This window comes from Pseudomonadota bacterium, from assembly GCA_011049115.1.
GTDB lineage: Bacteria > Desulfobacterota > Anaeroferrophillalia > Anaeroferrophillales > Tharpellaceae > DSCM01.
The window spans coordinates 1-57,671 of sequence record DSCM01000113.1; the positions used below are offsets into that span (position 1 = coordinate 1).

A 57,671-nucleotide genomic window follows, 5' to 3' on the forward strand; every position below is an offset into this window, starting at 1 on the left:
CGCTGTACGGGTCAAGGTCAGGGACTGGGGGGCGGCCCTGAACCAATTCTCAATCCTATTTGAAGGCCGGTTACCGGTTTACTGACAACTCAAACCCGGACCGTTTACACAAAATGCTTTACAGGCCCCAGCAAGCCGGTGAACAGTACCAGGCCCAGACCTTTGCAGATTTTCTTAAAATCCATTTTTTCTTCTCCTCCTTAGCTTTTACACAGCTGTTGTTCGTTGATGCCAAACTCACCCTGAATCTGACACCACCTTCATTCAAGCCCGGACTTAATGTCACAGCAACATCAACATAATGTAAAAACTGAAAAAGGATTTGTTAAAGAAATCTACGCTGCCCCGGATTAATGTTTTTCAAACTCCTCGCCGCAGGAACTGTCGGAAAGTTCTTCTTTTTCGCCAGCGCAGGTTACCGTCAGGCATTCGCCGGCATCATCGCCCTCAGCTGGATTTTCCGGGATTTCTTCGTCGGCCGAAAGCAACTCGCGCGCTCCGACAGAAATATCAATATCCTGTTCCAGGCTTCCACAAAACCATGACAGTTCAAGAGAAAAACGGCCTTATCCTTTTTCTCCCGGGCACTGATTTCGATCTCAACCGGATCGGACAGCTGCAGACTCAGAACCTGATCATCCTTTTCAATTCTGACCATCCCGGAGCGAAAAGCGGCGGCCAGATCTTCAAGTTTAGCCGCGGCTTCGGCCGGGGCCATGAACTTTTTCAAACTGAGTTTCTTTTTTTCCATGATCAATTCTCCTTTAATGATTTACCTGCATCAAGCTTCAATACCCATGGCTCACGCCAGGGACAACAAAATGCCTGCCAGACATTCGGCATCGAGCAACGAATCGCTATCCGGGCTTATAAGTTCACCCCTGATTACGATAATGCCGCGGCGGGCAAACTCGGCCTCATCGAGCTTGCCGCAATAGTTACAAGAGTGCTTATCCAGCAGGATAAAGTTCAACAAGTCACCGTCTTGAAGCTCTGGATCATCCTTTTTCAGATAAAAAAGCAGTTTATCCACCTGATCCCTGAGCTCCAGACCCAGGGTTTCCGGGTCATATCCGGTACTGGGGATATAAACCTTGGGCGCCGGATTACGGGCTATGGCCCGGCCCAGCCCAGCCGGCAGCAGACTGGCAATCAGGCTTGAAAAAAAACTGTCCATCGGATAGCAGATTAAAGAGGCGCCGGCGATCAACTCACAAATTTTAGAGCGTACCGCAACCGTCGCCGTCACATCTTCTACGTGAGCAAGCCCCCCACCAGAAAAACCTTTTCTATGCGGCTGCCGGGACAGGGATACGCCCCGGCGGTAAACCGATGCTGCCCGACAAGAATGCGGCCGTCCGACAATGCGGCCGCCAGATGACAATTACTGCTGACCACCGGCCGGACCACGCCTCGAACTTCGGCCAGCTTTGAATAGATGTAAATTATCGGATCAAGGTGACGCCGGTTTTCAAGATAGCCGGCCGTCAGAATGAGGTTTCCGATATTGGCGCCGGCCAGATTGAAATCCGCAGGTTTTAGCTCATCGAAAAGTTGAAGATGATGGCGAATAATCTTGCGCATGGGTGAGGAAATTGCCAGGATCAACTCATGACAACCACCAACCATTGCTTTCAGTTCACCGGCCAGTTGCCTGGGACTCGCCGTTGACGGCAGGCGATAGGCAAACAACCGATAGATTTCGGGATTGCCGCAAATACTCTGATCGGCCAAAGCCATCAAACGGTTGCGAATATCACCTATCGCCGGCATGCGGAAAGCCTCGCGTAACCCGGCGGAGCTGCCCCCGGAATCAAACGGGGTAATCAGGTGAATCGAGTTACAGGTGTACTTGACAAGTTTCTGACTGAGTTTTTTCAACGCGCTGCCGCCGCTGAAAAAAAGCAGTCTGGGTCCCAGAGCCGGAGCCGTACGCAGAAGTTCAAGGCACTCCGGATCCGGCAATTTCACCTCTCGCCGAACGGCAACCCGCCGGGTAAAAACTAAATCCGCAGACATTGGGCTCAGTTACCTATCCTGATTTTGGCAATTCACCGCGTCCTGATTCCAGGACATTTTAAATTCAATCCGCCCTTCACCTTTACGAACCCGGGCCTTGACTTTAAAATCAATTTCGTCACTCGGATAAAGGAGAATCTCCTCCTCGGCCGAGGTGAGGATGAGTCGCCTTTTTCTCAAAGCCTTCAATCAGGGAGGTAAGATAAGCGATAACCGTTGCCGGCTTACCCCGAATCTCATAGCTGATCTTTTTTCCCGACATCGCAGTTTCTCCTAAACCAGTAAGCGCAGGCAGAATTCCGTCGCCCCGACAAAATCCACGCCGCCTCGAAGTTCATACATCGGACAGACGGAAAGCCGCCGCAGATATTTCTCCAGCGCAACCGCCGCCGTACCAAGATAAAAAAGACCGGCGGCCTTCATAAACGCCGGCAGCAGGGCGCGGCGGCGGCTTTCATCCGCAGCCACGACAACCAGACCGCCACCCTGGCGCTCCCAGTTCAGAATAACCAGGGCTTCGAGCGTGGCTTTACTTTGAAAACGATCCCGACCAAAGCATTGATCGATGTAAACATCGTATTTATGCTCAACCTGCCAGAGGGCATCGGTTTCCAGCAGACCAAAGCGTTCCCGATCGGCCAGCGGCATCACCATCGCCAGATCGGGATTACCCAGGGCCGTCCCCGGATTGATCCGCGGCAGCTTCGCGATGCCATACATAAACTGCGGTTTGCCGGCTTCGCCTTCAATTAACAGTCGGTCATTGCTGATAAAATCAGTTCCCCGGCTCATCAGGTGCAACGCCAGGGTTGATTTCCCCATGCCGGAAAACCCGGCCAGGGCCAGGCCCCGGCCACCCTTGGCAACGGCGGCGGCGTGACCGAGCAGACAACCCTGATCAAGCTTATAGGCGATAAAACGATTATTAATAAAATTAACCACCTGATTGGCATTGGCGCAACAGGAACCGGCCACCAAATTGACGTCGGATGCAAAAATAAAGACCATGCCGGTCAATCTTTTGCGCACGATGCGCCCATCATCGAGATCAAGGAACTCTTCCTTGATCTTATCTTTTCCGAAATCCGGCATTTTCATTTCAAAATGAGCGTCAATTTCTGGAGGATCCATCTCCAGAGCCGTAACCGTCAGCTGCACCTCGCCCGCGGAAACCACGAAGGTTTCAAAATAATGCCTCAGATTTTCAACCAGCTTCGCGGCATTACTGACAAGCAGCACCCTGTAGTTCTCGAACTGCAGATAAAACTGGTGGTCAAAGTGCGTCCCCCGACACAAATCATCAGTTAAAGAGCGCAGGTTTCGAGCTGCATAAATCATCGATGTTCCTCCAGTCTACGAATCACATAGTCGGTATAAAGCGAGGCGACATCCAAGCCTCGAGCTTCCTGCAGGCCGCGAAAACCACCAAAAGCGGAAACTTCGAAAACTATCGGTCCAGCCGCCGTTTCCGCCACATCAACGCAGGTAAAATCAAGTCCGAAAGGGGCCTGGGCCCGCCGGGCCAGCTCGATAATCGCCGGATCAGGATCAATGGCCGCATATCTGCCGCCCGAGGCGATCGTCGTATTCCAGGATGCGGCCTGCCGGCAGCGGGCGTAGGTGGTCAGATATTCTCCACCCAGAAAAACCAGGCCGAGATCGTAAGTCCCCAGATCCACCTTTTTCTGAATATAAAGAATACGGTTGACCTTTTTGTAAGCCTGCAGTTTTTCAAGCAGCCCCGAGCTGCCATCCTGCAGCACGGTCATGCCCCGGGCCTTGGTTGAATAGAGAGGTTTAAGCACGACCTCGCCATACTCCTTGATAATCTGCAAAGCCTGATCGAGATCTTCCGTTACAGAGGTCGCCGGCATCGGCACTTCGGCCTGCTGCAGGGTAACCGTGCAACTAAGCCGATCAAGAACCCCAAGAATTTTTAAAGGGTCGGAACAAAGCAACACTCCATACCGAGGTAACAGACGCAGAATTTCGAGACGATCCAGGAGATCGGGAGAATAACGCTGACCAATCTTCTTGATAATCAGGGCATCGAATCGCCGCAGATCATGACCTTCAAACAAAAGACGACCGGAGGGCAGATCCAGCCTGACCTTATCCATTTCCACCAGCAGATGAAAACCGGTCCGGTGCGCGACGGTTTTAGCCAAAAGCTCCGAGGACCAGCCGCCGGCCGTACCAACCACGGCAATTTTCATAAAAGTTGACTCCGTTTCAAATCATTTACCAGCGGTCAAAAAACCAAGAGGACCATCAAACGCTGTAATAAAATATATCTTTCGGCAGCACAAAGGTTTCCGGAGAGGCTTTTGACTTTCTCCAGGCATCAATCTTTTCCAGCAAAAACAATGCGCGTAACGCCATTTCCTGGGCAAACTTATGATTCTGTTCAAACCTGGTCGAGGTATAAAACGATCTTACCAGCGCCAGTCCCAGGCGCAGGTCAAAGGTATGATCCTCCTGAGCGACGGCAAATTCACCGGCAAACCGATAAATCTCGGCCATTATCTGGTTGAGTCTGTCGCGCAACCCCTTTTCAAACACCGGTAAACGAAAATTTGAGATCATGATAACGACGATATCAGCCACGTAATCAGCCGGCCCGGAACGATAGAGATCAATAAAATGGATACTTTGCTAAACCTCATCATAAAGAATGTTATTTATATTGAGGTCCCCGTGACCGAAAACCGTGAACGGTGCCGCCAGAGTTTTCTCCCAGGCGCGACAGTTCTCGACCAGAATTAACGCTGAAGGCACTTCAAGACCGCTTACCACCTGCTGATCGCGAAAGATATCGGGATGCACGGCCATAATGTCTTCACTGCGCTTAAGCAGCTGCCCCATATAATCAATCCCTGCCGGAACCGTAATCAGGGATTTTTCCCAGACCCCGCGCAAGGTGGTTTCAAGTTTTTGCAGAGCCTTGACGATTAGCGACAGCGGCCGGGTGATGATAATGGACTCCAGGGTCTGCCCGGCAATGAACTCGACCAGTATTGAACTGCAATTGCCATCTTCATGAAAACTGTAAATCCGGGGCACCAGACCGGGCATGATCATGGTCCATTTTTCAATATTATCTCTTTCCTGAACAATTTTACTCCGGCTGCCGGATTTAAAAAGACCTTCCTGCCGCTTTTCACCCACCCCACCAGGCTGGATCCCACTCCCGACCCGGCTGATATTACAACCCGAGCGGTTGCCCCAGAAGGAATTGACTTCCAGCTTTTCGGGGGCGATACTGATTTCAGCATGACATAAGGTCTGCTGCAGGGCTTCGAACTGGCGAATTTTAATCTTTTCTCCCAGTATCGCCAGCAGAATAGCTTCACCGATATTGAGCAGGGCATCGCCCATACGTTCCAGATACCTGAAGATAAAAAGAGTGGTCACACAGGTATCTACCTCTTTGCCGTCCCGCAGGAAAGCCATGATTTTACTGAAATTTTACGTAAACAGCTCATCAAGCTCACACTCGGACCGACAGATCAGCATGGCTTTTGCGATATCGTTTTCAGTCAGGGCCTGATCCACGAGATTCAGGCTTTTCTCAATAAATAAAGACATCGGCTGAGGGGAGAAACTCCACCAGAACTCCCGATTACTAAGGAAATCCACCTGTTTGGATATATTAATGCAGCAATCAGCGATTCTTTCCAGATTCACACAGATTATCTGCCGCGCACGCAGATGTGCGATTTTCTCTTTTTCCTCAGATCCAAGCTGGCTCAGCGTGGTAAAACACTGATTTTCAATGGTCAACTTGAGATTATCGATATAGTCGTCCCGCTCGATTATTTTCCCGTGCAGCGCCTCGGAAAAGGATTCAATGTAAGCAAAAGTCCGGGCCAGCTGGTTGACGCCTTCACTTAAAAGCAGCCTGAAGTTATCATCCAGAACCCGTAGACTGGACTGGTTCTTATTTCTACCGGAACTGCTCATATTTCCGCCTCAGGACTCAGAAGATCTCAATTTCTTCCCGGGAAAGTTCCGCCGGGCCGCCGGCATCGGTCCAGCTTAATTTGATGGTCAACTTATTTTCCAGACCCTTTTTCTTGGCCTGAAACGAGATGCGGCATAACTCACCCATCGCCATCACAATCTTCTCATCGCCCGACAACAGGGTTATCTTTTTCTTGTCCAGGGCCTCAATCAGAGATTCAAGATACAGTTTGATCGAATTTGTGTCCTGCAGTGAAACATGAGAGAATTTTTTCCATCCATTGCTTTCCATCCCTTTTTCCCAGTGCCATCCGTTTTCCCTCAAGGTTAAGCCTTCGCAACACAGATGAGGCGAAAACCCTGAAACTTAGCCGTTCAAACGGCTTGCGTACTCTTCGATCACCTGCCGTCTACTCATCCCGGTTTTAATCAGTTCCTTGCTAATCGCCAGATCATCCCAGGCCGGCTACACCCCGATTTCACGTTCGGCTTTTTCCCTGGAACCGGCTTCCGGGCTCTTGAGTTTCTCCCCGAAATGAGTATCGTCTCCCATAAAAGCCAGCAGCCTGCGGCCCGGTTTGCGCCCCTGATTTTTTCTTTCCAGAACTGAAATTAAAAATTCAGTGTACTCCCGGGACTGCGGGTTCCAGATCTCATAACCATCGACATCGTAATCCGCCAGCAGAATCGGCCAGAACTGTTCCGGATGAGGAATGACAATCCCCGCCCCCAAAGCCCGAGCCTCTTCGATAATCTCCGAAGTCCGGTAAAAGAATTTCAGCGAAAAGTGACTTTTGACAATCTCTTTCAGGGCCCGCAGAAAGATCTGAATACGCAGCACCAGGGAGACATCCAGCTCAGCGCAGAGCTCGTCAAAATAATTCCGCAGCAGCTTGTTTTTGATGCTGGCCGGAGGAATCATGTCGCAATATTGATCAAACAGTTTTTCGAGTTTGCACGCGTGCGCGGCGATATAGGCAACCAGTTCCGACCCGGTTCAGGTTGCGCGCGCGGCTTCCTCAAGCCAGTCCGCCCGGGACCGGGTCAGGGCCTGGAGAAAACTGAAGAATTGAGATGAACGATATTTGAAGGTGTGCTCAAAGATATTTTTAAACACCCCGGCCTCTTCGACCCGGGCTGACTGAAAATGAACCAACAGCTGAACCTTACGGTTAAAACCGCTGGAATAACAATCAACCTCGACCCCTGAATAACCGTTAAATTCCATCAGAATATTATGCTGGGTCGGAATGATCAGTTCCTGTTTACGATCGGGAAACAGGAACTCCAGACGACGGGCTATCAGCTCCAAGGGAATAAATTCCGGATGCCAGTGCACCGCCAGGACCTCCTCCTGACGTTTAAATATCTTATCCGGGGTTACTATCCGAAGCTCCTCCTCCGCAGTCAACTCACTTGAAATCACCTTGAAAAAACGTTGTTCATCCGGCGCGGAAATCTCGGGTGACAGTCCCGGCAACGGGGCCGCGACCAATCCGGCGGCTATCCTTTCTATGGTGGCCATAGCTTTTTTCCGTTTCATTCCTGTGGTGGTCGTCAAGCATCGGTTTTCGACCACCAAATTCCATCTTTGACCAGCGGTACCTTAACCTTATAAAAAAATATTATTAACGTCGCATAAAGATAAACTGCCGTCCCCAACCCGGGGCCCCGCTTTTTTTTACCTTTCATAGTGATATATAAAGCCGTCTCAGCGAATTTTCTTTCCCAAAAATGTAACTATTCTGCTAAGCTGCAACCTCGATGAGCTTCAGTGGCCTTCCGCGACATGACGAGAGATTTCGTCGTTTCCCCCCCCCGGCGAGAGAAGCCCCATAACCTTGCGGCCGCCTGAGTGCGATAGCTGGACATCATAAACGCTGGGAAAGCAGAATGCGAACCTCGGGAGTCAAAGAAAAGCCCCTGCGAGCTCCCGAAAATGAATAGTTACCTGAAAATTTTCTTTCTGAGAGGGGAAATATCTTCTGGGGAAAACCGTTAGATTCGCCTTTCGTGGCCGGCCCCGGCCGCACCTGGCTGAATAAACGAGGGGGAAATGATAAGAGGAAAATTGATGGCGAAAAAAATCAAACTGGCATCCTGGAATGTCAACGGCCTGCGCGCGATTGCCAAAAAGGGAGAACTCGACAATTTCCTGCGGCAACATGATCCCGATATTCTGCTACTGCAGGAAACCAAGGCCGGGGCCCACCAATTACCCCCGGAACTTACCGCAAGCCCGCTTTATCATCAGTTTTATCACGCCGCCGTCAGACCCGGCTACGCGGGCACCGCGATCTGGGCGAAAAGGACGGTCTGCCCCGAATGTACCTTTCTGACCGGCATGCCGGGCTACAACGACGATGAAGGCCGCATCGCCCAACTCAAACTGCCGGGTCTGCACCTTCTGGGAGTCTATTTTCCCAACGGCGGCAAGTCGGAGGCCGCCTGGCAGGGCAAACTCGCTTTCTATGAAAATTTTCTCGACTACATCAATGAATTGCGACGGCAAGGAGAGAAGGTGATCTTCGCCGGCGACGTCAACTGCTGTCATGAAGCAATCGACATCGCCCGACCCAAGGAAAACGACGGTGAAATCGGTTTTCACCCGGAAGAACGACGCCGGCTCTCCGCCTGGGTGGCCGCCGGCTGGGTCGATGTCTGGCGCCGGACCTTTCCCGACAAACGGGAGGTTTATTCATGGTGGAGTTTTCGCGCCGGGGCCCGGCAACGCAACGTCGGCTGGCGGATTGACTATTTCTTTGTCGACCAGAGCCTTTTTCCGAACGTCACTGCGATCGACTACCTCGGCGGGCAAAACGGCAGCGATCACTGCCCGGTTATCATGGAAACCAGCATTGAATGAATCCGGCGATCAAGCTTTCGACGCCGGTTCAGCCACGTCTCGCAGAGCTTGTTGCAGCTGGTAGATTTCAGCTTGCCGGCCGCGCTTGCGACAACCGGCAAGATAGACGGCGCTCTTTTCCTGTAAAACCGCCAGCGCCATCTCCCGCTGGGCCTTCGTCAGCGTGCCGCTGTGAAGGACTTTAAGCAGCGCCTGAATCCGGTAGCGGTCAAGCGCGGGAACCGTGCGCGAGAGCTGATCGGCGTGCCCACCGTGCTTGACCACCAGTTTTTCGGCCAGCAGCGGCACGGGATAGCGACTGGCGGTCCGCAGCCAGAGATCATAATCCTCACAGGCCGGCAGATTTTCATCAAAAAGACCGACCCGGGCAAAAAAACGGCGGCGCATCATCACCGCCGAGGGACTGACCACACAGAGCGGCAGACATTCGGCGAAGATGTATCCGGAAGGCTTGCGGTGCCGAAAACGGGGATTGACCTGGCGCCCGTCCCGAATCCAGATTTCATCCGTCTGAGAAAGCAGCAGCTCCGGATCTTCGCGCATGAAGGCAAGTTGGCGCGCAATCTTTTCCGGACTCCAAAGATCATCGGAATCCAGCAGGGCGATAAAATCGCCCCGGCTGAAGGCGATGCCCCGATTACGGGCATAGCTGACCCCGCGATTGCGGGGCAGCCGCAAGAGCTCGATGCGGTTCCCGAAATGTTTTACCAACAGGGCCGCGCTGGCATCGGTCGAAGCGTCGTCGACGACAATGATCTGCAAACGGGAATAAGACTGATCCAACACCGAGGCCACCGCTCTGAGCAGCGGCTGCGCCCGGTTAAAGGTCGGAATCACGACGCTGACCAGAGGCGCTCGCCGCCCCCTCATGGCCGCAGATTTTTCACCAGACCGGCCATGATCCGGGCCCCGAAACCGGTCGCGCCGGGAGCGAAGTATTTCCATTTTTTCCCCGGATAGGCGGGCCCGGCAATATCGAGATGGGCCCAGGCGATAGTTTCGGGAACAAATTCACCCAAAAAGAGAGCGGCCGTAATCGTCCCTCCGTAAGCGCTGTTACCGATATTAGAGATCTCGGCAAAATCAGATTTCAGATCCTCCAGATAGGCCCTTTCCAGAGGCAGTTCCCAAAGAATTTCACCGCTTTCCTCGCCTGCCGCCCGCAACCGGCGAATCAGCTCGGCATCACGACCAAGCACCGCCGCCACCTGCACGCCCAGCGCCACCCGACAGGCCCCGGTCAGGGTGGCGGCGTCGACCATATAGTCGGGTTCGAGCGCGGCGCCCAGCTGCAGGGCATCAATCAGAATCAAACGGCCTTCGGCGTCGGTATTTTTAACTTCCACCGATTTACCGTTTTTCATGACTATCACATCACCGGGAGCCTGAGCTCGGCCACTCGGCATATTTTCGGCCAGGGCCAGGATTCCGGTCACCTTGACCCGGGCTCCGAGCTGGGCGATGATTTCCATGGCTCCGAGAACCGCGGCCGCTCCGGCCATATCCGATTTCATATCCACCATCGAAGGACCGGGCTTCAGGGAAAGTCCGCCGGAATCAAAAGTAATGCCCTTACCCACCAAAACCACATGGGCCGGCTTCCCTTCCTGCTCCAGCGGCGGCTCATAAGTCAGAGCTACCATGCGCGGCGGCCGGCAGCTGCCCCGGCCCACGGCCAGGAGGCCGTTATAGCCTTCCCGCGCCAACCGGTTCTCGTCCCAAAGCTCGATTTTCAAACCATGGCGGCCGGCGCTTTTAACCGCCTCGTCGGCAAGTTCCTCGGGGCCCAGTATCGACGGCGGATGGTTGACTAGATCGCGCACCCGGTTAACCGCCAGGCAAACCGTTTCCAGTCTTTGCAATTCAGCCTGAATCTGCTCCCGGTCAAGACCGCCGACGACAAAAACCACTTCCGGAACCAACTTGTCAGCTTCCCGGGCGGCGGATTTAAACTGCGTGTAATTATAAGCTCCGAGCACAATCCCTTCCAAGGCTTTTTTATGAAAACCCGGCGCATCGGGCCCATCCAAAACCAGAACCAGCGGCGAAATCTTAAGCGCCGCTGCCTCATTGAAAGCCTGCTGGGCGGCGCATTTGACCGCTTCCCAAGCATTGAGGTACTTGAACTGGGCCAGAGGCAGCAGGTAATCGGCCCGCTCCAGCTCCGGAGAGCCCAGAAACAACGACTTCTCAAGCCCCCGTTCCCGGTAAACCGCGGCTTTTTGTTCCAGTTCCGAAGATGAAGCAAAAAAAGACCGTTCTTCATCAAAAAGAAATACCCGCATTCCGGATTCCGGTGCCGGATAATGGTTCACAACCTTCCAGATAATATTCTTTTCCATGCTCATGCTCCTAAATAGGCTCCCTTAACCCTCTCATCGCGCAATAGCTCGGCGGCCGGAGCGGCCAGGACAATCCGGCCGGTCTCCATGACATAGCCGTAATCTGCCAGGCGCAGAGCGGCGTGCGCGTTCTGTTCAACCAGGAGGATGGTAATCCCCTCACCGGCTATTTTTTCAATAATCGCGAAAATCTTTTCCACCATCAACGGCGCCAACCCCAGCGAGGGCTCGTCCAGCAGCAACAGCTGCGGCTGTGACATCAAGGCCCGACCGATAGCCAGCATCTGCTGTTCCCCGCCGGACAAAGTGCCGCCGAGCTGACGCCGGCGCTCACCGAGTACCGGAAACAGATCGTAGACCATCTCCAGATCCGCCGCCACCGCACGTTTCACCCGCCGGCAGTAGGCCCCCATTTCCAGATTTTCCTGAATCGTCAATCCCGGGAAAATCCGCCGTCCTTCCGGCACCTGACAAAGACCGGCCTTGACGATCTCGTCCGGGCGTCGCCCGGTCAGAGGAGTGCCGTGATAAAGGATTTCACCGCTCCGGGGGTTGAGAATGCCGCTGATCACCATCAGCGTGGTTGATTTACCGGCGCCGTTGGCCCCGATCAGGGTTCTGATTTCTCCGGCGTAAATCTCTAGATCAACCCCCTTCAGGGCGTGAATATTACCATAATAATAATGGATATGGTCAAGCTTCAGCAACGGCATGCCGGGCTCCCAGATAAGCTGCGATGACCTTCTCATGGTTGCGGATTTCCGTCGGGCTACCCGAGGCAATGAGTTCACCATGATCGAGGACATAGATTCGGCTGGCAAGGTTCATGATCACCTTCATATCGTGCTCGATAATCAGAACCGCGATTCCGGCCTGACTGATCCGCCGCACCACAGCGATCAGCGCGGCGGATTCGGTCGGATTCATGCCGGCCGCCGGTTCATCCAGAAGCAACAGGCGCGGCTCGCTCGCCAGGGCCCTGGCAATTTCAAGCCGGCGCTGATCACCGTAAGCCAGAGACCCGGCGCGGGTCTGCGACTGTTTACCGAGACCGACGAAACGCAGACAATCTTCCGCCTTGGCGGCGGAGTCGAGCTCCTCGCGACGAGCCCCTGGCAAGGCCAGGACAATACCGAAAAAATTGGCCCGGGTTCGGCCGTGACGCCCAAGTTTGACATTATCCAAGGCTGAGAGTGAGGAAAAAAGACGAATATTCTGAAAGGTCCGGCCCATTCCGAGACGGGCGATGACATCCGCTCGCAGGTGTTGCCCGAAGGCCTCACGCACCCGCGGCAGATTACTCACAAGGAACAGCAGCGCCGCTCCCAGAAACAGCAGCAGCGCTCCCGGAACCAGCAGCGGATAGAAGCGAAAGAGACCGAAAAAAACGACTTCCGAAAAGCTCTCGCTCCGTTTCAGCCAGACGAGTGCACACAGGAGGTCGCTCATCACAAAAAGATTGAGCAGCAGGCGACTCCAGGGCCGCAAGGCCCCTAGCGGTCGCAACAGATAAATGCGGAACCCCGTCAGCAAGGTGAGGGCCAACACAGCTTCCAGGCGAAAAAAGGTTTCCGGCCAGACAACCCCCAAGACCAGCGGCAACCAGAGCAGCGAAAGCAGTCCGAACAACCGGCCGGCCCAGATCACCAGGCGCAATGTCTCCGGAGTCACCTGACTGACCAGACTCTGACCGGCGAAGATGATCTCCCCCGAGCTGACCCTGGTGACCGCGTTCAGACAATTAAAAAAAGTGGTTTTCCCGGCGCCGTTGGGACCGATCAAACCCACGATTTCCCCGGCCCGGACCTCCAGGGAAACCTCCTTGACCGCCGTCAGGCCGCCAAACCGTTTCACCACCCGGCGAGCCTGAAGCAGTACCTTGCCGGTTTTTATCTCAGCCACCGGACTCATTCCTTTTCCAGGGGCAACAGCCCGGCCGGGCGCCGGCGCATCATCACCACAATGATCAGACCGAAACAAAGATAGCGAGCCTGGCTCATTTCGGCCGGCAGAACGATCCGCAGAATCTCGGTCAGCGGAATCAGTACCAGAGCCCCGAGCAAAGCCCCGGTAATGCTGCCCATGCCGCCAAAAACAATCAGACAGAGAATCAGAATCGACTCCCAGAATTTAAACATATCGGGATGAATAAAACGGAACCAGCGGGCATAGAAAGCCCCGGCCAGCGCTCCGATGGCAGCACTCAGGGCAAAAGCAATGATCTTGTAAATGGCGACGTTGATTCCGACACACTCAGCCGCGGTTTCATCCTCGCGGATGGCGAACCAGGCCCGCCCCAGCCGAGAACCGCGAATCCGCACGACCACCCAGAGCACCACCAGCAAAAAGAACAGTATCAGATAATAGGTCTGCCAAGGCTGCTCCAGCAGATAGCCAAAACAATCGGGGCGGGCGATTCCGGGAACCCCCATCGGGCCTCGGGTCAGCCAGAGCTCATTGCGAATCACCAGAATAATCAACTCGGAAAAGCCGAAGGTCACGATGGCAAAATAATCATCCGCCAGACGCAGGGTCGGGGCTCCACGCAGCACGCCCCACAGGGCCCCATGCAAGGCCGCCAGGGGCAACACCAGCCACAGGCTCCACTGATACTGAACCGTCAGCAGCCCGGCAGTATAAGCCCCGAGTCCGAAAAAACCGACGTAGCCCAGATCGAGCAGGCCGGTAAATCCCGGAACCACATTAAGCCCCAGGGCGAGAACCATGTAGACCAGGGTCAGAGTCGCAACCCGAATCACATAAGGTCCGGCCTCGCCCAGCGGCAGCCAGGGCAGAAGCAGGACCAGCGCCAGAAGGAGGGGAAAGTATCTTTTATCGCTGAAGAGATAGTCGTCTAAATGCATAAGCCTGGATTTTGGACTTTTTCTAGAACCGCGTTCAGGGAAAAACCGCTCACGCCATCGGACGCAAGGGCCAGGGAAAATCAGGCCTTATCCTTAATGCGACGGCCGAAGATACCGTTCGGCTTGACCAGAATCACCAGAATCATCACCGCATAGGCAATGCCGTCACTATAGGCGGAAGAGATATAACCGCCTCCAAAAACTTCGGCCAGACCGAGAATCGCACCACCGAGAATGGCTCCGGGAATACTCCCGATACCTCCCAGCACTGCGGCGGCAAAAGCCTTGATCCCGGCAAAATAGCCCATGGTCGGATAGACCGCGTTATAGTAGAGGGCGACCAGAATCCCGGCCACCGCGCCCAGCGCCGAGCCCAGAGCGAAGGTATAGGAAACCACCCGATCAACATTGACGCCCATCAAAGCGGCCGCGATCTGGTCCTGGGCTATCGCCCGCATGGCCCGCCCCGTTCGAGTATAATGCACCACCAGCTGCAAAATCAACATCAGAATCATGGCGACCAGCAAAACAATTACCTGCAGCCAGCCGACACTGACCTCGCCCATTTCCAGGGCCGTCTCAAACAAAAACGCGGGAATAACACCGCGGGGGAAAGCTTTAATCTGCCCCCCCCAGATCAGCAGGGCCAGATTCTGCAGAAAAATCGACATGCCGATGGCGGTGATCAGAGCCGCCAGGCGGGGAGAACGCCGCAAAGGGCGATAGGCGATAACATCCAACAGCACTCCGGCTCCGGCGCAGATCAGCACTGCGAGCGGCACGGCAACGGCAAACGGCAGGCTCGGACCGAAAAAACCGGTCAGCAGGGAAAAACTCAGGAAGGCCCCGAACATATAAATTTCGCCATGAGCGAAATTTATCAGCTGAATAACCCCATAGACCATAGTGTAACCCACCGCGATCAAAGCGTAAATACCGCCCAGGGTTACCCCATTTACCAGCTGCTGTAAAAAAAGGGCTGACTGTTCGAGAAAAAAACCCTCCATTTTTGCCTACTGTAACTGTCCTTCCGCGCTGACCCATTGACCGTTTCTGATGATTTTGACAAAAGCGGCCTTCAGACAATCGCCATTCTCATCGAAATAGGTCGCCCCGGTAACCCCCGGGTAGGCTTTCTCCGGAGAATTGATCGCGGCCAGATAACCACGCACCTGTTCCCGATCGTTTCCGGCCACCGCCAGGGCCGCCGCCGCCAAGCCGACCGCGTCATAGGTATTGGCGGCAAACCAGTTCGGTTCAACTGAGAATTTATGACGATAGCGCTCGACAAATTCTTTAACGATGCTTCCGCCGCGATCCGCCAGAAAGGGGGTGGTCACAAACAAACCCTCAGCCTCGGGATTTTTCAGCATGATTTCATCATCCAGACCATCGCCTCCAAAAAAAGCGCATTTCAGGCCCAGATTACGAGCCTGGGAAATCAACAGGGTAGCCTGGGGCGCATAGCCGGGAATAAAGATCGCATCGGGCCGCAGCAGTTTGAATTTTGCCAACTGAGCTTTGAAATCCGTGGTTTCAGCCCGATAGGCTTCGGCTCCGACGACCTTGAGACCACTGTTTCGGGCTTGGGCAAAAAAAGCGTCTTTAAGCCCCATAGCATAATCATTTACCTCATAAAAAATGGCGACCCGTTTAAAATTCATGACCTGACTGGCATAACGGGCGAGAAAATCCCCCTGAAAATCATCCCTGTAAACGTTGCGAAAATAGTAAGGGCTGGATTTTCCGATCACCGGATTGGTCGAGGCCGGAGTAATCGCCGGCAGTTTGGCTTCCAGATAAATCGGCAACGCCGCCAGGGTCGCCGAACTACAAAGATGACCGATGATAATCGCGCTCTTCTGATCATTGGCGAAACGAGTGGCCACGGCCGCGGCTTCCTTGGGGTCGCAAAGTTCATCGGCCAGCTCGATCTCTACCTTTTGCCCATTGATTCCCCCCCCCGCATTGATTTCTTCCGCCTTGAGCAGGGCTCCGTTTTTCACGCCTTCACCAAAAGATGCCAGCGGCCCGGTAAAAGGGGAAGCCACTGGAATTTTGATGATTTCCGCCCCCCCTGGCACCGCCAGAAAGAAAACCAGCCCAAGCACCATGAGCTTTTTCTTCATTCCCCGCCTCCGTTTTTATGTTTGCCGTTAATCCACCATTCATTACTGCCTTTACTGAACCACCAGGCGGCCCAGTCACCCTCATACAGGGCCTTGGCCAGGGAACGACCGGAATCGGTCAACAGCCGTTGCCGGGCCACACTCAGCCATTCCCTTGCGTAAGCATTCCCGAGATCCAGTTCCTCCTTGAGAAGCACCATCAGGGCCAGCTGGTCGGCATCCGCGGACAGCCGGGCCTCGGGACTTTGGCGCTCGTCAAACTCTTTGACCAGAACCTCAATTTCCCCTCCAAAAAAGAGCGGCCGACACATGTCGCTCAGGGCACCAGTGGCCTCGACCCGCACATATTTCTTATTCACATAATTAAGATCGCCCGTGCGAGACTCAATCAGGTCGTGCAGCAGACAAAGTTGCAAGACCTTTTTTTCATCAATTGCCACGCCCCTTTCCGCTTCCATCTTGGCCAGAACAAAACCGACTATCATCGTCTGGAAAACATGCTCGGCCACACTCTCCCGACCGCTGCCGAGAAACTGCAGGCCGCTGCGCGGAGTCCGCCGCAGCATCGCCGCCGTAAAGAGGAATTCGGCCAGAGGCTTCACAGCTGCAAAGCCTCCAGTTCCCGTAACCGCTCAAGAATCATATTTTTCTTGATCCGGGCGGCCTGGTAGGCCATTTCATCCCCGGCTTCAAACGCCGCTTTGAGCTCATCCTCAATCCGGGCCGCCCCGGCCGCCATCTCGACATAAGACTTTTTTAACTCCGCGGTTACCGATTCCAGATTATCGTCCAGCTCCCCCAGGGTCTTTTGTATCCAGGCCGGGTCGTTGAAACGTTCGATCTCGGCCGTATCTTCCGCTAAATCAGCGGCCTTTAGTTTTTCTCGCATTTCCTGATCCCTCGGCATCACTCTGACCAATGCGGGAACAAGTCCCGCAACCCAAAGGGCCTTCACGGCCCGCAAATAAGTACTCTTGTCAGACCCAGCAGAGCTGGATAAGTTTCTTCATCGGGACATCCCCTTCGGGGATAACCCGTGAAGCACTTAACATTTTCTTGTTTTTGTGGTTGAAAAAATTGTTGAAAAAAAACAAGAAAATAACCCGTAAGGTTCTAAAGTTATCTATCAAACCTGCTGGCTGCGTAAGCAACCAACCGACTGCGTTCACCTTTAACTTTGGTCACGGTGTTGTACCTCTGGATATGCCGCCGGTCCAGGTTTCGAACGCCTCGCGGCTGGGGAGGACTTTACTGAAAGTTCTCTCCCCCCCCCCAAGTGCTTGCAGGTAAAGCAGCTCAGAACGGTTTCATTTCAATCCCAGGGAAAAGCGTTCTCGACCCATTCCAACTCAAATTTATCCGATTCCCGGGCCACAGTAATCGCGATCACATCAAAACGTAAATCACCGTCCCAAGGGTTTTGATTCAGATACCAGCCCGCAGTTTTAATCAAACGTCTCCGCTTGGCGACGGAAACGGCTTCCAGTGCATTCGTCCAGCCACCCTGACGTCTGGTTTTAACCTCACAAAAGATTAAAAGTTCCTGGTTACGGACAATCAGATCGATTTCCCCGAAACGACAACGAAATCCTCGTTCGACGATCGTCAGGCCGCGCTTCTGTAGAAAAGCGGCCGCCAGAGCCTCACCCCGGCGCCCTAAAGAACCACCCCTGTCCTTCGCCGTCATCCACAAACTTCCGCTTTGGCTCTGAAACTTTGACGATGCAGCCAGCAGGGTCCGATCCGGGTCAGCGCCGCCCGGTGCCGGCGGGTGCCGTAACCTTTATGAGAAGCAAAACCATATTCAGGAAATCGGCAATCATAATACTGCATCTGACGATCACGTATGACTTTGGCGACAATTGAGGCCGCCGCTACCGGCAGACAAAGAGAATCCCCCCGCACCAAGGGATATTGAGGAAGGTAAAGAGGCAAAGACTGAGGCCCGTCAACGACCACCAGATCCGGAACCTGGCGAAGCGAGGTCAGAGCCAGAACCATCGCTTTCAGGGAAGCCTGGAGGATATTGATTCGATCTATCTCCCGAGCGGAAACCACCCCCAGTCCGATAGCGACCCCAGCCGCCACCATCTGCCGAAACAGTCGTTCCCGAGAAGCAGGAGTCAATTTCTTTGAATCGTTAACCCCTGCCACGGCAAAACCCGCCGGCAGAATGACGGCGGCGGCAACCACCGGTCCAGCCAGGCAGCCGCGCCCGGCTTCATCGACCCCGGCCAGTTGCGGCCGCCCCAAACGAGTCATTAGAAGATTAAGCGAACGCAGCAAAGAATTTTCTCCCGGTTTCCGCTTCGGTTTAAGTTCTGCACGCAGCGCAGCTCAGAACAGCCATAACCCGCGGTTCAAAGCAGCTGCCGGCCGGGCTTGAAGACTTCCGGGAAAATCGCTCAGGCAAAGAAGCAGCGACAATTTTCCGCAAACACCAACTGAATATCAGTTGATAGTCTTGATCCGCGCTGCCTTACCGCGCAGGTTACGCATAAAATAGAGTTTCGCCCTTCTTACCCGTCCCTGATTGACAAGCTCGATTTTATCGACCATCGGGGAATGAATCGGGAAGGTTCTCTCCACCCCGATACCACCGGAAACCTTACGCACCGTAAAGGTTTCGCGGCTGCTTTCGCCCTGACGGCGCAGAACAAAACCCTGAAAAATCTGAATCCGCTGTTTTTCCCCTTCACGAATCTTGACATGCACCTTCAAAGTGTCTCCAGCTTTAAAGGGAGGAATGTCCATTCTCATACCACGCTGTTCAATCTGAGCTATTGCATTCATCATCGTTCTCCAAAATTGATGGCTTTGTAAAAAACGCGCCCCGAGGCCTCGCAATGAAGGCACTTCCGAGAGCGATAGCCTTGGTCAAAAATTCCCACAGTGAACTGGAATAAAAACCATGCCGTCTTATAGAATCCAGTGCTCTATGAACCTGCAATCCCGCCGCCCGGCAGGGCGCCACACGAACAAGGCGGATTTTTCAAATTGCGGCCCCCGACCGCCGAACCCATATCCGCAAACATGAGCCCGAAAATCAAACAACGTTTCTGCCGCTGTGTTCCTCCAGACGCCACCGCTCAATAAGCCTGACTTCAGCCGAAGTTAATTCCGCTTCGGCCAGAAGCTCTGGGCGACGTTCAAAGGTACGGCGCAGCGCCTGCCGGCGTCGCCATTCCTGAATCCGGGCATGATGTCCGGAAAGCAGAATTTCCGGCACTCGCAGCCCGGCAAATTCCGCCGGTCGAGTATAATGGGGATACTCAAGCAAAGGCGAAAAGCTTTCCTCCTTAAGAGAGGCGGCCGACCCCAGAACTCCGGGCAATAATCTGACCACCGCATCAATCATAACCATGGCCGGCAACTCGCCCCCGGTCAAGATGTAATCACCCAGACTGATCTCGCGATCCACCCATGTCGTCACCCGTTCATCCACACCTTCGTAATGAGGACAAAAAATAACGATCTGGTCCATGGCGCTGAGTTCCTGGGCCAGGGCCTGGCTGAAAGGCTCTCCTGACGGGGAAGGCAACAAAACCTCTGCCGCCAAGTCAATCCTTTTAAGCGCCTGAAGAGCCGCCACAACCGGTTCGGGGCGCATCACCATACCGGCGCCTCCCCCGTAAGGATAATCATCAACGACCCGATGACGATCATGACAATAATCCCTCAGATCGTGGACATTTAGTTCAAACAAGCCCTGATTCCGGGCCCGGAACATAATACTCTCGGCAAAGGGAGAGGTGAACATCCCGGGGAAAATCGTGACCACATCAACAATCATCGGCCGTGATCTCCGACTCGACCGGCTTACCTTTGCCACCGCTGGGATCGACCACGATACAACCTCGCTCAAAATCAATGGCAAGGATATAGTCGGAAACCCCTGGCAACAGTAACTCGTCAGAACTGTTCACGGCCCCGTTGTTCGCGCTTTTTACCACGTAAACATCATGAGCCCCGGTCTGCATGATCTCTGCCAGGCGCCCCAGGGGTTGATCTTGACTATCGAGTACGTCCAGCCCGATAAGTTGAAAATGATAAAACTCATCCTCCGCCGGAGGCGGCAAACGGCTACCTCGACAAACAAGTTCCGAGCCTATCAGTTTCTGGGCCTGCCCAACCGACTCCAGTCCGGCAATTTTCAACAAATAAGCATTTTTCTGAAAACGCCAGGTAAGCACCTGAATTTCATTCAGGGAACCTTCCGGAGAGCGCAAAAAAAGACCCGCCAGAAGAAAATTTTCCGGGTTTTCGATCTCGGAACGAACCTTTACTTCACCGCGCAGCCCATGCGTTTTGACGATTTCTCCCAAAACCACCCAGGGATCGTTCATAAAACCACCGCTTTTTGCGTTTCCGTCAAGTTCACCCGCTCCGGAATCCAGCCAATTCAGAAAAAAGCTACTCGACAATCTCAAGGCTGGCGCGGCGGCCTTCCTTGGCGGCCGCCGCGCCTAAAATGGTCCGCATGGCCCGGGCGGTTTTCCCCTGACGACCGATCACCTTCCCCAGATCTTTCTGATTGACGCAAAGCTCCAGCAGTACGGCCTCGTCTTCTTCCCGCTCCCTGACCTCAACCTCATCCGGGTTATCAACCAGGGATTTAGCCAGATACTCAATCAAATCTTTATACATTGCTTCTCTCCAAGCACCTGCTAAACCAGGCGGCAAAGGAATCGATTATGAGATCAAGCTGAACGAGCGGCCCCGAAAAGCTCCTAAGCGGAGACCTCTGCAGAGGCTCGTCCTTTTTCAATCAAACTGGCCACGGTGGGCGTCGGAATAGCTCCCTGCTCCAGCCAGTAATTGAGTTTATCATCATGCAAAACTATCGCCGCCGGGTCTTGATGGGGATCATAGGTCCCGACAATTTCGAGAAAACGACCATCCCTGGGAGCCTGGGAATCAGCCGCGACAATCCGGTAGAAGGGTTTCTTCTTCGCCCCTCTCCGGGTCAATCTTAATTTTACTGCCATCAGTCAAATTCTCCTTTTTTATAAACAAAATTTCAGTTAGTTACTGCAAAAATTATCATCAAACGCCAAGTTGACCCATGATCCGTTTTAGACCCTTAGGTCCCATCTTCTTGAATTGCTTCATCATCTTCTTCATTTCAAGAAAATTCTTCAGCAACCGGTTAACATCCTGAACCGTCGTCCCGCTGCCCTGGGCAATCCTTTTACGCCGGCTGCCGTTAATAATCCGGTGATCACGGCGCTCCTTGTCGGTCATTGAATTGATAATCGCCTCAATCACCACCATTTCTTTCTCGTTGATCGCTTCATCCCCGAGTTTATCCTTGAGCCGACCCATGCCCGGAATCATTTTCATAATCCCGCCGATTGAGCCCAGTTTTTTGATCTGCTTCAGCTGGGAACGAAAATCATCCAGGGAAAATTCATTCTTACGGAGCTTGCGCGCCAGCTCTTCGGCCTTTTTCTGATCCACGCTTTCCTGGGCTTTTTCGATCAGGGTCAGCATGTCACCCATGCCGAGAATCCGCGACGCCATGCGATCCGGATGAAAAACATCGAGGGCGCTGAGTTTTTCTCCTTCGCCGACAAATTTTATCGGTTTGCCGGTAACCGCCTTGATCGACAAGGCCGCCCCACCCCGGGCGTCACCATCCAGCTTAGTCAGGACAACGCCACTGATATCAAGGGCGTCATTAAAGGTTTTAGCGATATTGACGGCTTCCTGACCGGTCATCGCGTCGGCCACCAGAAGAATCTCGTGGGCCACAACCGCCGCCTTGATTTTCTCCAGCTCAGCCATCAGTTTCGCATCAATCTGCAAGCGACCGGCGGTATCAATAATAACCGTATCATAACCCTGCTGCCGGGCCGCCTCGACCGCCTTACGACTGATCTTGACCGGATCCTCATTCGCATCAGTAAGATAAACCGGAACCTCGATCTGACGCCCCAGACTCTGTAGTTGGTCAATCGCCGCCGGCCGGTAAACATCGACCGACACTAACAGAGGACGACGTTTCTGTTTCTTCAGGGAAAGGGCCAGTTTCCCTGAAGAAGTGGTTTTACCCGAACCCTGAAGCCCGACCATCATGATCACTGCCGGTGGAGCGACCTTAAGGTTTAAGCCGGAGGCATTACCACCCATCAGGGCAATCATCTCTTCATTGACGACCTTGACAAACTGCTGCGCCGGAGTCAGACTTTCCAGGACTTCACCGCCCATCGCCCGATCGCGAACGGCTTTGACAAACTGTTTGACAACCAGGAAATTAACATCCGCCTCAAGCAAGGTCAGGCGCACTTCACGCAGGGCATCCTTGACATTACCTTCGGTCAGACGCCCCTGGCCGCGCAGCTTTTTAAACGTCCCGTCCAGCTTGTCGGAAAGCGACTCAAACATAAAAACCCCGTAAAAAGACGCTTTTCTATCTTTTTACAAAAAAACCGGCGCCCATAAAATTACAGGCGCACCCCTCCTGTCAGACAAATTATAAGGACGGGAATATTAGCCCACTTGGCTTACTAAAGTCAAATAAAAAAACCGCGGGCCTAATCGACCCTCTTGAGCGAAGCATATTTAAGCAGCAACACCTTGCGCCCTTGATCCCTGAAAACAATATCGAGTTTGGTCTCCGCTCCCGAACCCTTGACTCCGGCAACCACTCCGGGACCAAAGACCGCGTGTTCCACTCGAGTCCCAGGGGGAAAAGAAACCGGCCCGCCCCGGCTTTCGACCTTTCCTGTTTCCGGCGCCCGCGCCGGAGCGGGGCGCCGACGAATCGGAGCGTCCGCCGGCAAAGCTGAAGCCATGTTCCGGGAAAGCTTCGATTCCGGAGCCCAACCCGCTCCCTTGAGTCCACGATCTTCGCGACGCAGCAGTTCCAGGGGGATGTCAAGCATGAAACGCGAGGGACGGTTATCAACCGTTTGCCCATACAACCGCCGCATTCGACAAGCGGAGAGATGAAGTTTCCGCCGCGCCCGGGTCATGCCGACATAACAAAGCCGCCGCTCTTCTTCCAGCAACTCGGGACGTTCGTAACTGCGGCGCCCGGGAAACAGCCCTTCCTCCATTCCGACCAGAAAAACTTCATCGAATTCAAGTCCCTTGGCCCGATGAATGGTCATCAGGGTAACCCTTGAGGCATTTTCCGCCACCAACTGATCATCGTTAACCAGAGCCACATTTTCAAGATAGCCCGCCAGGGTCGGATGTTCCTGCTCATGTTCCCAGAGCTCAATGGCGTTCAACAATTCGGCCACATTCTCACCACGGGCCTCCGCCTGAATCGGATCGCTATCCTTCTTGAGCCAATCGGCAAAACCAATCTCCGCAATGATTCTGGCGCACAGCTGGCTCGGCTTGCAGGCCTCATGTTCGCGCCGCCAGGTAAGAATCAGATCCCGCAGGGACAGCAATGCGGTTTGTGCTTGTCCGCGCAGCGGAGTCTCCTCCTCCAGACCTTCCAGCGCCTCCCAGAGACTGAGCTGGCGGGCCTCCGCGAAGGCTTGCAAATGCTCAATCGAAACCTTGCCGACGCCGCGCCCGGGAACATTCAGAATCCGTAACAGACTGAGGCTGTCACGTTCATTGTTAACCGCCTTGAGATAAGCCAGCAGATCCCGCACCTCGGCCCGGTCATAGAATTTAGTCCCGCCGATAATTGCATACGGAATGCCCTTGCGACTGAGACCCTCTTCAAAAATCCGGGATTGGGCGTTGGTCCGATAAAAAATCGCAAAAGCTCCGGGTTCCCGCACCGAGCCGGAAATGCGCTTCACCACATAACTGCATTCATCACCCTCATTGGCGGCAAGATAGAGAGAAATCGGCTCACCCGAGCTGTTTTTGGTCCACAGATCCTTGCCTTTGCGTTTCTGATTGCCGGCAATAACCTGCTTAGCGGCCTGAAGAATGGTTGCGGTCGAGCGGTAATTTTCTTCCAGACGAATAACCCGGGCCTCCGGATAATCCGCTTCAAAATCGAGAATATTTTTGATTTGGGCCCCACGCCAGCTGTAAATCGACTGATCGTCATCGCCAACCACACAGAGATTACGCCGAGGTTCGGCCAGCAGGCTGACAAGCCGGTACTGCACCTCATTGGTATCCTGATATTCATCCACCAGAATATATTGAAATCGCTCACGATAGTGTTCAAGCAGATCGGCATGCGCCCCCAGAAGCAGGGTTGTATGAAAAATCAGATCACCGAAATCAAGCGCGTCATTGGCCAGCAGACTCTCCTGGTAGAGCTGATAAACCTCCGCGACCCGCAGAAGCTTGGGATTATGTGAGTGGCGCACTTCACGGGCATATTCTTCGGGCCCGACGCCGCGATTCTTGGCGTCATCAATAATTGAGCGCAACCCCTCGGTCGGAAACATGGTCGGCGAAAGATTGAGCTTGCGGCCCACCTCCTTGAGCAAGGCCACCTGTTCCTTATCGGCATAGATCGTAAACCTATCGGAAAAACCCAGACGGCCACCGTGTTCACGCAAAATCCTGGCGCAAGTTGAATGAAAGGTTGAAATCCACATGCGTTCGGCTACCGGACCAATCAGCGCTCGCACCCGCTCGCGCATCTCCTGCGCGGCCTTATTGGTAAAGGTGACCGCCATGATCTCCTGCGGAGCGACGCCCTTAACTTCAATCAGATAGGCGATTCTATGAACGATCACCCGCGTCTTGCCACTACCGGCGCCGGCCAGAATCAACAGCGGACCGCGATCGTTGATCACCGCTTCGCACTGCACCGGATTAAGTCCGGCCACAAGCTTTTCATGGTTAAAGGGGTTAACTTGGTTCATCACGATAGACTTTCACCTGCAGGAAAAATCAGAAAAGAATGCAGCCCCGGCGGCTCCGCCGGTTGCCAAGGCAAAACCTGCGGCGCTCCCGTTCAGGCCGTATCAGGCCCCCGGCAATTCACGCTCCAGCAGGCTGCGATTATAGGCAGAGATAATATCCTGGCGCGAGACCATGCCGACCAGACGGCGCGGATTAGCTTCAGACACCACGGGAAGATAATCGATATTGCGGGATCCGATCTTTCGCAAGGCATCATCGAGATTTTCCCCGGCCGTGACCGTCAGCACCTTATCCCGGGCCAGTTCTTTGGCAACAATCAGCTCTTCAAGGCCTTCCTCGTACACCAGTTCCCGCAAATCCTGAATACTGAGGATACCGCTTAACAGGCCCTTACCGTCCACCACGGGGTAGGTGGTTTTGCGTGAACGCGGGAGAAACTGGAGCAGGGATTTTAATTTCATGGTCTCGGGGATGGTTTCCAGCGAACCGCGGAACATGATGTCGCCGATTCTGATCGAACGCAGCAGGTTGAGTTCGCGACCATCTTCCAGATGAATCCCTTCCCGGGCCAGGCCATAAGTATCGACACTTTCCGGTTCAATACTGCGGACCACCATGATCCCGACCACCGTAGCAAAAATAGCCGGCAGGATGGCCTGCGATTCACCGGTCAGTTCATAGACCAGAAAGATCGCTGTCAAGGGCGCATGCGTCATGGCCGAAAGAAAGGCTCCTAGACCAACCACAGCGTAACCGTCGGCGGCATGCACGACTTCGGGCAACAGACGGCAGGCCATCAGACCGCAGCTCTCCCCGATCATCAAGCCAACAAACATGATCGGGGCAAAAAGGCCACCGGCCCCACCGGAACCAAGGCAGATGGAAGTCGCCAGAATCTTCATGAAAACCAGGGCCAGGGCCGTGTACCAGAACGGCGGCTGGTGAAAAACATGACCCATATGTTCATAAACATCCCCCATGACCTGCGGAAAAACAAGGCCGATCAGGCCCACCAGCAAACCGCCAAGGGCCGGTTTCAGATAACGGGGAAAACGCAACCGGCTAAAAAAATCATGGACCACGTAAAAAAAACGGATAAAAAAAGCGGCCAGGCAACCGATCACCAGACCCATCGCCATATACACAAAAAGCTCACGAAAATTATTCAGGGCAAAGGCCGGCACCGCCAGCAGACTCGCGCGCCCGAAAAGCAATCGGGTAAAAGCCACCGAGGTGGCGGAAGCAATGACTACCGGCGTAAAGATGGCCAGCCCGATATCGCCCATCATGATAATTTCAAGGGCGAAAAAGACGCCGGCAATCGGCGCGTTGAACGTTGCGGCAATCCCGCCGGCCACTCCGCAGGCAACCAGCAAACGAATCCGGGCCTGATTGAAAGAAAAAAAACCGGCGACCATCTGACCAATAGCACCGCCGACCGCCGCGATGGGCCCTTCCTGTCCGGCAGAACCTCCGCTGCCGATAGTAATCGCCGGCGCGACAATCTTGAGCCAAATATTACGCCGCGCCAGACGGCCCCGACCGAGGTTGACTATCTTTAAGAATTTGGGCAGGCCGTAGCCGCAGACATATCCAGGGAAAACCATTTCCAGAGGAATCAGCAAAAGACCACCAACCATCGGCAGAAGAGGCAAGAGATAAAACTTCCAGCCTCCCTCTCCAACTCCCAGCCAGGATGAGCCGGCGACGAAAAGATACTCATGAAAAAAATTGATCGCGGAACGCAGACCCCAGTTACCCAGGGCACTCAGCCCGCCAACCAGCACCGCGAGGAAAATCAGAAAATAATTCTCCGAAAGGCCTACGCGTTTTTTCAAAACGTCAACCAGGTTGACAAGTCGGCTACGAAAGTTCATTGGTTAACAAGTTCCCGAGGATCATTCGACCGTGACACTTTTCGCCAGATTGCGCGGCTGATCGACATCGGTCCCCTTGATGACGGCCGTATAATAAGCTAAGAGCTGTAGCGGCACAACATAAAGCAGCGGATTAAGCTCTTCATTGACTTCACCGACAACAAAATGATCGAGCTCGCCGACATCCTTCGGGAGGTGCAGGTCGGCGCCGGAAAAAAGCAGCACCCGCCCATCCCGGGCCGCCACTTCCTGGAAGTTACTGATAATCTTATCCAGATGCCGATCCGGGGGCGCGAGAACGACCACCGGCAGGTTTTCATCAATCAGGGCAATCGGCCCATGCTTCATCTCCCCGGCCGGATAACCTTCGGCATGGATATAGGAGATTTCCTTGAGTTTGAGGGCACCCTCGAGGGCAATCGGAAAATTCACCCCTCGAGCCAGATACAAGTAATCACTGGCCTGATGATATTTGCGCGCGAGGTGTTCCACTTCAGAGGCCCTGGCCAGAACCTTTTCCAAGGCGCCCGGCACCTGCTGCAGAGCCCTGATCTGAGCACTGAGCTGATCATGCGTCAGGGTTCGACGGTGAGCCGCAAGATCGAGAACCAGCAGGAAAAGAACCACTAACTGGGTGGTGAAAGCCTTAGTTGAGGCCACCCCGATTTCCGGTCCGGCATAGGTATAGAACACCGCGTCACAATAACGCGCCAGACTGCTTTCCATGACGTTACAAACGGCGAGCAGGGTAGCGCCGCGCTGCTTGGCCTCCTGCAACGCGGCCAGGGTGTCGGCGGTTTCTCCCGACTGAGAAATGCCGATCACCAACGTAGACGAGGAAATCAGGGGATCACGATACCGAAACTCAGACGCGATATCAACCTCGGCCGGAATTCGGGCCAGGCTTTCAAACCAGTATTTAGCCACCAGCCCGGCATGCCATGAGGTACCGCAGGCGATGATCTTGATTTCCTTAAAAGAGAGCCAGCGCTCCGGACTGAAACCCAGCTCCTGCAATTCAACCCCGCTGCGATCCTCATTGAGACGACCCAGCAAGGTATTGCTGACCGCTTCGGGCTGCTCATAAATCTCCTTGAGCATGAAATGTTTATAGCCACCCTTTTCCGCCATAATCGCATCCCAGGTAATCCGCTGGGCTTTTTTCTCTCGCGGGAGCGCGTCATGGAGTCCCTGAATCCGCATCCCCCCTTCATCCAGAACCGCGAGCTCCCCATCCTCGAGAAAAATGACTTCACGCGACCACGCCAGCAAAGCCGGAACGTCGGAAGCCACAAAATACTCTCCCGGCTTTTCCCCCAAAGCCAGCACCAGGGGACTGCTCTGCCGGGCGACCACCAGACGGCGTGGTTCCTGGTCATACATAACCGCCAAGGCATAAGTTCCCCGAATCATAAGCAGAGCGGCCCGCACCGCTTCGACAAAGGAAAGCCCCTGTCTGAGCTCGCCGACAATCAGATGGCTGATCACCTCCGTGTCGGTTTCCGAAGCAAACACCTGGCCGAGGTCACTAAGTTTACGCCGCAGTTCCAGGTAATTCTCAACAATTCCGTTATGAACCACCACGACCCCCTGATAATTATGGGGATGGGCGTTAGCTTCGGTCGGACGCCCGTGAGTGGCCCAGCGGGTATGACCGATGACCGGCGAACCGCAGAGATTTTTTTGCAGAACCTTCTTTTCCAGCCCCACCAGCTTGCCGACGCTGCGATGAATCTCGATTTCCCGGCCGTTGAAAACCGCCATCCCGGCTGAATCATAGCCCCGATATTCAAGCTTGCGTAATCCATCAAGGACCACCGGAACCCCATTACGAGGCCCAAGATATGAAACGATCCCGCACATTTTCAATCCTCCGCGAGCGCTTTACGGCGCTGGGCCATGCCGCGCCCGGCCAGTTCCTTCTGACGGACCCTGGTCGTCACCAGAGCATTAGCCGAAACCTCTCGAGTGACCGTCGATCCAGCCCCGATCAAAGCATCATCGCCGATTTTTACCGGCGCCACCAACTGTGAATCGGACCCGATAAAAACCCGGCACCCGATCTCGGTCCTGAATTTTTTAAAACCATCGTAATTACAGGTTATCGTCCCGGCCCCGAGATTACTCTCGTCACCAACCTCAGCATCCCCGATATAGGCAAGATGGGAAGCCTTGGCGCCACGACCAAAACGAGCCTTTTTAGTTTCCACGAAATTGCCGATTTTAGCGTCAGGCCCGATTTCCGTGCCCGGGCGCAGACGAGCAAAGGGACCGATAGCGCTGCCGTCATCAATCCGTGCCTGTTCAAGCACTGAATAAGGCTTGATTTCAACTCGATCGGCCAAACAGCAATCCTGCAACCAGGCACCGACTCCGATCCGGCAGTTATTGCCGATCGTGGTACGACCAAAAATGGTAACCCCTGAATCGATTTCCGTATCCGGCCCGATACTCACCCGAGAGCCGATCCGCACGGTCTCCGGCAGATGGATTGTAACTCCTCGAGCAAGCCAGACATCGACCAGACGTCGGGCCATGATCTTCTCCAGGGCGACAAGATCCGCCCTCGTGTTAATTCCGAGAATTTCACGAGCATCGTCAAGATCAAAAATTGCGGTTGTTTCACCTCGACTGCGGGCAAAGGCCACCATATCCGTTAAATAGTACTCCCCTTGAGCGTTACGGCAATCAGTCGCGGCCAAAGCCTGACGCAGGAGCTCGAGATCGACCAGATAAGTACCACTGTTAATTCTGGTACAGGCCAGTTCCTCGGGGCTTGCATCCCGTGCTTCGACGATCGCCTCAGGCCGGCCCATTCCGTCAAGCAGGACTCGGCCATAGCTGCCGCCCTCGTCAAGAACCGCGGTCAAGACCGAAAGCTTAGCCTGCTTAGCCTGATGGTGACGATAAAAAGCGCTCAAGGTTTCGGGTCGCAACAAAGGAACATCTCCACAAACAATCAAGACGGTGCCCTGTTCGTTTGCCAGTTGCGGTAAAGCTGCGGCCACGGCATCAGCAGTTCCCCTGGGGCTGGCCTGACGCGACCACTCTAATCCCAGCTCGAAAGCCAGGGCCTCAACCACCTGATCACCGACCTCATCCCCACTGACCACAACCAGGCGCCGCTTGATTCCAAGCTCACTGAGGGTTCGCAAAGAATAAGACAGCATCGGCTTATCCAACAGAAAATGCAGCACTTTAGGACAGGATGAAAGCATCCTGGTGCCCCGGCCCGCGGCCAAGACAATGGCATTGAGCTGATCCATGGCAAAAAACTCCATAAAACAAAAAAACGGGAGTCAGGCAACTCCCGTTTCCGGCCTGTCGGCCCACAGATAAATTCTATAGTTTAAGTTCCATGAAACTTTTCTCAGACTTTGGCAACCGTAATCCGGTTTAGAGCCCGATCCAGCGCCGCTTTTTCTTCAAAAAAATCCTTATCTTCAGGACTCAACTCGGAGAGGCGGGCTTCGGCCCGCTGACGGGCCCTTTCAGCTCGGGCAACATCAATCTCCTGCGGCAACTCTGCGGCATCAAGCAAGACGATAACCTGATGATATTCGACCTCGGCATAACCATGCGAGACGGCCACATACTTAAGCTGGTTGCCTTGCCGATAGATTAACTGCCCGACACTGACCGTTGCCAGAAAAGGAGTATGTCCAGGCAACACCCCGAACTGGCCCTCTTCTCCAGGAGCGATTACCTCATCCACCTCAACATCCAATACCTGGCGATAAGGACTGACAATGACCAGACGTATTTTATCACTTTCCATAATTGTACTGTCTCACTTGACTTGTTGCTTTAAAAAGTATCCGGACAGTCGACTCAGTTAAACGCCGAGTTTTTTGGCCTTTTCGACCACTTCTTCGATACCGCCGACCATGTAAAAAGCTTGTTCCGGAAGCGAATCATACTTACCTGAGATGATTTCTTCAAAAGCACGGATGGTATCATCAAGCTTAACATAGACTCCGGGGGTGCCGGTAAACTCTTGGGCGACATGAAAGGGCTGGGAGAGAAAACGCTGTATCTTCCGCGCCCGGTTGACCAGCTGTTTATCATCTTCAGATAGCTCATCCATTCCCAGAATCGCAATAATATCCTGAAGATCTTTGTAACGCTGCAGTACCAGCTGCACTTCACGAGCAACCTTATAGTGTTTTTCACCGAGCACCCGGGGATCGAGAATACGGGAGCTTGAGTCCAGCGGGTCAACCGCAGGATAGATACCAAGTTCGGCAATCTGCCGAGAGAGAACCGTAGTCGCATCAAGATGCGCAAATGACGTGGCCGGCGCGGGATCGGTCAGGTCATCCGCCGGCACATAAATGGCCTGAACGGAGGTAATCGAACCCTTTTTCGTCGTGGTAATCCGCTCCTGAAGTTCACCCATTTCGGTAGCCAGGTTCGGCTGATAACCAACCGCTGAAGGCATGCGCCCCAGCAAAGCCGAAACCTCTGAGCCGGCCTGGGTAAAACGGAAAATATTATCAATAAAAAGAAGCACGTCCTGACCTTCTTCATCACGAAAATATTCCGCGACCGTCAAGGCCGAAAGGCCAACCCGCAAACGAGCTCCCGGGGGCTCATTCATCTGGCCGTAAACCAAGGCGGTTTTTTCAAGTACGCCGGAAGCCTTCATTTCATGCCAGAGGTCATTCCCTTCCCGAGTCCGTTCGCCGACGCCACCAAAAACCGAATAGCCGCCGTGCTGCGTGGCAATGTTGTTAATCAGTTCCATAATAACGACGGTCTTACCGACCCCGGCTCCACCAAACAGTCCGATCTTACCACCCTTGACATAAGGAGCCAACAAATCGATAACCTTGATCCCGGTTTCCAGGGCTTCAAGACCGGTACTCTGATCTTCATAAGAAGGAGCCGGACGATGAATCGGATAGCGTTTTTTCTCACCGATGGGACCCATTTCGTCAACCGGGTCACCAATTACATTAATAATACGACCCAGGACTTCATGGCCGACCGGCATCGTCATCATTTCACCGAGATCCCAGACCTCAGTGCCCCGCACCAGACCATCGGTTGAATCCATTGAAACCGCACGAACCGTGTTTTCGCCGAGATGCGAAGCCACTTCACAGACCAGGTTCCACTCTTTGTCGTTCAACGATTTGTTGGTAATCCGCAGAGCATTAAAAATCGGGGGCAATTTTCCTTTTTCGAACACAACGTCAACTACAGGTCCAATTACTTGGGTTATTCTGCCAATATTCTTATTGCTCATTACCTTTACCTCTTAATCGGTTTTATCACAAAATTTTAATAAATTGTATTGAACCTGGTTATCAATTCAGTGCTTCCGCGCCGCTGACAATTTCCATCAGCTCAGTGGTTATCGCCGCCTGTCGCGCGCGGTTGTAAAGCAAGGTCAGTTTTCCACTCATTTCAATCGCGTTTTTGGTTGCCGAATCCATAGCCGTCATGCGCGAGCCATGCTCGCTGGCAATGGACTCAAGCAGCATACGGAACATCTGGGTGTAGAGATAACGCGGTATGATTTCGGCCAGCAAGGCATCTTCGGACGGCTCATAGAGGTATTCTACCGGAACTTCCCCCTCGGCCAAGGGTCGCGGTTCCAGCGGCAATAAACGTTGAACCACGATATTCTGGGTCATGGCCGATTGAAACTCAGTGTAGGCGACATACACGGCATCACTTTCACCCTGAACATAGCGATCGATTATCGGACGGGCGACACTTTCAGCCTGACTGAAACTGGTACTGCCGGGGTTAAGATCCTCATTACGGAATTCCCAGTTGCGGCGACGAAAATAATCTCTGGCTTTACGGCCGACGACGCTGAGACAAACTTCATCGCAGCTCGCCTGCCTGTCTCTGATAAAACTATCGGCGGCCTTGATAACATTGGTATTAAAACCGCCACAGAGACCACGATCAGAAGTGATGACCAGAAGCTCGATCTTTTTTTCCTCGCGACGTTGTAAGAGGGGATGCTTGCCGGGTTTAACCCGAACCGCCAGACTGGCCAGCACGTCTCCCATCTTAATCGCATATGGACGCGCCTGGACCACGCCCTCCTGAGCTTTTTTCAGCTTCGAAGCGGCTACCATCTGCATGGCTTTGGTAATCTGCTGCGTACTTTTGACGCTGGCGATTCGCTTTCTGATATCTTTTAGATTTGCCATCTATTTTCCTGTTTCCGCCTGAATCAGTAAGTTCGGAAATTTATAATAACGCAGTGCCGCAGACTACCTTAACTAAGCTTTGAAAACATCTTTAAAGGCTTTCAAAGCTTCCTCCATGCGGCCTTTAAGATCGTCATCTATGGCTTTACGCTCTTTCAGATCGACTAAGATCGAGCTGTAGTTAGCTGCGATAAAGGCCAAAAGTTCGGCCTCATAGCGCAGCAGTGCCGCTTCCGGATAGCCGTCGATATGCCCATTAATCGCGGCATAAATAATAAAAACCTGTTTTTCCATCGGCAGCGGTGAATACTGATCCTGCTTGAGGATTTCGACCAGGCGCGATCCACGGGCCAGCATGGCTTGAGTTGCTTTATCGAGATCACTGCCGAACTGGGCGAAAGCCGCCATTTCCCGGTACTGGGCCAGGTCGAGACGGAGTGAACCGGCAACCTGTTTCATGGCTTTCACTTGCGCCGAGCCACCAACCCGGGAAACCGATAAGCCAACGTTAATGGCCGGTCGAATCCCGGAATAGAACAGATCGGACTCCAGAAAGATCTGACCGTCGGTAATCGAAATCACGTTGGTCGGAATATAGGCGGAAACATCGCCGGCCTGAGTTTCAATAATCGGCAAAGCGGTAAGGGAACCACCACCACGCTCAGCGCTCATTTTAGCGGCCCGCTCCAGTAGGCGGGAATGAACATAGAAGACATCCCCGGGATAGGCTTCGCGTCCCGGGGGACGCCGGAGCAGCAGTGAAAGCTGGCGATAGGCCACCGCCTGTTTGGAAAGATCGTCATAAATTATCAGGGCATGTTTGCCGCTGTCGCGAAAATATTCACCCATCGTCACTCCACTATACGGAGAAATAAACTGCAGGGGCGCAGGTTCGCTGGCAGTCGCTGCGACAACCGTGGTGTATTCCATGGCGCCGAACTCTTCAAGCTTGGCAACCACTTGGGCCACCGTTGAGCGTTTCTGACCGATAGCCACGTAGATACAGTAAACATCAGTATTTTTCTGATTAATAATCGTATCAACGGCTACCGCTGTCTTTCCGGTCTGCCGGTCGCCAATAATCAATTCACGCTGCCCCCGACCGATTGGCACCATCGAGTCAATGGCTTTAAGCCCGGTCTGCAATGGTTCATGGACAGACTGTCGGTCGACAATCCCGGGGGCTTTGATCTCTACCCGGCGACGATGTTCGGAAACGATAGGTCCCTTGCCGTCAATCGGCTGCCCCAACGCATTGACCACACGACCCAACAAGGCTTCGCCGACCGGCACTTCAACAATCCGCCCGGTACGTTTGACTTCATCACCTTCGCCGATCTCCGTATCTTCTCCGAAAATCGCAGCCCCGACATTGTCTTCCTCAAGGTTCAGAACCATACCGTAGATATCATGCGGAAAAAGCAGCAGCTCACCGGCCATGGCATTTTCCAAGCCGTAGATACGCGCGATGCCATCACCTACCGTCAGGATAGTCCCGGTCTCACTGACCTCTACCTTTTTCTCATAGTTTTCGATCTGATCCTTGATAATCTGGCTTATCTCTTCAGCGCGTAATTCCATGACCTTTTGTAACTCCCTAGAAAACTGCTTTATTCAATAATGAATCCATTCTGACTCAGTTTCTCAATTGAGTTGCCAGCGTGCAATCCCTCCGTCAACTCAGTTACTTCTGTTATGCGCGCAGGCTCTCACCCAGGCGATTCAGCTGAGTTCTGATACTACCGTCGTAAACCTTACCCTCGTAGCGGGCAACCAGTCCGCCAAGCAGACTTTCGTCAACATTGATGGCTAGGTCAACTTCCTTTCCTGTTATCCGTTTGAACTCTTCGCGCAATTGAACCTGAACCTCCTCTTCCAGGAGGGTCGCAGTGGCGATCTCCACCTTCAGGCGCCCTTCGGCTTCATCCACCAAACGGGCAAAATTTTCCGCCACCAAAGCAACATAGGCTATTTTATTTTTGTCGATCAGAATTCCCAGTAAACTGCGCAAGCGGTCTGAAACCCGCAAACGATCCAACAGGGAATTCAAAACCTGCTTGCGCTGCGCCACCTCAAAAACCGGATTATAGAGAACCCCGCGCAGCTCCGCTTGCACCGCCAGAAAAGCCACAAAGTCGTCGAGCTCCAAACGTGCTTCCAGCAAACGCCCATCTTCACGAGCCAGGGCAAAGTAGGCCTTGGCGTATCTCTTGGCAATAATATCGCGAATCAAATCATGCCCTCACTATTTTTCCCAGATAGTTTTCCACCATTCGCCGACGGTCGCTGTCATTGAGGTTTTCCTTGACCAGACGTTCGGCTACCTCAAGTGCCCGCCGGGCCGCCTCATCACGCAATTCGCGCTTGGCAGCCAGGACTTCCTGCTCAGCCATCTGCCGGGCCTGCTGACGCAACTTAGCCACAAATGCTTCCGTCTCCAGCTGCATCCTCTCCTGCTCGCGCCGAGCTTCCAGCTGGCTGCGTTCTTCCAACTCCCGCAATTCCGCTTCCAGTCCGGCCAGCTTGGCCTGATATTCGCTATAGAGCTTTTCCGCCGCCGTTTTCGCTTCCTGAGCTTCTGCCACCCCTTTCAGTAAACTCTCTTTACGACCAGCAAAAAACTCACGAAAAGGCTTACCCGCAAACCTGATTAGGATCCAGAGCAGGACTCCGAAATTGATCAATCGCCAGAGAAAGTCCCTAAGCAGAGGCAGCGGCTTCTCGGCCAGCAAGGTATAGAGGCTCTGGTGTTCGCCGCCACCATGTTCAGCCGCCCCGGCCGCCGCCGCGGCAAAGCCAACCAACAGAACAACCAACGCAAGCTTCACGGCTTTGTTCACTGCACAACTATTCATTCTAATCCCGCACCCCTTGACTTGAAACCTGACAATTTCGTAAGCACTTCGCCAATTAAACCGCCGCGATTAAAAACTAAAGCTCCCTCTCCAGGATTTTTCCGGCGATATTCCGGGCCAGCGAGTCAACCTCATGGGCCAGTTTTTGCCGTACGTCCTCACTTTCACGCCGAACCCGTTCTCTCGTCGCCTCAACCTGAGCCAAAGCCTCTTCCCGGGCTTTATCCAGCAATTCCCGCGACTCCCGAACCGCGCCCTCCCGAACCGCTGCGGCACGGTCCATCATGCCGGCCTTGGCCTTTTCGATCCGCTCGTGGTAGGTCACGCGGTTCTGATCCGCCCGTTGCCGAACCTCATGGGCTCCGGCAACGGTACCCTCAACCTTGGCCTGACGCGCATCGATGACGCGCAAAACCGGCTTGAACAAAAAGTAGTGCAGGAACACCATCAGGGCAACGATAACACCCCACTGGATCAACATTGTCGCATTCAGATCAATCACGGTCTATTCTCCCAAGGAAATTACCACGCTACACAGCCCGTCACAACCCGACCCACGGCCAAAACAAGCCTGTATTCCAAGCTGTTTTAACTTATTTACCGGGCACTAAAGCGGGCGCATTGTTAACATACCGCAGCTCGCCAAGTCAAGTTTTTTTTGTGCCCTCAGCCCTCCAGCTAAGAAGCTAATTTTACTGAAAAAACATCTTGACAATAAAATCAAAAAAGTTATATTTTTAAAGCATAACCCCATTTTAATGATGCTGAACCGAACCATTCGGGTCAGCCAGACATGAGGCCCGTGATTAAGCCCTTCCATACGCCGCTGACAAATTACAATCCGGTTTTCACTCAAAGAAAAATTGACCGGATCAGACATTTGTTCCTGACACTTGTTTTACTTTCAATCTTCTGGCTGCTGCTTTCCGGCCATTACGATGTTTTCCATCTTACAATCGGTTTAGGCTGCTGCCTTCTGGTCGCCTACGCCTCCGGCGACTTTCTTTTTGTTTATGTCGGAGCCGGCCATACGCATCTTATTTTTCCGCGCCTACTGCTTTATATCCCGTGGCATTTTTACCAGATCGTGCTTTCCAATTTACATCTGGCAAAACTGGTTTTTTCTCCCCTGAACAAACTGAATCCCCGCATGATTCCCTATCAGACCCGCCTGACTAACGGCATGGCCCTGGTTACCCTGGCCAACTCAATCACCCTGACCCCGGGCACTATAACCGTAGATCTGATTGACCAGAAAATGATCATTCACGCCATTGACGACAAGGTCGTCGAAGATCTTCAAAGCGGAGAGATGGAGGCACGGATTGAAAAGGTATTCCTGCCGATGGGCCCCACCAACGAACACGCCCGCGCCATGCTCGCCACGGAAGCCGACAATCTGATCGTCAAGACCATCATTCGAATATTCACTCCCTTCATTCAGCTTTACGCCCTGTACGTCATCGCTCACGGCCATTATTCTCCCGGGGGCGGCTTTCAGGGGGGTGTGATTCTGGCGGCCAGCATCATACTGCTGGCTTTGGCCTTCGGGCTGCGTCGAACCCTTACCAAGGTTACGGAAAAGCTGACTGCCATGCTCTGCAGCACTGGGGTTTTCATTTATGGAGGCATCGGCGCTCTGTGCATTTTACTGGGCGGAAACCTGCTGGATTACGCCCAGCTTGACGGCATGCTCCAGGTCGGCATTCCACAGGCCCGATCACTGGGTATACTCGGAGTTGAAATCGGGGTCGGGGTCGCGGTCATGGCCTGCATGATCTCTATTTTTGTCGATATCGCAAGCGCCGGCGAACTTAGCGGCAAACGGGCCGACGCGTCGCGAGCTCTGCAAACGACCGAGGAGAAGCGCTGATGGAAGTATTTTTCCTCGGCAGCAGCCTTTTTCTCTGCCTGCTGGTTGTTCCCTGTCTCTATCGAGCCATAGTCGGACCAACCATCATCGACCGCATGGTTGCAGTCGGTGCCATCGGCACCAAGACCCTGATAATTTTGGTTGTAATCGGCTTTCTTTACGAAAGAGTCGCCATGTTTATCGACATCAGCATGGTTTACGCCATCCTCAACTTCGTCGGAACCCTGGCGGCGGCCCGCTATTTTGAAGGCAAGGGGGAAATCTGATGACCATAGGAAATTTTGCAACCATCACCCTGGTCTGTCTGGGCTGTTTTTTCTTTATGACCGGCGCTATCGGTTTAGTGCGTTTTCCTGATTTCTACGCCCGCATGCATGCCACCGGTAAAAGTGATACCCTGGCTGTTTTTCTGTGCCTGAGCGGCCTCGCCGTTCATCTGGGTTGCAACCTTGACAGCCTGAAACTTTTATTGATTGCGGTCTTTTTCTTTTTCGCCAATCCGACCGGAACCCATGCCATCTGCCGAGCCGCCTTTCGCTGCGGGGTCAAACCCTGGACCAACAAGGAAAGAAAATCATGATCTGGCAGCTGGATATTGTTCTGCTTCTGTTTATCGTCATTTGTGCGCTTGCCGCCATCAACCTCAAGGATCTCCTGGGCGCGGTTATCATTCTCGGCGCCTACAGTTTTTTCATGTGTCTGCTCTGGACCGAAATGGGTGCCGTTGACGTGGCCTTCACCGAAGCTTCGGTGGGAGCCGGAATCGGCACCGTGTTGTTTATTGCGGCCGTCAATAAAACCTCACGGAGGTCAAAGGACTGATGACAAACTGGCTCAAACTGTTTTCCTGGATCGCCGTCATCATGACCGGAGCGCTGCTGGTGTACGGCATTCATGACATGCCGGCCTGGGGAGATCCCGACTCTCCGGCAAACACCCACGTTTCACCGCGCTACATCACTGAAGCCGGATTGCGAACCGCCACCCCCAATATCGTGACCGCGGTCCTGGCCGATTATCGAGGTTATGACACCCTGGGAGAAACCACGGTAATTTTTACCGCTTCAATTTCTTGCCTCTTTCTTCTGCGCCGGGTCCGTAAAATCCGACTCCACCCCGACCAGGAATGACCAAGGCGTAACCACAGATGCTTGAATACATTCTGGCCAAATACAACTTTTGGATTTACGTGGTCCTGATGATGATCGGCCTTTATGCCATGATGGGCAAACGTAACCTGGTCAAAAAATTGATCGGCATGAATATCTTTCAGACCTCGATCATCCTTTTCTTTGTTTCGATCGGGGTCAAGAAAGGCGGCGCCACGGTTCCCATCCTGAAAGACTTCGGCCATGGCCATGGCGAGCCGTTAATCAGGGTTGCCGACTATCTTAACCCTCTGCCTCACGTCCTGATGCTGACCGCGATTGTCGTTTCCATCGCCACTACCGGCGTGGCCCTGGCCACCTTGATTTTGATTTATAAACGCTATCAGACGCTGGAAGAAGATGAGATCATGGCCATTCGCAAGGAGTCATCCTCCTACAAAACCTCAGGCCTCGAAAGTTGATTTGAGAGATCAAGATGTTCCCAACCACCGGAATCGCTGCGGCTAAGCCGCAAAGACCCTGTCACCTTTCCGGCCAACCCTCAGCCCGGTTAGCATTTGCATGAATGCAATGAGCGACCAGATTCCGGCCTTAATTATCATCGTCCCTCTTCTCGGGGCCTTTTTGACCCCGGTCATCGGCTGGCGTTTCCCCTCCCTGTGCCGGCCCTGGGCCTTGACCGTTCTCACCATGCCCCTGGGAGCAGCCATCGTCTCATTGCTTCAAGTTCTCTCCCACGGTCCTTTTGGTTACAATGTCGGCGGCTGGGCTCCGCCCTGGGGAATAGAATATCGCTTCGACCACCTGAGTACGCTGATGCTGATCCTGGTCGCCGCTATCGGCCTCTTGGCGGCGGTTTACGCCAAAACCGGAATCAGCCTCGACCTGAAGGGTAAAGAGACCCATTTTTACACCCTGCTGTTACTCCAGATCACCGGATTACTGGGCATTGTCATTACCGGTGATCTTTTCAACATTTTTGTTTTTCTGGAAATCTCCTCGCTTTCCGGCTACGGCCTCATCGCTCACGGCGAGGATGGGGCTCCGATGGCGACCTTCAATTATATCATCATCGGCACCATCGGCGCGAGTTTTTACCTGCTTGGCGTGGGCTATCTCTATATGGTGACCGGCTCCCTCAATATCGCCGACCTGGCGCAACTTCTGCCCGAGCTCTACCACTCCAAGGTACTGCTCGTCGGTTTCGCCTTTTTCACTACCGGAATCGCGATTAAAATGGGGCTGTTTCCACTGCACACCTGGATGCCGGATGCCTACACCACGGCCCCCTCGCCGGTCAGTGCCCTGATCGCCCCGCTGATGACCAAGGTTGCAGCCTACTTGCTGATTCGCATCATGTTTACGCTGTTTCAACCGGATTTCGCGGTTTCAGTGATTCCAACAGCGACGATTCTAGGCTGGATGGCCGTAGTTGCCATCATTGTCGGCGGCATCAAGGCGCTGGCCCAGACCGACATCAAACGCATGGTCACCTATATCATGATTGCCGAAGTCGGATATATCGTCATGGGCATCAGCGTCATGAACCGCCCCGGCCTCACTGGAGCCATTCTTCATATTGTCAATGACGCCTGGATGGTTTTTTCCCTGTTCATGATCATCGGCGCCATCTCCGGCAAGGGCCACGGCCGGGAAATCAATCACCTGCTGCATCTAAATCAGAAGATGCCGCTGACCATGGCGGCTTTCGTGATCACCGCCCTTTCGATGTGCGGCCTTCCGCCGGCCTGCGGTTTTTTCAGCAAATGGTATCTGATCATGGGTACGATTAAAGCCGGACAGTGGGTGTTCGCGGTCACCCTGCTGGGCAGCAGTCTGATCAATGCGGTCCTTTTCTTCCGCATCATCGAAAAGGCCTACCTGAAACCCTTTATCCCGGGGGAAGGTCACGGCCCGACCGCAGAGCATACGGAAGGCGCCGCAATCCGCGACGAAGCGCCCGCAAGCATGTTGATTCCGATTCTGCTTACGGCCGCGATCATCATTCTCCTCGGCCCCTTGAGTGGGAAAATTATCGCCGGTGTCATTCAGCATGCGGTACCGACGGTTTTTTAAACAGCAGACGATAACCGCAACCGAAGAACGGGCCCGGAATACTCGGGTCCTGAAACTACTTTGAAGGATTTACACGGCATGGGTGAAGTGGTCTACTCGATAAAACCATGGCTGGCCGTCCTGGTTTCAATGGTTGCCGCCTTCCTGATCCTGTGGACCGGCGAACGGTCCCGCAATCTGCGGGAAGGCTGGACCATTCTCGCGGCCCTGATCAAATTCGGCCTGGTTTTTTCTCTGATTCAACCGGTGCTCGACGGCAAGACCATCGAATACACCCTACTGACCCTGACGCCCGGAGTCGCCCTGCAGTTTCGGGTTGACGCCTTCGGTCTGCTTTTCGGAGTGGTCGCCGCCACTTTATGGATCCCCACTTCCATTTACTCCATCGGCTACGTTAGAAGCCTCAACGAGCATGGGCAAAGCCGTTATTTCTTCAGCTTCGCGATGTGCCTGTCCGCAGCCATCGGCGTGGCGTTTGCCGGCAATCTTCTGACTCTGCTGATTTTTTACGAGATTCTGACCATCGCGACCTGGCCCCTGGTCATCCATCACGAGGATGAAAGCGCGGTCGTGGGCGGGCGCAAGTATCTGGTTTACACCCTGACCGCCGGCTGTCTGTTGCTACTGGCCACCGCCATTACCTACTCGTTGGCCGGGACCCTTGATTTCAGGGCCGGAGGTTTTCTCGCGGGCCATGCTGACCCCGGCCTGCTGATTATATTGCTAGCCTTGTTTATCGCCGGCTTCGGAGTAAAAGCCGGTATCATGCCTTTTCATGAATGGCTGCCGGCGGCCATGGTTGCTCCGACCCCGGTCAGCGCCCTACTGCATGCGGTCGCTGTGGTCAAGGCCGGGGTGTTCGGCTGTGTGCGGGTCATTCTTTATGTGTTCGGGCCGAACCTGCTCCACGATCTCGGCCTCGGCACGATTCTGGCCGGTGTGGTCGCCTTCACCGTAGTCGTCGCCGGCCTGCTCGCCCTGGGTCAGGACCATCTCAAACGCCGACTCGCCTTTTCCACCATCAACAATCTGGCCCTGATCATTCTGGGAGTCAGCCTGCTCAACCAGCAGGCTATGACCGGGGGCATGCTTCATATTGCCAACCACGCTTTCATGAAAATCACCCTTTTCTTCTGCGCCGGGGCCATCTACGCCAAAACCAAGAAGGATCACGTCAGCCAGCTCGACGGTCTCGGCCGCCAGATGCCCTTTACCTTCGCCGCCTTTACCATCGCCGCCATGGGCCTTTCCGGAATTCCGCCGGTCAACGGTTTTATCAGTAAATGGTTTCTCTGCCTGGGTGCGGTAGAGACCCATCACCTGATTTTTCTTTTTGTCATCCTGACCAGCGCCATGCTTGATGTCGCCTTCTTTTTCCCGATAGTCTATAACGGCTATTTTAAAAAACCGCTGCCCGACGTCGCTCCCGGCATCGACGAAGCCCCGCTCCTCATGGTCATACCACTGTGTCTGACCGCTCTTTTTTCTATAGTTTTTGGAATTATGCCGAATGCCTTTCTCAATTTTCTCAATCTTGTCCAGCTGGCCGTTGGCAAGGTCCTTGGAGGTTAAGTTGAAAACCAATTTACAACGCCTGTTACTGGCCGCCATAGTCGCGGTTTTTTTCCTGGGCCTGGCGTTCCCCAATCCACACCCTCATTTCTGGTGGCAGAAACTGCCGGTTTTTGATATGTTTTTCGGCTTTTTCGGCGCCATTCTGATAATCGTCTTCGCTAAATGGCTGGGTCACAACTGGCTTTTAAAGGACCAGAGCTTCTACGATCATGATTAACCTGCCGCCCGCTTTTATCTATATCATCGGCGCGCTGCTGCTGCCTCTTATTCGCGTGCGCCGTCTACAGCAATTGCTGGCCCTGTTGCTTCCCCTGGCGGCCCTGGCCGTCATTCTGCGCATGCCGGAAGGCGTTTACTGGCAAATCCACTTTCTCGGTTATGAACTGATTCTGGGCCGGGTTGACAAGCTGAGCCTGCTGTTTGCTTATATATTTGTCATTATTTCCTTTGTCAGCATGGTCTACGCCATTCACATCAAGGAAATAGGACAGCACGTCGCGGCCTATTTCTACGTCGGCAGCACCCTCGGCGTGGTATTTGCCGGCGATCTCTTCTCCCTCTTTTTCTTCTGGGAAATCATGGCTGCGGCCTCGGTTTTTCTGATCTGGTACAACCAAACCGAAACCTCTCTGCAAGCCGGTTTCCGTTACGCCCTGGTCCACCTTTTCGGTGGCGCAATCCTGTTGGGCGGCATTGTCATGCAGGTTTCCAACACCGGCTCCATCGCTTTTAATCCTTTTGATCCAAGCACCCTGGCTGCCAAGTTCATTCTCTTCGGCTTCCTCGTCAATGCCGCGGTCCCGCCGCTGCACGCCTGGCTGCCCGATGCCTATCCGGAAGCCACCATCACCGGCAGTGTTTTCATGACCGCCTTTACCACCAAAAGCGCGGTCTACGTTCTGGCCCGTTCCTTCGCCGGAACCGAAATTCTGGTCTGGCTGGGGGCCATCATGACCCTCTACGGGGTTGTCTACGCGGTCATTGAAAAAGACCTGCGCCGGCTCCTGGCCTACCATATCGTCAGCCAGGTCGGATACATGGTATGTGCCGTCGGACTCGGTTCCGAGATGGCCCTGAACGGAGCCGGGGCCCATGCCTTCTGCCACATTCTCTACAAGGCCCTGCTTTTCATGGGCATGGGCGCGGTGATCATGGTCACCGGCCGCCGGAACCTGCTTGACCTCAAAGGACGTGCTCTCTACCGCAAGATGCCACTAACCCTGATGCTCTACATGGTGGGGGCCTTTTCCATCTCGGCGGTGCCGCTGTTCAACGGCTTTGTCAGCAAAACCATGATTGTCGCGGCCGCTGGTTATGCCCATCGTCCGCTCATTGAACTGATGCTGCACCTGGCTTCGGTAGGTACATTTTTGAGTGTCGGTCTGAAACTGCCCTGGGGGGTCTGGTTCGGGCAGCCCGACGGCAGCGAAGATATCATTGCCGAGGTCAAGGAACCGCCCCTCAACATGCAGCTGGGGATGGCCCTGGCCGCCGGGTTATGCATTATTACCGGAATTTTTCCGCAGTTACTCTACCGACTGCTGCCCTATGAAGTCCATTTTCATCCTTATGCGCCAAGCCATGTCGTCGCCTCTCTGCAGCTTCTCCTGCTGACCTTGGCCGCCTTCTGCCTTTATCGAAACAGGCTCTTAGCCGGCAAAAAAGCCATCTCGCTCGACACCGACTGGTTTTACCGGGTTTTCGGCAAGGCCGTCCGGCTATTCTGCACCTACCCCCTCAACCGTCTCCGCAACCAGATTCAGACCGCTTTTGCCGAACGGGTTAAAACCTCAGCCCAGCTCAGCCACCATCCTTACGCCCTGCTGGAAATTATCTGGTATACGATCATTGGCCAGGAAAAAGCCATGCGCGAACTGCTGCAACGCCGCTACGACGAAAATCACTATCGCCTGCCAGTCGGCATCGGGGTCGGCATCTCTTTGATTTTTCTCTTCCTTTACGCTCTGGTCTACATGCGGGTCGCGGGTTGACAACCAAACCGCGAGAAAAGGCTTGGTTGTCAAGTTCAATTCCGACAGAAACTATACGATAATCCCGCCGGAATTATTTGTCAGAGGGGCAAGCACCCCCAAACAATTCAATTTGCCCCCGTTTAAAAATCAGGGGATAGAGTTTTTTGGTCAGTTCACCATCGGTTGCAGCTGTCGTCAAACCTGAAACCAGAGGCAGATCGCGGCAAACGGCCAGAAGCTGCCGCCAGGCTTCCGCATCGGACCGTCCTCCTTCAAGGTCCAAAGCCAGACGACGCAGCAGCATGATGGTGTCATAACCAAGCACCTCCAGCAAGCCTGGAGTTTCCTCCGGGTAAAGCGCGGAGAAGCTATCCAGAAAGGAGCCCAGATCAGCGGTTTTTCCTTGACGGTCGGCAAAAAAGGCATCGACAAAGATGGCGCCTTCACCATATTCACCCACCGTCTGCAAAAGATCTTCGCTGTTCCAGTAGCGCCCGCCTAGAAGAAACATCTCTTCAAGATCGTAGAAAGCCAGTTGAGGAATCAGTAATTTTAACGTCTGCTCCCGATCGGGAATGACAATCGCCTCGAAATCACAGGCCAGCAAAGGCCGGGGCATGATTTCTGTTTTTTCGTCAAACAAGGCCGCTTCTTCTTCCCAAAGACCGATCTCCCGAGCCAGGCCAACAAGCTGATCAACCGCCGCATTTTCCTTTTCAGGGCTTTTTACTTCAGCCCTGCGTTCCTTCAACCAGGCCTCGTACTCACTGCGTTGTTCCTTGAAACGACGATAGACCTCATTACCGATCAATTCCCGTATCGCCGGGCCGAAATCCGGACGACCGGCATCATAAAAGACCTGCCTGACAACTTCCCCTCCCCAGACGCCGACCCAATGGCTGAAAACTTCCGCAAAGGTCCGCCCATAGGGGTTACGCGGCGCCAGAATCGCAAAAGACCCGATTCCCATACGACTCATGGCCACTTCCGCCAAAGCTTGAGCCTGGTTGTGGATCGTCGGGTAATGCAAAAAAACATTCGGATAACGATCCAGATCCCGCAACAGAGGACTCAAACTGACCATCGTCACCCCGAGACTCTGAGCTTCCACAGCCGCATAATTTGCCGCTTTGCCGGTATAGGGTCCAAGTAACAGACAGACCCCCTTTTCTTCAACCAGATAGCGAACTCCAGCACGTGCACGCTCACTTTCACCGGCGGTATCGTAAAGCAGCAAACGCATTCGGGGTAAGTTTCCCGACAAAAACCGAGCCTCCTCCGGCAAAACTGACGTTGCCGCCGCCAGGCTTGCGAAGGTTGGCCTGGTTTCCGAATTCATGTTCTCCGCCCCAGTGGAACCCCCGGCCAAGGACCGCGCGGCCGGCGACAGGGTGTTCTCAGGATAAACAGCTAGGGCCAGTTCCATACCGCGCAGCAGGCTTTGGCCGGCCTCGGCATTTGAACCGCTCAAGGGCAAAAGACAGCCGACGGTCAGCATCGCGCTGCTGCCGTCAGCCTGCTCCTGAAGCAAATAATCCTGAGCCGCGTTCCTGACCTCATCCGCGATGCCCTCAACACAAGCCGAGCTCAGCCTCTCGGCCAGGTCAAAAAGCAGGCGCCGATCCGCCGGAGTCAAGCGGTTCGCGGGACGCTGTTCAAGCCGGCGGAAAGATTCGGCCGCCAAGTAGCAGGCAAGCCCCTTTTCGCTTTCCATCCGCCACCAGTCGTGCAGTTCACCCTCATCAAGCTTAGTCAGAAGTCTGGAGTAGAGTTCCGCTAGCACCGGATCCGGCGACCGCAGATAACGCTCCCGCAAAACCCGAACGGCCCCGGAATAATCGCCCAGACATTCCAGCTGTTCAATCTGTTTCAGCCAAAGTGCTGTCGGCTCTGAAATCTGCAGGGTCGCAGGACGCCGCAAACCTCCTGCGCCAGCACGATCATCCGAAGCGCCTTTTTCCGGAAAGTCGGCGCAGGCCGACAGAAAGATTAAACTGAAAAAAAAGCTCAGATAAATAAAGGTTTTCTTCATAGGCTTTCCCGTGTCGATATGCGCTTTTGACAAAACAATTCAGAAACCTCGTGGATCATGACGATATCATGAACATATTAAGGCGGCTTCCGTCAACAAAAAACTCCGGTTCCGGGAAACAAACAAGCGAAATAAAATCCAAATCCTTTTTGACAAGTTACGGTAAAACATGCGATATACTGGCTTTACAGTTCAGAATAAATTTTACCCTCGGCAAAACCATCGGCCTGCAAGCCGGCCTACAGCTCAGGGCCGCACCCGACAGCCATCAGAAGGTCGCGCATAAGGGCTCTGATCCGCGGGTTGCAGGGTTAAAAACCTGAAAGACATCATAATTACTGAATTGAACCTCTTTAAACCATTACGAGGAGAAATCATGTCCCCTGAAAAAATCGATCTAGGTACGGTCAAACACGTTGCCACTCTCGCCCGCATTGAGATGGATGAAAGTGAAATGCTAAGATATGGCGCCCAACTGAACGCCATTCTGGGCTATGTCGAAAAGCTCCAGGAACTGGACACCTCCACGGTTCCGGCCATGGCCCATGTATCGGCCACGGCCACCCCGCTGCGCGAGGATGTCCTACGAGAGGGACTGGGCGAAAGGATCTTGAACCATGCCCCGGCCCGGGAAGATAACTTCTTTGCCGTTCCCCAAGTCATTGAGTAAACCAGCCAGGCACTCAGCCGACGGACAACATATGAAACCTTTCCAGACCATTAACTGGTTCAAGGCAGGTGATTTCCTGCGCCTGCTCGATCAACGGCGACTACCGCATAAAAAAATCTATCTTGATTGCAGCAAACTTGAACAGGTCTGCGAGGCAATTGAAACCCTGGCCGTGCGGGGAGCGCCGGCAATCGGGGTCGCCAGCGCCTATGGCGTCGTCGTTGGCGTACAGGAAATAATCAACCAGAATCGAAGGTTAGGGCAAGATGAATTTGAAGCCATTCTGAGGCGGCTAGCCGCGACCCGGCCGACCGCGGTCAACCTCTTCTGGGCTTTGGCACGCATGAGGAAAATCGGCCGGAACTATCTGGCCGCGGCCCCTTCAGACCTCAACGGCCTGAAGGAACGCCTCCTCGAGGAAGCCGCAATGATTTATGCCGAGGACGAGCAGGCCCACCGCCGCCTGGGTGAAATCGGAGCCGCTCTGATTCCGGATGGGGCACGGGTTCTGACGCACTGCAATGCCGGAGCGCTGGCCTGCGCCGCCTACGGCACCGCCCTGGGAGTGTTACGTACGGCCTGGACTGCCGGGAAAAGATTTCAGGTCTACGCCGATGAAACCCGGCCGCTCCTGCAAGGCTCCCGCCTGACGGCCTGGGAATTACAGCAAGACGGCATTCCGGTTACGCTGATTTGCGACAACATGGCAGCCCACTGCATGCGCCAGGGAAGAATCGATCTGGTCATCGTTGGCGCCGATCGCATCGCCGCCAACGGCGATACCGCCAACAAGATCGGCACTTACGGGGTCTCCCTGGCGGCGAAAGCTCACAACCTGCCTTTTTATATAGCGGCCCCGACCACCACCATAGATTTTTCCCTGGCTGACGGCAGCCGGATTCCGATCGAAGAACGCGACCCCGACGAAGTCCGCCGTTGCGGTGGAAAAAGAATGGCACCGGCCGGCGTCGCGGTTTACAACCCCGCTTTTGACATCACCCCGGCGAGCTTGATTACGGCGATTATCACTGAACGCGGCCTCGTCACCCCCGACCGGCTCGCGGATTTGCAATCGTCTTCCTAACCCCGCTTCGACAGGCCCGACATAAAAACAGAGGGCAACCATTGACCGTCGTTTTGATTAACCCCGGGCGCGGCAGCTTTTCATCGAGCTTCTGATCTTAGCTTTGGTCTTCCACGCTAAATCAAATACCATAAAGTTTATTCCTGCGGCTCGATTCTGACCTTGGCTTTACCCTCTTTGCCGCCGAAAACCTCGGCCTGACTCTGATCCAGATAAACCACTACGCGCTCCCCGGCAACCCGGTTCTCGCCCTGCCACATCACCGGATTACCGGTCAGGGTCACCTTTCTCTCGGCCTGAAGCAGCTCCGCGCGCTCGCAGGTAACAAATTTATCGGCCTGATTGAGCTTGACATCACCAACCGCCACGGCGCGAATCAGCTTACGCGTCTGCATATCAAAATAATTGACCACCTTGTCGGCGTAGAGCACCATATCCTTCTGTTTGGCGATAACCTTGCCGCCAAAAGTGATAATACCCTGCTGACGGTCGGCCTCGGTCCAGTCTGAAATGATTTCGAGGGGCTCGTCCCGGGTTTCGAGATGCGTCGGAGGCCGCAAGTCAGGAACCGTACCCTTCGGCGCAGGGCCCTGAAAAGTAAGCGCGGGATCGGAAACCTTTGCCGCGCCGGGCGAGGCCTTTTTACCGTCGGAGTGGGCAAAAGAACGCGGCTGATACAGTGACGCAAAGGTCACCTCCTCCGCCTGGGCCGCGGCCGCCGGCCGCGGCCCTCTCAGCAGGGAAAAAAGTCTGGGCGAGTAATTTTCCGGGGCAAAGGAGGTGGTCAGATAGCCATCGCCGATATCTGAATCATGCACGATAAAATAATCCCGCGCCATGAACAACAGGGGTAAGCCCGGTCCTTTTCCCTCCTCCAGACGTGACCGGGCTTCGGCCGTGTAGGGGCTCTCGGGGAAAGCCCGGGTCAGGGTCAGCAGCGCACGCTGCCCGGCCTCAAGCTCGCCCCGATTAAGATTGGCCAAGCCCAGATAATACAGCACCTTGTCGTCAATATAGCCAGGGTAGTTCTGCAGCAGGTATTCAAACCGCTTGATGGCCGAATGAAACTTGCCGCTCTTATAGTAATAAAAACCAACATAAAATTCCCGCTTGGCAAAACGTCGCTTGCAATCGTTAATCCGCTGGATGATTTTCGCCGTGTAAGGCGGATGATCGGGATAACGGGACAAGGCTTCCTGAAAAGTTTCAAGTGCCTGGCGCAGGGCCTCAAGATCGAGATCAATGGTTTTCGAGGTCACATAATGGCTCATCCCAACCTGATAAAAAGCGTAGGGGGCCCGGGGATGATCGGCATTAAAATTGATAAAATCGTTATAGGTTCGAGCCGCTTCCTCAAGTTCTTTCCGGCAATAAGCAATATCCGCCGTCCGCAACAGGGCCAACCTGGCCTCCTCGGTGTCGGGAAAATCATTCTGCAGGTTCTGAAAAAGCTCCAGCGCCCGGCTGTAACTTTTTTTCTGAAACGCTTTTTCCGCCTCCTGGTAGAGGAATTGGGCATTTCCGGAAGCCGTCGTCCGGCGCGAAGCGCAGGCCGCGCTCAGTCCGAAAAGCAGAAGAAAGATTAAAAGAAGCCGGGCCGGCGCCCAAAAACACCGGCGGGCTAAGTTTTTTCCGTAATCCTGACGCATCGCTGGGGGATATTCCTTGATTTAATAAAATGATTCGGTTAGTTTCAACTCTTTTGACGATACGGAACCACGACCGGCACCGCACCCGGCCGCCATAATCAACCAGCAGCACCCCTTATTATAGTTAGATAACTATGTCAACGCCAAAACCAATAGATCCCAACCAGGTGTACGCCCTGGTCGCCAATCCTAAAGGGGAAATCTTCGACCATCCCACCTGGCTCATGCTGGGGGGAAGCGGTCGCCAGACCCGCCGTCCGCAAGCTGCAGAATTGATCCCCCTGCCCCCCGGCAGCCGCCTGTTCTTTTTCCCCGGCTGTCAGACCCTGGGTTTTGACCCGAGTTCCGACCGCCAGGACCCGATCATCCGGCTGGACGGGGTCGGCAACCGCGGCCTGCAAGGGGTTGCTGCGTTTCTGCCCCCGGCCTACAGCCGCTTGTTACTGCCCGCGGTTGCTTATCACGACAAGAACTATACCCTGCCGCTCTGGTCCTACACCGCGGTCGGCTGGTCCGACGAGCACGGTTATGTCACCACCGCCTGCCGCGTGGATGAAAACCGGCAATGGGAACCAGAGTATTTTGATGACCGGGAGGTCGTGGCCGGGGTTGATAAAAAGCTTGAAAGCTATCCGCATAACCGCCTGATCAAACATCTGCGCGGCTGCGCCCTCGATAACCACTGCTTCGCGGCCAAGAACTTTTTTTTAGAACGCTGGGAATGTCCTCTGCCGGTCTCGCCCACCTGCAACGCCAACTGTATCGGCTGTCTTTCCTTTCAGGATGAAATGGCGATCAGCAAAGGCGAGAGCTGTCCGGCCTCACATGAAAGAATCAATTTTGTCCCGAGCCTGAACGAACTGCTTGAAGTCGCCCTGCCGCACATTTCCGTGGCCGAAAACCCGGTATTGAGTTTCGGCCAGGGCTGCGAGGGAGATCCGATCCTTCAGGCCGGACGCATCTGCGAGTTCGCCCGGGCGGTCCGCCGGGAAACCAACGCCGGAACCCTTAACGTCAACACCAATGCCAGTCTGCCGCTGGAAGTCCGCGCTCTAGCCGAAGCCGGCATGGATGCCATTCGGGTCAGCCTGAACTCGGCGCGCGAGGCCACCTATCTGCCCTATTACCGACCGCGAAACTACGCTTTCAAAGATGTCATGCGTTCCCTGGAAGAGGCTAAAAGCGGCGGCCTGCATCTGGCGATCAACCTGCTGGTCATGCCCGGAGTCACGGACAGCGCCCGTGAGGTCGAGGCCCTGATGCAAATGATTGAGCGCTACGCCATCGACCAGGTTCAGATGCGCAATCTCTGTATTGATCCGCGTCAGTACCTGGACCTCTTCGATGATGATTTCGCCGGGGCGATCGGCATTCACGAACTGCTGCAAAGGCTCAAAAAAACCTTTCCCCTGCTTCATATCGGCTACTTCAACCGTTTTCTGGGATAAGATCCCGCCTGACATGAAAAAGATTATCGCCAGCGAAAAAAAACCGATTAAACTCTGGCTTGAGGATATTGAACCGCAGGCCCTGGCCCAGGCCCGCAACCTGGCCAACCTTCCCTTTATCTTTTCTCATGTAGCGATCATGCCGGACGCTCATGTCGGTTACGGCATGCCGATCGGCGGCGTCCTGGCCACCACCGGCGTGGTCATCCCCAACGCCGTTGGCGTTGATATCGGCTGCGGCATGGGCGCCGTCAAAACCTCGCTGCGCCAGCTCTCCAGCGAAACCCTGCAAGCCACCCTCGCGGAAATCAGAAAGAGGGTGCCGGTCGGCTCCAAACACCATCAGCGCCGTCAGGACGCGGCCCTGATGCCGCAACCGCCGCCGGGTTTTCGCCTCAAGCATCTGCCCGTTATTAGCCGGGAATACGAAAACGCCCGAACGCAGCTCGGCACCCTGGGCGGAGGGAATCATTTTATTGAGATACAGAAAGGCAGCGACGGTTTTATCTGGCTGATGCTGCACTCCGGCAGCCGCAATCTCGGATTCAAGGTCGCCAACCACTATAACCAGCTGGCGATCAAGATCAATCAGCGCCTGGGTTCCGCCATCCCCAGCGCCTGGCAGCTCGCTTTTCTCGAACTGGAAAGCGAGGCCGGACGCAATTATCTGGCCGAGATGAATTATTGCGTCGCCTTCGCCTACGCCAACCGCCTGTTAATGATGGCGCAAATCCAGGAGGCTCTGCGGAACCTACAGCCGCAGACAACCTTTGCCGAGCTCATCAATATCGCCCACAACTATGCCGCCCGGGAAAAACACTTCGGTCACGAGGTCATGGTCCACCGTAAAGGCGCGACCCGGGCTCGGGTCGATGAAATCGGCATTGTTCCCGGATCCCAGGGCAGCCCCAGCTATATCGTCAAGGGCCTGGGCAACCCCGAAAGTTTCCTCTCCTGCGCCCATGGCGCCGGCCGCGTCATGGGCCGCAAGGAAGCGCAACGCCGGCTCAATTTCGATGGGGAAAGAAAAAAACTCGAAGACCAGGGCATTATTCACTCTCTGCGCCGCCCCCTGGACCTGGACGAAGCCGCCGGCGCCTATAAAAATATCGACCAGGTTCTCGATAATCAGAAAGACCTGGTCGAGGTTCTGGTCGAATTGCGCCCCCTGGCGGTCATCAAAGGTTAAACGGCACCAACCGCAGGCAGCGCCTGAACATAAAGTAAAGGTCGAACCAAACCCGATCTCATGCTAAGAAGCCAACCGCCAAGCTAATCATCTATACATCGATTGACGCCAGACGCAGGACCTTTCTTTTCCCGTTTGATCTTCTCCTTGGTCAGTTATTTAAAATCATGCGCCCCATCACCCGTTTAAATCTCCTCGCGATTCTGGCCACCAGCAGTTTTCTGGCGATCAGCCTGAGCTATGTTTTTATTTTCCTGCCGCTGCAAAACTACCAAAACCAACTGCAGGAATATCACGATACGCAACTGAGCGCTCGAAAAGAACAAATCACTCAGGAAGTCAGAAACCGCATCAAGGCCCTGCACGACAAACGCCGGGAGCTGCCCCGGCAAACTAGCCGCATGCTCAGATACCGGGCCGGCATCATCGCCGGTTTTATCGATCTGCAATTCCGGCAGGGCCTGAATGAAGACGAAATCCTCACCGCCCTGACCTCCCTGGCGCGCCTGACCCCCTGGGCTGAAGAAAACTCCGAGTATTTCATTCTGGACCAAAAAACCAGGTTTCGGCTGCACAGCCGTTACCCGGAACTCAAAGGACAAAACCTTCAATCCTGCATGGAAAGCAACCCCCTGACGAAAAATCTGGTTGAACAAATATTGAGCTGCACCGGAGTGCACGAATGCCGCCTGCCCTGCCTGGATTGCCGTCAGCCCGATCAATCCGAGCACCTGGCCGTGGTCTGTCCGATCGCGGCCGCCGACTGGTTTGTCGTCACCTACAAAAGCGCGGACATTATTGAACAGGAGTTGCAACGCCAGACCCTGCGGGAGTTAGCCGAAAAGCGTTTCGGAGAAATGAATTCCGGCTATTTTTTTGTTCTCGACCGTGAAGGCCGGCCCCTGATGCGCGGAGTCCTGGACCAGCCCTTTAATCACGACCTCTCACCCTTGCCCATAAATCCCGGAATGGAGAAGACCGCCCGACAGCTGGTGGACTGCGCCGCAAGCGGTAAAGGAATCTGCTTTTATCGCCATCCCAATCCAAACAAGACCGACCTCTATTATGAAGACAAGGTCGCCTATGTTGAACTTTTTCCGCCCTGGCAATGGACGATCGGCACCGGACTGTATATCAGCGAGTTCGAACAAAGTTTTGCCGCGCAGAAACAAAAACTAAAAAACACCACCTGGCAGAATGCCCGGCTGGGCCTGCTGCTGCTCGGCCTTAATTTATTGTTCAACCTGCTGGTTTTTCTCTTGACAACCCGCCATATCAAGCAGCTGGAAAACAACAGCCGACATCACCTGCGAGAACTGGAGCAGTACAAAACCATTCTCGACCTTTCCTGCCTGGTCTCCAAGAGTGATCTCGAGGGCAACATAACTTACGCCAACCAGGCCCTGCTGAAAGTCTCCGGCTACAGCTGGGAGGAAATCAATGGGCGGCCGCATAATATCTTCCGTCACCCGAGCGTACCGAAAGCGGTGTTCAAGAATCTCTGGGAAACCATCGAGCAGGGCAAGGTCTGGCGCGGCACCGGCAAGAACCGCAGCAAACACGGCTCCGCCTACATCACCGACATCGTCATCGCCCCCCTTCGCGATGAGCGCGGCCGCATCGTTGAATATCTGGCCGCCCGCCACGACATCACCGAATTACTGGAAAGCCGGGAAAAACTCAAGCTCGCCTTCGCCACCGACAACCTGACCTCTCTCGGCAGCCGCTATAAACTCCTGCAGAATATCGCGGACCACCCCGGCAACAAAGAACTGATGCTTTTCGACATCAACGGCTTTCATGACCTCAATCATGATCTCGGCAATGCGGCCGCAGACCAGATCCTGAAATGGGTGGCGGAGCAACTCGTTAACATCTTCCATGAAAAACATTACCAGCACTATCGCCTGCAGGCCGATACCTTTGCCGTCCTGAGCGATCCCCCGGCAACCGACAAAAACCTGGAACGCAGCTACCATTTTCTCGATTTTTTCACCAAACATCCATGTCAGACCGCCTCCTCCAAAACCATTTATATAAGTTTCTGCTGCGGGTTGGCGCTCGCCGACAAAAATCTTCTCTGCTGCGCCGACATCGCCTTGAAAAAAGCGAAAAAGGCCAATACCGCCCTGGTCCGCTATTCAATCGAGCTGGATAACGAACATCTGAGCCGCAGTTACTGGCTCAATGAGGTTTTACAGGCTCTGCGCGATCAACGGCTGGTGCCCTACTATCAGCCAATTGTCGACCTGCGCAGCGGGGCGGTCTTAAAGTATGAAGCCCTGATGCGCCTGCTGGATGAAAAAGGCCGGGCCGTCCCTCCGCATGAGTTCCTGCCCATCATGAAACAGACCCACCATTACGCCTACATGACCATGACCATCATCGACCAGGCCTGCGCCTGTTTTCAACAACGCCGGGACGCGGTTTCAATCAACCTCTCGGTCGACGATCTGCTGCGCCCGGAAACCGTGGCACTCCTGCTCACCACGGCCAGACAAAAGGACATCATCAAACGACTGACGATCGAGATCGTCGAGACCGAGAACATTCAGAACTATGAAAACGCCATGCAGGCGCTGGATCTTTTACGCCAGGAGGGCATCACCATCGCGATCGATGACTTTGGTTCCGGTTACGCCAATTTCACCTATCTGACTGAGATGCGGGCCGACTATATCAAGCTGGATGGCTCCCTGGTCAGACAGGTCAACAATAGTCCCCAGATCCGCGAGCTGCTGGCTTCGATCATCAACTTCGCCCATCAGTCGCAAATGCTGGTAATCGCCGAGTTCGTTAGTTCCAGGGAGATTCTGAAAACCATGCTTGAGCTGGGCGCCGACTACGGCCAGGGCTATCTTTTCAGCCCGGCCTTGCCCGAAAACCAGCTGGCCGATCAGCAAAGATATGACCTTGACCTCTCTGAGCGCAGGGGCGCTTCAATTGAAGTCGCGAAAAACGGGAGGCCACGGTAACCGCTTCTAAGGCGAGGTGCCCGCAACCTGTGAGGCAGGCGGCGGCCACAGAAGTCGGACGCCGTGACGCTCGTCCGGCCTTGGCCGGGAAACTGTAAAGGGAACCAAACCGGTGGCGCGGGCGCGAAGCCAGTAAAATTATATTCCTTGACAAGCCGCCGGCAAAGGTGTACCTCGTCGCGCGTTCAGGCTGAGTCGGGAAAATTTCCATCTGCACAGACATTCACCGCGGGGGGCAGGTTCCAATGATCTGCCCCCCGCTCATTTTAAAAAACAAAGGCAAGGTAAGGTAACGAATCTTGAGCAACCGCAGCAACCTCAGAAATATCGCCATCATCGCCCATGTCGATCACGGCAAAACCACGCTGGTCGATCGTCTTCTGCAGCAATCCGGCACCCTGGGCCGACGCGACCGCGGCAAGGAACGCATCATGGACTCCAACGACCAGGAACGGGAACGGGGCATCACGATCCTCGCCAAGAGCACGGCGATCAGCTGGCATGATTACCATATCAACATCGTCGACACCCCCGGTCATGCCGACTTCGGCGGCGAGGTTGAACGCATTCTTTCCATGGTTGACTCGGTCCTTTTGCTGGTAGACGCCGTCGAGGGACCCATGCCGCAGACCCGTTTCGTCACCCAGAAAGCCTTTAAAGCGGGTCTGAATCCAATTGTCGTCATCAATAAAATCGACCGCGAGGAAGCACGGCCGGACTGGGTGGTGGATCAGGTTTTCGATCTTTTCGGCCGCCTGGGAGCAACCGATGAGCAACTTGATTTTCCCGTGGTCTACGCCTCGGCGGTGACCGGGGTCGCCGGTCTTGAAATGAATGCCCTGGCCTCAGACATGACCCCGCTCCTGCAGCTGATCGTCGACCGGGTCAAGCCTCCGGCGGTTGATCCCGACGGGCCGTTTCAGATGCAGATCTGCGCCCTTGATTACAGCAGTTATGTCGGGGTTATCGGGCTGGGACGAATTCAGCGCGGTCGGATTCAGGGCAATACCCCGATTGTCGTCATCGACCGCGACGGCGGTCGATGCAACGCCCGGATTCTCACGGTCATGGGGCACCTCGGCCTGGAACGCACCGAAATCAAGGAAGCCCTGGCCGGAGATATCATCAGTATCAGCGGGGTTGAGGGACTGCAGATCTCGGATACCCTCTGCGCCCCGGATCGCCCCGAGGCCCTGCCCCCGTTAAGCATCGACGAACCCACGGTCAGCATGACCTTTCAGGTTAACGACTCGCCCTTTGCCGGACTCGACGGCAAGTATGTCACCAGTCGCAATCTCAAGGATCGCCTCGAACGGGAACTGATTCATGACGTCGCTCTGCGGGTAGCGCCGGGCAACAGCCCGGATCGTTTTGTGGTTTCCGGCCGGGGTGAACTGCATCTTTCCGTCCTGATTGAAAAGATGCGCCGCGAAGGTTACGAGATGGGGGTTTCCCGACCGGAAGTCATCATTCGGGAGATTGACGGCATCAGACAAGAACCTTTTGAGATGCTGGTTATCGACTGCGAAGAGCAGCATCAGGGCGGAGTTATCGAAGCCCTGGGGCAGCGCAAGGCGGAACTGACCAATCTCAGACTCGACGACAAGGGTCGGGTGCGGCTTGATTTCACGGTCCCGTCACGCGGGCTGATCGGTTTTCGTTCCCAGTTCATGACCCTGACTTCGGGCAGCGGCATCATGAACCACATCTTCGACCATTACGGCCCGCGCCTGGCCGGCGAGCTGGGCAGCCGGAAAAACGGAGTGCTGGTCTCCATGCTGCAGGGCAAGGTGCTGGCCTATGCCCTCTTCAACCTGCAGGAACGCGGCCAGCTTCTAATCGGCCCCAACGTGCAGGTCTACGAGGGCCAGATCATCGGCATTCACTCCCGCGGCAACGACCTTGCCGTCAACCCGACCAAAGCCAAGCAGCTCACCAATATTCGAGCGGCGGGCTGCGATGAGAACATCATCCTGACTCCGCCGATCAACTTTTCCCTGGAACAGGCGCTGGAATTCATTGACGAAGATGAACTGGTCGAGGTCACTCCCAGCCAGATCCGCCTGCGCAAACGCATGCTCAAGGAAGTCGACCGCAAACGCGCCGGGCGCAAACGCGAAGCATAAAAAAA

Annotated in this window: 55 protein-coding genes and 2 pseudogenes; 17 read left to right on the forward strand and 40 right to left on the reverse strand. The window is 54.3% G+C overall.

Features of this window, described 5'->3' with window-relative positions:
- Positions 1–421: 421 nt before the first annotated feature.
- The 10 genes and pseudogenes from ENN66_09915 to ENN66_09960 all read right to left on the reverse strand — a co-directional run bounded on the left by ENN66_09915 (position 422) and on the right by ENN66_09960 (position 7,507).
- Positions 422–751, reverse strand: a complete 330-nt coding sequence (locus tag ENN66_09915; GenBank protein ID HDS16897.1) for an amphi-Trp domain-containing protein — start codon at positions 749–751, stop codon at positions 422–424.
- Between the two features lie 51 nt (positions 752–802).
- Positions 803–2,019: pseudogene (locus ENN66_09920) on the reverse strand (GAK system CofD-like protein).
- A 9-nt stretch (positions 2,020–2,028) separates the two neighbouring features.
- Positions 2,029–2,208 (reverse strand): amphi-Trp domain-containing protein, encoded by a 180-nt coding sequence (locus tag ENN66_09925; GenBank protein HDS16898.1) that lies wholly within the window; start codon positions 2,206–2,208, stop codon positions 2,029–2,031.
- Positions 2,209–2,292: 84 nt separating this feature from the next.
- Positions 2,293–3,357, reverse strand: coding sequence for an HprK-related kinase B (locus tag ENN66_09930; GenBank protein ID HDS16899.1), 1,065 nt, complete (start codon positions 3,355–3,357; stop codon positions 2,293–2,295).
- Positions 3,354–4,235 carry a GAK system ATP-grasp enzyme gene (locus tag ENN66_09935; GenBank protein ID HDS16900.1) on the reverse strand — a complete coding sequence of 294 codons (882 nt, stop codon included), beginning with the start codon at positions 4,233–4,235 and terminating at the stop codon, positions 3,354–3,356. The genes ENN66_09930 and ENN66_09935 overlap by 4 nt, the downstream gene beginning before the upstream one ends.
- A gap of 55 nt (positions 4,236–4,290) precedes the next feature.
- Complete coding sequence (locus ENN66_09940) at positions 4,291–4,626, reverse strand: hypothetical protein (protein ID HDS16901.1); 336 nt, start codon at positions 4,624–4,626, stop codon at positions 4,291–4,293.
- Between the two features lie 48 nt (positions 4,627–4,674).
- Complete coding sequence (locus ENN66_09945; protein ID HDS16902.1) at positions 4,675–5,472, reverse strand: hypothetical protein; 798 nt, start codon at positions 5,470–5,472, stop codon at positions 4,675–4,677.
- A gap of 15 nt (positions 5,473–5,487) precedes the next feature.
- Entirely contained in the window at positions 5,488–5,982 is a 495-nt protein-coding gene (locus ENN66_09950) for a PhoU domain-containing protein (GenBank protein ID HDS16903.1), read from the reverse strand.
- Between the two features lie 16 nt (positions 5,983–5,998).
- Positions 5,999–6,274 carry an amphi-Trp domain-containing protein gene (locus ENN66_09955; GenBank protein HDS16904.1) on the reverse strand — a complete coding sequence of 92 codons (276 nt, stop codon included), beginning with the start codon at positions 6,272–6,274 and terminating at the stop codon, positions 5,999–6,001.
- 75 nt (positions 6,275–6,349) lie between these two features.
- Positions 6,350–7,507 (reverse strand): annotated as a pseudogene (locus ENN66_09960) (hypothetical protein).
- Between the two features lie 531 nt (positions 7,508–8,038).
- Here ENN66_09960 and xth point away from each other — a divergent pair.
- Positions 8,039–8,848 carry an exodeoxyribonuclease III gene (gene xth / locus ENN66_09965; GenBank protein HDS16905.1) on the forward strand — a complete coding sequence of 270 codons (810 nt, stop codon included), beginning with the start codon at positions 8,039–8,041 and terminating at the stop codon, positions 8,846–8,848.
- A gap of 9 nt (positions 8,849–8,857) precedes the next feature.
- Here the strand turns inward: xth and ENN66_09970 are convergent, their stop codons facing one another.
- The 28 genes from ENN66_09970 to ENN66_10105 all read right to left on the reverse strand — a co-directional run bounded on the left by ENN66_09970 (position 8,858) and on the right by ENN66_10105 (position 36,389).
- Positions 8,858–9,718 (reverse strand): glycosyltransferase, encoded by an 861-nt coding sequence (locus tag ENN66_09970; GenBank protein HDS16906.1) that lies wholly within the window; start codon positions 9,716–9,718, stop codon positions 8,858–8,860.
- Positions 9,715–11,196 (reverse strand): leucyl aminopeptidase, encoded by a 1,482-nt coding sequence (locus ENN66_09975; protein HDS16907.1) that lies wholly within the window; start codon positions 11,194–11,196, stop codon positions 9,715–9,717. The genes ENN66_09970 and ENN66_09975 overlap by 4 nt, the downstream gene beginning before the upstream one ends.
- Complete coding sequence (locus ENN66_09980) at positions 11,193–11,897, reverse strand: ABC transporter ATP-binding protein (protein ID HDS16908.1); 705 nt, start codon at positions 11,895–11,897, stop codon at positions 11,193–11,195. Before ENN66_09980 ends, ENN66_09975 begins: the two co-directional genes overlap by 4 nt.
- Entirely contained in the window at positions 11,884–13,101 is a 1,218-nt protein-coding gene (locus ENN66_09985) for an ABC transporter ATP-binding protein (protein HDS16909.1), read from the reverse strand. Before ENN66_09985 ends, ENN66_09980 begins: the two co-directional genes overlap by 14 nt.
- On the reverse strand, positions 13,098–14,054 hold the full coding sequence (locus ENN66_09990; protein HDS16910.1) for a branched-chain amino acid ABC transporter permease: 957 nt from the start codon (positions 14,052–14,054) through the stop codon (positions 13,098–13,100). The genes ENN66_09985 and ENN66_09990 overlap by 4 nt, the downstream gene beginning before the upstream one ends.
- 80 nt (positions 14,055–14,134) lie before the next feature.
- Positions 14,135–15,061 (reverse strand): branched-chain amino acid ABC transporter permease, encoded by a 927-nt coding sequence (locus ENN66_09995; GenBank protein ID HDS16911.1) that lies wholly within the window; start codon positions 15,059–15,061, stop codon positions 14,135–14,137.
- Positions 15,062–15,067: 6 nt separating this feature from the next.
- Positions 15,068–16,183 (reverse strand): branched-chain amino acid ABC transporter substrate-binding protein, encoded by a 1,116-nt coding sequence (locus ENN66_10000; protein HDS16912.1) that lies wholly within the window; start codon positions 16,181–16,183, stop codon positions 15,068–15,070.
- A complete protein-coding gene (locus ENN66_10005; protein HDS16913.1) occupies positions 16,180–16,785 on the reverse strand; it encodes an HD domain-containing protein in 606 nt (201 codons plus the stop codon). The genes ENN66_10000 and ENN66_10005 overlap by 4 nt, the downstream gene beginning before the upstream one ends.
- Complete coding sequence (locus tag ENN66_10010) at positions 16,782–17,072, reverse strand: hypothetical protein (GenBank protein ID HDS16914.1); 291 nt, start codon at positions 17,070–17,072, stop codon at positions 16,782–16,784. Before ENN66_10010 ends, ENN66_10005 begins: the two co-directional genes overlap by 4 nt.
- A gap of 423 nt (positions 17,073–17,495) precedes the next feature.
- Positions 17,496–17,870 (reverse strand): YraN family protein, encoded by a 375-nt coding sequence (locus ENN66_10015; protein HDS16915.1) that lies wholly within the window; start codon positions 17,868–17,870, stop codon positions 17,496–17,498.
- Complete coding sequence (locus ENN66_10020) at positions 17,867–18,445, reverse strand: ribonuclease HII (protein ID HDS16916.1); 579 nt, start codon at positions 18,443–18,445, stop codon at positions 17,867–17,869. Before ENN66_10020 ends, ENN66_10015 begins: the two co-directional genes overlap by 4 nt.
- Positions 18,446–18,634: 189 nt before the next feature.
- Positions 18,635–18,976, reverse strand: coding sequence for a 50S ribosomal protein L19 (locus tag ENN66_10025; protein ID HDS16917.1), 342 nt, complete (start codon positions 18,974–18,976; stop codon positions 18,635–18,637).
- Positions 18,977–19,229: 253 nt separating this feature from the next.
- A complete protein-coding gene (trmD, locus tag ENN66_10030) occupies positions 19,230–19,976 on the reverse strand; it encodes a tRNA (guanosine(37)-N1)-methyltransferase TrmD (GenBank protein HDS16918.1) in 747 nt (248 codons plus the stop codon).
- Positions 19,966–20,529 carry a 16S rRNA processing protein RimM gene (gene rimM, locus ENN66_10035; GenBank protein HDS16919.1) on the reverse strand — a complete coding sequence of 188 codons (564 nt, stop codon included), beginning with the start codon at positions 20,527–20,529 and terminating at the stop codon, positions 19,966–19,968. The genes trmD and rimM overlap by 11 nt, the downstream gene beginning before the upstream one ends.
- A 67-nt stretch (positions 20,530–20,596) precedes the next feature.
- The gene (locus ENN66_10040) at positions 20,597–20,830 is read right to left on the reverse strand and encodes a KH domain-containing protein (protein ID HDS16920.1); all 234 of its coding nucleotides are present in this window, start codon (positions 20,828–20,830) and stop codon (positions 20,597–20,599) included.
- Positions 20,831–20,913: 83 nt separating this feature from the next.
- A complete protein-coding gene (locus ENN66_10045) occupies positions 20,914–21,171 on the reverse strand; it encodes a 30S ribosomal protein S16 (GenBank protein ID HDS16921.1) in 258 nt (85 codons plus the stop codon).
- A 58-nt stretch (positions 21,172–21,229) separates the two neighbouring features.
- Positions 21,230–22,570, reverse strand: a complete 1,341-nt coding sequence (locus ENN66_10050) for a signal recognition particle protein (GenBank protein ID HDS16922.1) — start codon at positions 22,568–22,570, stop codon at positions 21,230–21,232.
- A 149-nt stretch (positions 22,571–22,719) separates the two neighbouring features.
- Positions 22,720–24,981 (reverse strand): ATP-dependent DNA helicase PcrA, encoded by a 2,262-nt coding sequence (locus tag ENN66_10055; GenBank protein HDS16923.1) that lies wholly within the window; start codon positions 24,979–24,981, stop codon positions 22,720–22,722.
- A 102-nt stretch (positions 24,982–25,083) separates the two neighbouring features.
- Positions 25,084–26,859 (reverse strand): chloride channel protein, encoded by a 1,776-nt coding sequence (locus ENN66_10060; GenBank protein HDS16924.1) that lies wholly within the window; start codon positions 26,857–26,859, stop codon positions 25,084–25,086.
- Between the two features lie 21 nt (positions 26,860–26,880).
- Complete coding sequence (gene glmS, locus ENN66_10065; protein ID HDS16925.1) at positions 26,881–28,722, reverse strand: glutamine--fructose-6-phosphate transaminase (isomerizing); 1,842 nt, start codon at positions 28,720–28,722, stop codon at positions 26,881–26,883.
- Between the two features lie 2 nt (positions 28,723–28,724).
- Positions 28,725–30,140, reverse strand: a complete 1,416-nt coding sequence (glmU, locus tag ENN66_10070; protein ID HDS16926.1) for a UDP-N-acetylglucosamine diphosphorylase/glucosamine-1-phosphate N-acetyltransferase — start codon at positions 30,138–30,140, stop codon at positions 28,725–28,727.
- Between the two features lie 89 nt (positions 30,141–30,229).
- A complete protein-coding gene (locus tag ENN66_10075) occupies positions 30,230–30,637 on the reverse strand; it encodes a F0F1 ATP synthase subunit epsilon (GenBank protein ID HDS16927.1) in 408 nt (135 codons plus the stop codon).
- 57 nt (positions 30,638–30,694) lie between these two features.
- Positions 30,695–32,110 (reverse strand): F0F1 ATP synthase subunit beta, encoded by a 1,416-nt coding sequence (gene atpD, locus ENN66_10080; GenBank protein ID HDS16928.1) that lies wholly within the window; start codon positions 32,108–32,110, stop codon positions 30,695–30,697.
- Positions 32,111–32,171: 61 nt separating this feature from the next.
- Positions 32,172–33,032, reverse strand: a complete 861-nt coding sequence (gene atpG, locus ENN66_10085) for an ATP synthase F1 subunit gamma (GenBank protein ID HDS16929.1) — start codon at positions 33,030–33,032, stop codon at positions 32,172–32,174.
- Between the two features lie 72 nt (positions 33,033–33,104).
- The gene (locus ENN66_10090; GenBank protein ID HDS16930.1) at positions 33,105–34,613 is read right to left on the reverse strand and encodes a F0F1 ATP synthase subunit alpha; all 1,509 of its coding nucleotides are present in this window, start codon (positions 34,611–34,613) and stop codon (positions 33,105–33,107) included.
- A 112-nt stretch (positions 34,614–34,725) separates the two neighbouring features.
- Positions 34,726–35,265: an ATP synthase F1 subunit delta gene (gene atpH, locus ENN66_10095; protein HDS16931.1), complete on the reverse strand. Its 540-nt coding sequence runs from the start codon at positions 35,263–35,265 to the stop codon at positions 34,726–34,728.
- Between the two features lies 1 nt (position 35,266).
- Complete coding sequence (locus tag ENN66_10100) at positions 35,267–35,887, reverse strand: hypothetical protein (GenBank protein HDS16932.1); 621 nt, start codon at positions 35,885–35,887, stop codon at positions 35,267–35,269.
- A 76-nt stretch (positions 35,888–35,963) separates the two neighbouring features.
- Positions 35,964–36,389 (reverse strand): hypothetical protein, encoded by a 426-nt coding sequence (locus ENN66_10105; GenBank protein ID HDS16933.1) that lies wholly within the window; start codon positions 36,387–36,389, stop codon positions 35,964–35,966.
- Between the two features lie 291 nt (positions 36,390–36,680).
- On the opposite strand from ENN66_10105, the gene ENN66_10110 reads away from it, so the two are divergent.
- From ENN66_10110 to ENN66_10155, 10 genes are all read left to right on the forward strand, one after another.
- The gene (locus tag ENN66_10110) at positions 36,681–37,760 is read left to right on the forward strand and encodes a Na(+)/H(+) antiporter subunit B (protein HDS16934.1); all 1,080 of its coding nucleotides are present in this window, start codon (positions 36,681–36,683) and stop codon (positions 37,758–37,760) included.
- The gene (locus ENN66_10115; protein HDS16935.1) at positions 37,760–38,026 is read left to right on the forward strand and encodes a pH regulation protein F; all 267 of its coding nucleotides are present in this window, start codon (positions 37,760–37,762) and stop codon (positions 38,024–38,026) included. The genes ENN66_10110 and ENN66_10115 overlap by 1 nt, the downstream gene beginning before the upstream one ends.
- A complete protein-coding gene (locus ENN66_10120) occupies positions 38,026–38,340 on the forward strand; it encodes a monovalent cation/H(+) antiporter subunit G (GenBank protein HDS16936.1) in 315 nt (104 codons plus the stop codon). The genes ENN66_10115 and ENN66_10120 overlap by 1 nt, the downstream gene beginning before the upstream one ends.
- Positions 38,337–38,582, forward strand: coding sequence for a DUF4040 domain-containing protein (locus ENN66_10125; protein ID HDS16937.1), 246 nt, complete (start codon positions 38,337–38,339; stop codon positions 38,580–38,582). Before ENN66_10120 ends, ENN66_10125 begins: the two co-directional genes overlap by 4 nt.
- Entirely contained in the window at positions 38,582–38,890 is a 309-nt protein-coding gene (locus ENN66_10130) for a hypothetical protein (GenBank protein ID HDS16938.1), read from the forward strand. The genes ENN66_10125 and ENN66_10130 overlap by 1 nt, the downstream gene beginning before the upstream one ends.
- Before the next feature lie 17 nt (positions 38,891–38,907).
- A complete protein-coding gene (locus ENN66_10135; GenBank protein HDS16939.1) occupies positions 38,908–39,330 on the forward strand; it encodes an NADH-quinone oxidoreductase subunit J in 423 nt (140 codons plus the stop codon).
- A 100-nt stretch (positions 39,331–39,430) separates the two neighbouring features.
- The gene (locus ENN66_10140) at positions 39,431–40,945 is read left to right on the forward strand and encodes a monovalent cation/H+ antiporter subunit D family protein (GenBank protein ID HDS16940.1); all 1,515 of its coding nucleotides are present in this window, start codon (positions 39,431–39,433) and stop codon (positions 40,943–40,945) included.
- A 78-nt stretch (positions 40,946–41,023) separates the two neighbouring features.
- A complete protein-coding gene (locus ENN66_10145; protein HDS16941.1) occupies positions 41,024–42,517 on the forward strand; it encodes a monovalent cation/H+ antiporter subunit D family protein in 1,494 nt (497 codons plus the stop codon).
- Between the two features lies 1 nt (position 42,518).
- Positions 42,519–42,737, forward strand: coding sequence for a hypothetical protein (locus ENN66_10150; protein HDS16942.1), 219 nt, complete (start codon positions 42,519–42,521; stop codon positions 42,735–42,737).
- Positions 42,730–44,511 carry a Na(+)/H(+) antiporter subunit D gene (locus tag ENN66_10155; GenBank protein ID HDS16943.1) on the forward strand — a complete coding sequence of 594 codons (1,782 nt, stop codon included), beginning with the start codon at positions 42,730–42,732 and terminating at the stop codon, positions 44,509–44,511. Before ENN66_10150 ends, ENN66_10155 begins: the two co-directional genes overlap by 8 nt.
- Before the next feature lie 73 nt (positions 44,512–44,584).
- Here ENN66_10155 and ENN66_10160 read toward each other — a convergent pair whose 3' ends face one another.
- On the reverse strand, positions 44,585–46,525 hold the full coding sequence (locus tag ENN66_10160; protein HDS16944.1) for a hypothetical protein: 1,941 nt from the start codon (positions 46,523–46,525) through the stop codon (positions 44,585–44,587).
- Between the two features lie 376 nt (positions 46,526–46,901).
- Between ENN66_10160 and gatC the strand changes: the two genes are divergently transcribed.
- The gene (gatC, locus tag ENN66_10165) at positions 46,902–47,195 is read left to right on the forward strand and encodes an Asp-tRNA(Asn)/Glu-tRNA(Gln) amidotransferase subunit GatC (GenBank protein ID HDS16945.1); all 294 of its coding nucleotides are present in this window, start codon (positions 46,902–46,904) and stop codon (positions 47,193–47,195) included.
- A gap of 31 nt (positions 47,196–47,226) precedes the next feature.
- Complete coding sequence (mtnA, locus tag ENN66_10170) at positions 47,227–48,279, forward strand: S-methyl-5-thioribose-1-phosphate isomerase (protein ID HDS16946.1); 1,053 nt, start codon at positions 47,227–47,229, stop codon at positions 48,277–48,279.
- Positions 48,280–48,416: 137 nt separating this feature from the next.
- Here mtnA and ENN66_10175 read toward each other — a convergent pair whose 3' ends face one another.
- Positions 48,417–49,928: a tetratricopeptide repeat protein gene (locus ENN66_10175; GenBank protein HDS16947.1), complete on the reverse strand. Its 1,512-nt coding sequence runs from the start codon at positions 49,926–49,928 to the stop codon at positions 48,417–48,419.
- Positions 49,929–50,062: 134 nt separating this feature from the next.
- On the opposite strand from ENN66_10175, the gene ENN66_10180 reads away from it, so the two are divergent.
- From ENN66_10180 to typA, 4 genes are all read left to right on the forward strand, one after another.
- Complete coding sequence (locus ENN66_10180; protein HDS16948.1) at positions 50,063–51,376, forward strand: radical SAM protein; 1,314 nt, start codon at positions 50,063–50,065, stop codon at positions 51,374–51,376.
- A gap of 13 nt (positions 51,377–51,389) precedes the next feature.
- Positions 51,390–52,565, forward strand: a complete 1,176-nt coding sequence (locus ENN66_10185; GenBank protein ID HDS16949.1) for an RtcB family protein — start codon at positions 51,390–51,392, stop codon at positions 52,563–52,565.
- Between the two features lie 167 nt (positions 52,566–52,732).
- Positions 52,733–55,540: an EAL domain-containing protein gene (locus ENN66_10190; GenBank protein ID HDS16950.1), complete on the forward strand. Its 2,808-nt coding sequence runs from the start codon at positions 52,733–52,735 to the stop codon at positions 55,538–55,540.
- A gap of 299 nt (positions 55,541–55,839) precedes the next feature.
- Entirely contained in the window at positions 55,840–57,666 is a 1,827-nt protein-coding gene (gene typA / locus ENN66_10195) for a translational GTPase TypA (GenBank protein HDS16951.1), read from the forward strand.
- Positions 57,667–57,671 lie beyond the last annotated feature (5 nt).

Coding starts and splice junctions, on each gene's coding strand:
- ENN66_10120 (HDS16936.1), top strand. CDS start 38,026: ATGACCATAGGAAATTTTGCAACCATCACCCTGGTCTGTCTGGGCTGT.
- ENN66_10145 (HDS16941.1), top strand. CDS start 41,024: ATGGGTGAAGTGGTCTACTCGATAAAACCATGGCTGGCCGTCCTGGTT.
- ENN66_10135 (HDS16939.1), top strand. CDS start 38,908: ATGCTTGAATACATTCTGGCCAAATACAACTTTTGGATTTACGTGGTC.
- ENN66_10050 (HDS16922.1), bottom strand. CDS start 22,570: ATGTTTGAGTCGCTTTCCGACAAGCTGGACGGGACGTTTAAAAAGCTG.
- glmU (HDS16926.1), bottom strand. CDS start 30,140: ATGGAGTTTTTTGCCATGGATCAGCTCAATGCCATTGTCTTGGCCGCG.
- ENN66_09995 (HDS16911.1), bottom strand. CDS start 15,061: ATGGAGGGTTTTTTTCTCGAACAGTCAGCCCTTTTTTTACAGCAGCTG.
- ENN66_10180 (HDS16948.1), top strand. CDS start 50,063: ATGTCAACGCCAAAACCAATAGATCCCAACCAGGTGTACGCCCTGGTC.
- ENN66_10010 (HDS16914.1), bottom strand. CDS start 17,072: ATGCGAGAAAAACTAAAGGCCGCTGATTTAGCGGAAGATACGGCCGAG.
- ENN66_09945 (HDS16902.1), bottom strand. CDS start 5,472: ATGGCTTTCCTGCGGGACGGCAAAGAGGTAGATACCTGTGTGACCACT.
- gatC (HDS16945.1), top strand. CDS start 46,902: ATGTCCCCTGAAAAAATCGATCTAGGTACGGTCAAACACGTTGCCACT.
- ENN66_09915 (HDS16897.1), bottom strand. CDS start 751: ATGGAAAAAAAGAAACTCAGTTTGAAAAAGTTCATGGCCCCGGCCGAA.
- ENN66_10040 (HDS16920.1), bottom strand. CDS start 20,830: ATGTATAAAGATTTGATTGAGTATCTGGCTAAATCCCTGGTTGATAAC.
- ENN66_09935 (HDS16900.1), bottom strand. CDS start 4,235: ATGAAAATTGCCGTGGTTGGTACGGCCGGCGGCTGGTCCTCGGAGCTT.
- ENN66_10190 (HDS16950.1), top strand. CDS start 52,733: ATGCGCCCCATCACCCGTTTAAATCTCCTCGCGATTCTGGCCACCAGC.
- ENN66_09975 (HDS16907.1), bottom strand. CDS start 11,196: ATGAGCATGGAAAAGAATATTATCTGGAAGGTTGTGAACCATTATCCG.
- ENN66_10060 (HDS16924.1), bottom strand. CDS start 26,859: ATGAACTTTCGTAGCCGACTTGTCAACCTGGTTGACGTTTTGAAAAAA.
- ENN66_10100 (HDS16932.1), bottom strand. CDS start 35,887: ATGAATAGTTGTGCAGTGAACAAAGCCGTGAAGCTTGCGTTGGTTGTT.
- ENN66_10185 (HDS16949.1), top strand. CDS start 51,390: ATGAAAAAGATTATCGCCAGCGAAAAAAAACCGATTAAACTCTGGCTT.
- ENN66_09930 (HDS16899.1), bottom strand. CDS start 3,357: ATGATTTATGCAGCTCGAAACCTGCGCTCTTTAACTGATGATTTGTGT.
- trmD (HDS16918.1), bottom strand. CDS start 19,976: ATGATTGTTGATGTGGTCACGATTTTCCCCGGGATGTTCACCTCTCCC.
- ENN66_10020 (HDS16916.1), bottom strand. CDS start 18,445: ATGACTCGTTTGGGGCGGCCGCAACTGGCCGGGGTCGATGAAGCCGGG.
- xth (HDS16905.1), top strand. CDS start 8,039: ATGATAAGAGGAAAATTGATGGCGAAAAAAATCAAACTGGCATCCTGG.
- ENN66_09985 (HDS16909.1), bottom strand. CDS start 13,101: ATGAGTCCGGTGGCTGAGATAAAAACCGGCAAGGTACTGCTTCAGGCT.
- ENN66_09990 (HDS16910.1), bottom strand. CDS start 14,054: ATGCATTTAGACGACTATCTCTTCAGCGATAAAAGATACTTTCCCCTC.
- ENN66_10045 (HDS16921.1), bottom strand. CDS start 21,171: ATGGCAGTAAAATTAAGATTGACCCGGAGAGGGGCGAAGAAGAAACCC.
- rimM (HDS16919.1), bottom strand. CDS start 20,529: ATGAACGATCCCTGGGTGGTTTTGGGAGAAATCGTCAAAACGCATGGG.
- ENN66_09970 (HDS16906.1), bottom strand. CDS start 9,718: ATGAGGGGGCGGCGAGCGCCTCTGGTCAGCGTCGTGATTCCGACCTTT.
- ENN66_10160 (HDS16944.1), bottom strand. CDS start 46,525: ATGAAGAAAACCTTTATTTATCTGAGCTTTTTTTTCAGTTTAATCTTT.
- ENN66_10140 (HDS16940.1), top strand. CDS start 39,431: ATGAATGCAATGAGCGACCAGATTCCGGCCTTAATTATCATCGTCCCT.
- mtnA (HDS16946.1), top strand. CDS start 47,227: ATGAAACCTTTCCAGACCATTAACTGGTTCAAGGCAGGTGATTTCCTG.
- ENN66_10155 (HDS16943.1), top strand. CDS start 42,730: ATGATTAACCTGCCGCCCGCTTTTATCTATATCATCGGCGCGCTGCTG.
- ENN66_10115 (HDS16935.1), top strand. CDS start 37,760: ATGGAAGTATTTTTCCTCGGCAGCAGCCTTTTTCTCTGCCTGCTGGTT.
- ENN66_09955 (HDS16904.1), bottom strand. CDS start 6,274: ATGGAAAGCAATGGATGGAAAAAATTCTCTCATGTTTCACTGCAGGAC.
- ENN66_10000 (HDS16912.1), bottom strand. CDS start 16,183: ATGAAGAAAAAGCTCATGGTGCTTGGGCTGGTTTTCTTTCTGGCGGTG.
- ENN66_10130 (HDS16938.1), top strand. CDS start 38,582: ATGACAAACTGGCTCAAACTGTTTTCCTGGATCGCCGTCATCATGACC.
- ENN66_10125 (HDS16937.1), top strand. CDS start 38,337: ATGATCTGGCAGCTGGATATTGTTCTGCTTCTGTTTATCGTCATTTGT.
- ENN66_10025 (HDS16917.1), bottom strand. CDS start 18,976: ATGAATGCAATAGCTCAGATTGAACAGCGTGGTATGAGAATGGACATT.
- atpD (HDS16928.1), bottom strand. CDS start 32,110: ATGAGCAATAAGAATATTGGCAGAATAACCCAAGTAATTGGACCTGTA.
- atpG (HDS16929.1), bottom strand. CDS start 33,032: ATGGCAAATCTAAAAGATATCAGAAAGCGAATCGCCAGCGTCAAAAGT.
- ENN66_10015 (HDS16915.1), bottom strand. CDS start 17,870: ATGACGGCGAAGGACAGGGGTGGTTCTTTAGGGCGCCGGGGTGAGGCT.
- ENN66_10175 (HDS16947.1), bottom strand. CDS start 49,928: ATGCGTCAGGATTACGGAAAAAACTTAGCCCGCCGGTGTTTTTGGGCG.
- glmS (HDS16925.1), bottom strand. CDS start 28,722: ATGTGCGGGATCGTTTCATATCTTGGGCCTCGTAATGGGGTTCCGGTG.
- ENN66_10090 (HDS16930.1), bottom strand. CDS start 34,613: ATGGAATTACGCGCTGAAGAGATAAGCCAGATTATCAAGGATCAGATC.
- ENN66_10110 (HDS16934.1), top strand. CDS start 36,681: ATGAGGCCCGTGATTAAGCCCTTCCATACGCCGCTGACAAATTACAAT.
- ENN66_09950 (HDS16903.1), bottom strand. CDS start 5,982: ATGAGCAGTTCCGGTAGAAATAAGAACCAGTCCAGTCTACGGGTTCTG.
- ENN66_10055 (HDS16923.1), bottom strand. CDS start 24,981: ATGAACCAAGTTAACCCCTTTAACCATGAAAAGCTTGTGGCCGGACTT.
- ENN66_10075 (HDS16927.1), bottom strand. CDS start 30,637: ATGGAAAGTGATAAAATACGTCTGGTCATTGTCAGTCCTTATCGCCAG.